The following is a 57,671-nucleotide window of genomic DNA, read 5'->3' as shown; positions in this document are numbered from 1 at the left end:
TTTTACCACTTCGGGATCATCATTTGAGATTCCGTAAGCTGTATAATCATGAACCAAAGCGTGATGCGGAACTCCTGTATACCAAATGTAAGTCACTCCTAAATCCTTAATTTCGTGAAGTGCCATATCTGTAAAATCATTAAACTTCCCTACTCCATTTTCTTCAATTGTTCCCCAGGGTTTGTTGGTGGTGTTTTTATTTCCAAATAAACGTGTAAAAACCTGATACACTACAATTTTCTTATTTGTAGCATTTTCTTCATTTGCTGTATTCATTCTCAAATCTTTTGTTTTGCATGCAGAAAACAGCATTGTTGCAGCCATTCCTGCAACCAAAATTCTATTACTTGCCATAAATTATTTTATAAAAGGCTTTTGAAATGACCTTAATATAAAGTCAAAATTCAGAAACCATTTTTTAAATTTAAGCTAATTTTTAAAACTCAAAAGAAACATGCTTTTATTTAGAATCAGAAAAGGTAACTACAACGAAATAGTTTTACGTTTTGTTGGTAACTTAGGAAAAGGTTCAAAGAGGTAAATGGTCATAGGAACAAAGGTTTTTTAGGGCAAAATTCATTTATAAAAAGCTAATAAACCTTTGTACCTTTGTTACTCTGAACCTTTGCATCTAAAAAATATAAATTAATCCTAATATCCGCAAAGGTTATATCCTTTTTCATAAATTTGACAAAAATTTAATCAATTGAAGAAATCACTCTTTTTCATATCTTATTGTTTGCTTGTTTTATGTGTTCAGGGCATTTTTGCTCAGGCACCTAAAAAAATTATTGTAGAAAATGCGGATTATTCTGATGTCAATCAGGAACTAATGCCAGATGCGCTTTTGCTAACAGGAAATGTAAAAGTAAATCATGATGGTGTTGTACTTACTTGTAACAAAGCTTATTTTTTCCAGAAAGAAAATTACCTGAAAGCCTTTGGTAACGTGCAATTAGTGCAGGGAGATACTTTATTTCTAAACAGTAAATATGCTGAATATAACGGAAATTTAAAGAAAGCATTTGCTACAGGAGATGCCGTGATGAGTTCTCCGGATGCTACTTTGCAAACCGATACGATTAATTTTGACCGAAATGTTCAGGAAGTTTTTTACAACTCAAAAGGAACAATTGTGAACAAAGACAACACTTTGGTAAGTAAATCAGGAAGGTATTATGTGGCTGAAAAGAAGTTTCAATTTTTGACAGCAGTAACACTTACAAATCCTAAATATGTTGTAAAATCAAATCATTTAGATTATTATAGTAATTCAGGACATACTTATTTATTTGGTCCTTCTACTATTACAAGTAAAAGCAATTATATTTATACTGAAAAAGGTTTTTATGATACCAAGAAAAACCTGGCACATTTTGTCCGAAACTCTTATATAAAATATGATGACAGGCGGATAGAAGGCGATAGTTTATTTTATAACCGGAATACCGAATTTGCATCGGCAACGCGGAATGTAAAAATTACGGATTCGATCAATAAAGGAGTTGTAAAAGGACATTATGCCGAATTATACAAACTAAAAGATTCGATGTTTGTCACAAAAAGAGCTGTTGCTATAAATTTGGTCGAAAATGACTCTGTTTACATTCACGGGAAAAAATTAATGGTTACGGGAAAAGAAGGCGAACGAATTTTAAGAGCTTACAACAACGTTCGTTTCTACAAAATAGACATGAGCGGAAAATGCGATTCGATTCATTCCAATTCAAAAACGGCTTTGACAAAACTGATTGGAAATCCGATTTTATGGAATGGTGAAAATCAAATCACTGGAGATGTAATGCATTTAATTGGCGATAATAATACCAAAAAGCTCGACTCTTTAAAAGTTCTCAATAACACCTTTCTCGTCTCCCGGGACACGCTCGGCACCGGATTTAATCAGGTCAAGGGACTCAATTTATTTGGAAAATTCAAAGAAGGAAAGCTTCATGATGTTGATGTAATAAAGAATACGGAAGTAATTTATTATATGCGAAATGACGCCAAAGAACTTATTGGAATTAATAAAAATGTAAGCAGTAAAATCAATCTTATTCTGGAAAATAATGCGATTGAAACCATTACGTTTTTCAACAAAGTAGACGGCGATATTTATCCCGAAGCTGATTTACCCGAAAATGCCCGTAAATTAAGAGGTTTGGTCTGGCGCGGTGACGAACGAATAAAATCGAAAGATGATATTTTTACCGCTGAAGACAATGAAATGAATGAAAAATTAATTCAGGAAGGAAAAGACGACAACGCAAAAGAAAACGTCCCGATGAAAGTCAGGAAGGAAACGCGCGATTACGACAAAAAGAAACCTGCTGCTCCGGCAAAAACGACAGCAAAGGCAACTGCAAAAACTAAGAAATAGTTTTCAGTCGCAGTTTGTCGCAGTTTATAGTCACAGTCTCAGTTTAGTAAAACTACAATAAATTTTAGTCCCTGTTTTAGGTTCCAGAACATGAAACCTGAAACTTTTAAACAAACAACACGTGAATCCAGATTTTATAAAATACCAGGCACAAACTTCTCCATATCCTTTAGGAATGGAAGTTTCACATGCCGTTGGCTCTTATATTTATGACACTAGCGATAAAAAATATTTAGATTTTGTTGCGGGTGTTTCGGCTTGTACGCTTGGGCATCAGCATCCAAGAGTAAATCAGGCTATAAAAGATCAGTTAGACAAATATTCGCATGTAATGGTTTATGGCGAATATTCACAAAGTCCTGCTGTTCAATATTGTAAATTGCTGGCTTCTCTCCTGCCGGAATCTCTAAATAAAACATATTTAGTTAATTCGGGCACAGAAGCGATTGAAGGTGCGCTTAAATTAGCCAAAAGAACAACAGGCCGCAGTCAGTTGATTTCTTGTCATAATGCGTATCATGGTAACACAATGGGATCGATGAGCGTGATGGGATTTGAAGAACGCAAACAAGCTTTTCGCCCTTTGCTTCCTGATGTAGATTTTATTACTTTTAACAACGAAGAAGATTTACAAAAAATTACAACCAGAACTGCCGCTATTCTTTTGGAAACGATTCAGGGAGGCGCGGGATTTATTCAGCCGGAAAATAACTTTTTAAAGAAAGTTCGCCAAAGATGTGATGAAGTTGGTGCGATGATGATTGTGGACGAAATTCAGCCGGGCTTTGGGAGAACAGGAAAGCTTTTCGGTTTTCAGAATTACGATGTTGTTCCTGATATTGTAGTTATGGGAAAAGGAATGGGTGGTGGAATGCCTGTAGGAGCTTTTACAGCTTCGGCAGAAAAAATGGACCTTTTGACAGAAAACCCAAAATTAGGTCATATAACCACTTTTGGAGGTCATCCTGTCATTGCGTCAGCTTGTCTGGCTACTTTGCAGGAATTAACTGAAACTAATTTGATGCAAGAAGCCTTAGACAAGGAAAAACTGTTCAGATCGCTTTTGGTACATCCTTTGATAAAGGAAGTTAGAGGAAAAGGATTAATGCTTGCCGCCATGACTGAAAGTGCCGAAATAACCAATGAAGTTATTTTGAATTGTCAGTATAAAGGCCTCATTCTATTCTGGTTACTGTTTGAAGGTTGTGCTATAAGAATCACGCCTCCGTTAACCATTTCTGATGAAGAAATAAAAGAAGGTTGCGCCATAATTTTAAATGTTATGGATGAAATCATGAAAAAGAATACTAACTGATTAATCTTTTATAAATTAGAAGATTATGATTAAAAACAGAGTGTAAATTCTGTCCATATTGTTAATTAAATTGTTCAAAACAATTAATTTCCATTCCTCACAACAATAATATGGTTGCCTAAATTTATAACAGGCTAATTTCAAATAAACAAAGTATGCAATTAAGCAACGAAGAAGAAGATTATAACCTATCCTTATCCAAATTTGAGTCTATGTTAAAAACTAACAAAGTACTCTTTTTTGACTCTGAAGAATTTGAAGAAATTATTCTTCATTATTTAGATATAGGTAAGGCTAATTTAGCAAAAAAGGCCTTAAAACTTGCATTAGACCAACATCCAAAATCTACAGGCTTAAAATTAGTACAAGTAGAAATGCTGGTTTACGATGACAAACTTGAAATCGCTGAAAAGCTTTTGAACGAGTTGTATGCAATTGAACCGAATAACGAGGAAATTTATATCCAGAAAGCCAATATTTGTTCTAAAAGAGATCAACACGAAAAAGCGGTAGAATTGCTTAAAATTGCCCTGCAATATACTGATGACTACGCTGACGTGTACAACTTGATTGGAATGGAATATCTTTTTATGGATAACCTTGAGATGGCAAAAGACAGTTTTATCAAATGTCTTGAAGAAGATTTAGAAGATCAATCTGCTTTGTATAATGTGGTTTACTGTTTTGAATTTTTAGATCAAAATCAGGAAGCTATCAAATATCTTAACGATTATATCAACAAAAACCCATATAGCGAAATCGCCTGGCATCAGCTTGGTCGTTTGCATTATGGCGTAAAAGAATACGAAAATGCGATTCGCGCTTTTGATTATGCAACACTTATCGACGATGAGTTTTTAGGTGCTTTCATGGAAAAAGCAAAAGCATACGAACGCCTTAAAAAATACAACGAAGCTATCGAAAGCTATAATCGCACGATTGAGCTTGACGATGCCACTTCGTATGCGCTATTGCGAATTGGTAAATGCTATGAAAAATTAGGAAATTCTGTAAAAGCACTTCAATATTACAATCAAACCGTACATGAAGATCCGCTTTTGGATAAAGGATGGATTGCTATTACTGACTTTCATGTTCGCCAGAAAAATTTTCAAAAAGCGTTGTTTTTTGTAAATAAAGCATTAGCAATCGACAATCAAAATCGTTTGTATTGGAAACGTTATGCAACGATCAACAAACAAATGAACTTTTTTGAAGAAGCTGAATTTGGATACAGAAAAGCCGTAGAATTTGGTGATTACGCCTTAGATACCTGGTTATTTTGGGTTGACATTTTACAATTTTTAGGAGAATTCGACAGCGCGATTCAAACCTTATTACAAGCTTCAGAATATTTTCCTGAAGAAAATGAAATCGAATATCGTTTGGCCGGATTATATTTTATGGTTCAGGACAATACAAAAGCTAAATTTCACTTAAGCAACGGATTGCGTTTAAACTTTGATAATTATATTTTAATCGAAGATTTATTTCCGGTGGTATGGTCGAAAAAAACGGTTAAAAATTATATTGAAAAACATAGAAAACAATAATGATTGATATTTTAAAAAGACGTTTTGGCTTATTAGGACGTAATATTAGTTACTCATTTTCAAAAGGATATTTTACTGAGAAGTTTAATGATGAAGTTTTTTTAGGCAATACTTATGAAAATTTTGATATTTCGGAAATCAATTATTTCACTGAATTGGTAAAAAACAATCCTGATTTAAAAGGACTTAATGTAACGATTCCGTATAAAGAACAAGTTATTCCGTTTTTAGATAAACTATCAAAAAAAGCAGCTTTAATTGGCGCTGTCAATACTATTAAATTCACTAAAAAAGGAAAATTAAAAGGATACAATACAGACTATTATGGTTTTAAAAAATCATTAAAACCTTTATTGGAACCACATCATAAAAAAGCTCTTATTCTGGGTACAGGCGGCGCATCAAAAGGCGTGGCTTTTGCATTGGACGAGCTTAATATTCCGTATACGTTTGTTTCCAGAGAGGCAAAAGAAAATATCATTGATTATGATTTGATCAATGCGACTACTTTTGATAATTTTCAAATCATAATCAATTGTACACCAGTAGGAACAAGTCCAAATATCAAAGCTTGCCCGAATCTTCCTTATGAGTTTTTCACAGATAAACACATTGCTTACGATTTAATTTACAATCCTACAGAAACTCAATTCTTAAAGAATGCGAAAGAAAAAGGAGCTGTAATAAAAAATGGTTATGATATGCTTATTTTTCAGGCTGAAAAAGCCTGGAAAATATGGAATAAATAAAAAAATAGCTACAAATAAAATAACAGGAATTTTTTTCGTAAATTAGACTACTCATTTATAGGTAGTTATGAAAAAATTATACCTTTTTTTACTGCTAAGTTTTTTTACTGCCTTTTCCATAAAAGCTCAGGATTCTGTTGAGACTTCTGAAAATGTATATACAGAAGCGCGCTATCATTATTATTTAAAAACTATATTACTTTTTAATGAATATCTGGATACCGATTCCGGATCGTTCAATACAACCCAACTTCGGTTTTTGCATCCTATTGCAAACAAAGCCTGGAATTTAAGGGTTGATCTTCCATTAGTTTCAACAAATTCTAATTCTGAAAACCAAACCGGAATTGGTGATATTGGAGTCGGAATTAGCTATATTCCTTATTTAAATCATAAAACCGGTGGCGTTGCTTTTCGCGCCAGAGTTATTTCGAACTCAGCTACAGATCCATCGCGAGGATCCGGAAAATGGGTTTTCGCTCCCGCGGTTTTCTATGGAAAATATCTGAGGAAAGATAAAATATTGTGGATTGCTTCTTTAGAAAATCAACTTAGTTTTGCAGGTTCTGATAATCGGGATGACATTAATACAACTGCTTTTGAAAACTATATTATGTTTATCATTGGCAAAAACTGGATTGCAGCAGATGCCGCTTTTCGATACAATGCCACAAATAAAGGATATCCGAATAATGCTTTTTTAGAATTTGGCAGAAGAATAACTGCAAATGATATGGCGTATATTCATCCAAGTGTGGCCTTTGGGAATCATAAAACTTATAATTTTGGTATTGAAGTTGGCATGTTAATTCTATTTTAAGTTTTAAATAAAGTAAGAACTCATTTACCAAAATGTTATTTTACAAGTGTTTTTCTTAAAACAATATTATTTTTAAATTTAAATTTACTGCAAAAATTCGGCGAAAAAACTGGTAGGATAATCTTAAATCAATTCAATAAATAAGAATTTCATCGCAAAATAGTACATAAACAAAGGAATTATTTTGTATTTAGAAACACCTTTACTATCTTTCGCAATGTTTAAATCAATATACTTATACATTTAAAATGTTAGAAGAAAAGAATGATAACCTGCAAGAAGCAGACGGAAAATTAGGAATCGAAATTAGTGATTCTCTAGAAAATGATGCAATTGAAACATCAGATGCAGAAGTAGCGCCTGAAAGTGAAATTTTACTTCCTGAAAATGAAGTAGAAGTTACTGAAGAAGCCAATGAAGAAAGCCATCAGACGGCTTTGGATGCCATAACAAATTCAAATGCAGAAGAAAGTGAAGATGAAACGCTGAAAGAGCGCCATGATATTCCTATGCAGGATTATGATACTTTTTCATTGGATGAACTGGTTGATGAATTAAAAAAATTGGTGAACACAGACAAAGTAATGTCTGTAAAAGATCATATCGAAGAAATTAAAAAATCGTTTTTATTACAATATAACCATCTTATTGAGGAGAAAAAAGAAGAATTTAATGCCTCAAAACAAGATCCGAATGAAGAATTTGAGTACCATTCTCCTTTAAAATCTAAATTTGACGAGTATTATAACATATTTAGAGAAAAAAGAAACGTTCATTTTAAACATTTACAAAGTAATTTAAAAACAAATTTAGAGAACCGACTTGCAATAGTTGAGGAACTAAAAGAACTTATAAATCCGCAGGAAAACATCAAAGACACGCTTAAACATTTTAATGATTTAAGAGAAAGATGGAAAAATGCGGGAGCAATTCCGAAAGATAAATACAATCACGTTTGGAACAATTATCACTTTCACGTAGAAAATTTCTATGATTATCTACATTTAGATCGTGAAGCCAGAGATTTAGATTTTAAATACAACTTAGATCAAAAGCAAAAAATTATTGCGCGCGTTGAAGAATTAACAAATGAAACTGACATTAGCAAAGCGTTTCGTGAATTACAGGATTTACACAGAATCTGGAAAGAAGATATTGGACCGGTTTCTAAAGAACACCGTGATGTTATCTGGAATAAATTCAGTGAATTAACTAAAAAAATTCACGATAAGAGAGAATTATTATTTGAAAGCCAAAGAGCAAACGAGCAGCAAAATCTTGAAGTTAAAAAGGAAATTATTGCTAAAATCGAAGTTTTAGGTACTGAAAAAGTAAACTCGCATTCGCAATGGCTAGTTCAGATTCAAAAAGTGGAAGCACTTAGAAATGAGTTTTTCGCTGCCGGTAAAGTTCCGTCAGAAGTAAATGAAGAAACCTGGGCGACTTTTAAAACTGCCGTTAGAAACTTTAATTCTTTTAAAAATTCGTTTTACAAGGACATTAAAAAAGATCAAAACGACAATTTAAATAAAAAAATGGCTCTTGTTGCCAAAGCAAAAGAATTACAGGAAAGTACAGATTTTGCTGCCACTACTCCGATCATGAAGCAAATTCAGGAAGAGTGGAAACAGATTGGTCACGTTCCTAAAAAATATTCAGATAAAATCTGGAAAGAATTTAAAGATGCTTGTAATCATTATTTCGACAAATTAAAAGAACATAAATCTGAAGAAAACGTTGACGAAGTTGCTGCTTTTGATAACAAAAAAGCATATTTGGATATCTTGAGAGCTTATCAATTGACGGGTGATCACAAAACAGATTTAGATGCTATCAAACAACATATCGAAACCTGGAAAGGCTTTGGAAAAGTTCCTTTTTCAAGACGTCACATCGAAGGAAAATTCAATAAAATCTTAGACGCACTTTTTGAAAAATTAAGTTTGAGCAAGAAAGAAACAGAAATGATGCGTTTTTCTAACAGAATTGATTCATTATCTGAAAGCAATGACACAAGAAAATTAGATAACGAAAAGATTTTCTTAATGCGTAAGATTGAAGAAGTACAAAACGAAATTTTTCAGTTAGAAAATAATATTCAGTTTTTTACGAATACTAAAAACGCTAAAAAAGAAAATTCAATTGTTCTGGAAGTACGCAAAAATATTGCTATTCACAAGGAAAGCCTTGAAGTTTGGAAAGACAAATTGAAACAATTACGTAATTTAGGTCAGGAATAGACTTTAGTTTATATAATAAATTTATTAAGGAGTAATGATATTTTCATTGCTCCTTTTTTTTGTTATGGTTGGAGCGAATTTTACCGCAAAGTTCGCTAAGGTTTACGCAAGATTCGCAAAGGTAAATCAACACAAAGCTTTGCGAACTTTATGTTTATAAACAGACCACTAAATTTAATCTTTGCGGACTTTACGGTAAAATTTAACAGGAACGGGCTTCGACTACGCTAAGCCTGAAAATCGTAACTAACCTCTCAACCTGAAACCTGAAACTTGAAACCTTTTTTACTTTTCACCTTCACATAACAAATTCATAAAACTATTCTGTAAAATATTGATTATATTTGAGTATCAAAAAATTATAAACCTTAATATTTTATACAATGAAATTTACAAGAAAAGCAAATGCCAACTGGCAAGGAACCGGTATGGAAGGAACTGGAAAGATTAGTACACAAAGTACAACATTAGATAACGCTCAATTATCATTTAAAACAAGATTTGCAGATGGCGTGGGTACAAATCCTGAAGAACTTATTGCAGCCGCACATTCGGGTTGTTTTACAATGCAGTTAAGCTTTTTATTGAATGAAGGAGGTTTTACAGCAGATGATTTATCTACAGAAGCAACTGTTACTTTTGAAGACGGAACAATTACTTTGATTCATTTAGACTTAAAAGGAAAAGTTCCTTCTATATCTGCCGAAGAATTCGAGAAAACAGCCACTAAAGCAAAAGAAATCTGTCCAATTTCTAAACTTTTAAATACAACTATTACATTATCAGCTACATTATTATAGATATAAAAATTATAAAGCATAAAAAAAACCTTCGCTTTCGCGAAGGTTTTTTTATATATTGAGAACGTATTTATTACATTCTTGCTTTCAATTCTTTTGCTTCAGCAGACATTTCTAAAGCTTTATAAACTCCTAATAATGTTTTTGATACATCTTCGTTTTTAGGATCTAACTCATTTGCTTTTTTAAGGTAAGGAATAACTCCTTTGAAAACACTTTCTCTTTGCGCTTTCAAAACGTCATAACGCTTCATATCTTTTGCAGAAGTACCTAATTTGTTCATTTCATCAATGATTGGTTTTTCAGCTTCAAGTTTTAACGCAGCAAGATTAAGGTATGCATTTGTGTAGTTAGGATTAATTTCGATAGCTTTTAAATAATATTTTTCAGCATCGGCACCGTTTTTAGCATTTGCACTAATAACACCTAAATTAAATAATAAATCAGCATTGTTTGGATCTTGTTGTAATGCTTCACCAACTAATTTTTTGTAAGTTTCAAAATCTTTAGTCTCTAAGTATAAATTAGCTTCTGAAAGAATTAAAGAAGAATCTTCCGGATTCGCTTTTCTTGCATCTGCAATCGCTTTTTTCGCGTCTTCAATACGGCCTTTTTGAACTAAAATTAAAGCTAAGTTTTTATAAATCTCACCTCTTTTAGAAGGAATAGCTTCTGTTTTAGGTTTTTCGTGAGTTCCTAATTTTACTGCTAAATCTCTTTCGCTTGCTGTATTAAATCCATCTTCGTTTCCTGACGCTTTGTTAACTGCAGTATAACTAGTTCCTTTACCAGAATAGTTTAACTTTTTCAACTCTTCGTACATTGGTAAAGCTGTATCATAATCCTGAGCATTTACTGCTGTTGAAGCTGCATAGTATAAATTGATAGTATCTTTTTTATCTAATAAGTAAGCATCATACAATTTTTTTGCTCCGTCAGCATGTTTGTTAGCCTGAGTATCAGCAATTGCAGAGTTAATTAATTTTCCTTTAATTTCACCAATAGAAGCAGCTGCCTGAGTTGAATACTTTAATTTTCCAGAAGTTTTTTCAATCTCAATTAACTTTTTATAGCTTTCAGCTGCAAGAGAAAGGTTTTTACCCGCTTCTACACTTTTGTTTGCTAAATCAAGGTATGCGTTACCTTGTACAAAATAATATTGTGCCTGTTCAACATCTTTGGCATTCACCACCATGTTTTCAGCATCTTTTAATATCGTAATTGCTCCTTGAGCATCTCCGCCTTTTAATGCTTTCTCTGCACTTTTAATCTGATCTTTTTGAGCAAAAGTAGCTACTGAAATCAATAATGCTGATGCAAGTATTACATATTTACTTTTCATAATATTCAATTTGTGTTTTAATTTTAAATTCGTGGTTATATATTTTATTCTTCTGATTCTTCTTCAGAATCATCTTCGTCTTCAACTACTTCATCAGAATCGTCGTCGTCGTCATCTTCTACAGTACCATCATCTTCAAGAACTTCTAAATCCGGTTTAACTCTTTCGATAACAGGCCCTACTACATTTCCGTCTTCATCAACTACAACTTCTTCAACATCATCTTTCATAACTTTTGTTACTGCTGCAATAGAATCTTTACCTTTTAAGTTAATCAATCGAACACCTTGTGTTGCACGACCCATCACACGTAAATCTTCAATAGCCATTCTAATTGTCAATCCTGATTTATTGATGATCATTAAATCGTCAGCATCAGTTACGGCGTTGATAGAAATCAGTTTTCCTGTCTTTTCTGTGATATTAAGGGTTTTAACACCTTTACCACCACGGTTTGTAATTCTGTAAACATCTTCTCCGTCTTCGTCTACTAATTTGGTACGTTTTCCGTATCCGTTTTCAGTTACAACTAAAATTTGAGAATCGTTAATATCATTTTTATCAACAGTAACCATACCAATTACTTCATCTGTATCATCTTTTAAGGTAATTCCACGAACTCCGGAAGCTGTTCTTCCCATCGGACGTGTTTTGGTTTCTTCAAAACGAACCAATTTACCAGACTTAACAGCTAAGATAATTTGGCTTTCTCCGTTGGTTAATTGCGCGCCCATTAATTCGTCACCTTCCTTAATAGTAATAGCAGCAACACCATTTACCCTTGGTTTAGAATATTTCTCCAGAGAAGTTTTCTTAACCTGACCTTGTTTGGTAACCATTACAAGGTTATGACTGTTGATATAATCTTTGTCTTTTAAGTCTTGCGTACAAATGAAAGCTTTTACTTTATCATCACTTTCAATGTTTACCAAGTTTTGAATTGCTCTTCCTTTTGCCGTTTTACTTCCTTCCGGAATTTCGTACACGCGCATCCAGAAACATTTTCCTTTTTGCGTAAAGAACATCATATATTGGTGATTGGTTGCAACGAACATGTGTTCAAGGAAATCCTGATCTCTTGTTCCGGCACTTTTTTGTCCAACTCCTCCTCTATTCTGAGTTTTATATTCGGTAAGGTTTGTACGTTTAATATAACCTGCGTGCGAAATTGTAATTACAACATTTTCATCTGCAATTAAATCTTCAATACTTACATCTCCACCAGAATATTCAATTTGAGAACGACGCTCATCTCCGTATTTCTCGCGAATTTCTTCAAGCTCTTCCTTAATCAAAGCTGTTCTTAAATCAACATCAGCTAATAATGCTTTTAAGTGTTCGATTAATTTCATTAATTCTTCAAACTCAGCTCTTAATTTGTCTTGCTCCAGACCTGTCAACTGACGCAAACGCATCTCAACAATAGCACGTGCCTGAATATCTGACAAACTGAATCTTTCAATTAATTTTTCACGCGCTTCTTCTGTATTTTTAGATCCTCTGATGATCGCAATTACTTCGTCAATATTATCAGAAGCAATAATTAATCCTTCTAATATATGCGCTCTTTCTTCAGCCTTACGTAATTCAAACTGTGTTCTTCTAACTACAACATCATGACGGTGCTCAATAAAATAGTGAATCATATCTTTTAGATTCAGCATTTGAGGACGTCCTTTTACAAGTGCAATATTATTTACACTAAAAGATGATTGTAATGATGTGAACTTATATAAGGTATTCAAAACTACGTTTGGCGTAGCATCACGTTTCAGGATATAAACGATACGCATACCGTTTCTGTCAGATTCGTCACGAATATTGGCAATACCTTCAATTTTTTTATCGTTAACCAAATCAGCCGTACGTTTGATCATTTCGGCTTTGTTCACCTGATATGGAATCTCGGTAACAATGATACATTCTCTTCCGTCAACTTCTTCAAAACCAACTTTTGCACGCATTACAATACGCCCTCTACCGGTTTTAAATGCTTCACGAACGCCTTCATAACCATATATTACACCACCTGTTGGAAAATCAGGAGCTTTAATATGCGTCATTAATTCGTCTACTTCAATATCGTTATTATCAAGATATGCTAAAGTACCGTTGATAACTTCTGTTAAATTGTGTGGCGGCATATTGGTTGCCATACCAACTGCAATACCTGTTGCTCCGTTTACCAATAAAGTAGGAACTCTTGTAGGCATTACTTTTGGCTCATATAAAGTATCGTCAAAGTTTAGTTGAAAATCAACTGTTTCTTTTTCGATATCTGCCATAATATCTTCCGAGATTTTGCGCATTCTGGCCTCAGTATAACGCATTGCTGCCGGACTGTCACCATCGACAGAACCAAAGTTACCCTGACCGTCAACTAATAAATATCGCATACTCCATTCCTGCGCCATACGTACCATTGCATCATAAACAGAGGTATCTCCGTGTGGGTGATACTTACCCAGAACCTCTCCTACGATTCTCGCAGATTTTTTGTGGGCAGATCTTGATGTTACTCCTAAGTCATACATTCCGTAAAGAACTCTTCGATGCACTGGTTTCAAGCCATCTCTAACATCAGGAAGTGCTCTCGATACGATTACTGACATCGAATAATCGATGTAAGCTGATTTCATTTCATCTTCTATGTTAATAGGAATTAACTTTTCTCCTTCAGACATAAGTTGTTATGTTTAAATAATTATTTAGTTTCAAAGCGTGCCAAGATACGGTTTTTTGAAATTTTTTCAGCTATTTACTTACACTTATTTCAATGATTTATTAACAACTTTATTTTACTTTTTAGTTAATAAATTAAGCGTTTTTTAACGCTTTTATTGTTATTTTTTTTGTCTATTAGCTGACAGGAGTTTTGGAAGGGTACGGTTTTTGTTTTTCAAAGACTAATTCACTAAATTTACAATACAATTATATATTATGGATGATAATTTTTCACCAAGAGTAAAAGATGTTATTACCTACAGTAAAGAAGAGGCCTTGCGTTTGGGCCACGACTTTATAGGTACTGAACATCTAATGCTGGGCATTTTGAGGGATGGAAACGGTAAAGCCATTCATATACTTAATAACCTTGCAGTCGATTTAGATCATTTGCGCAGAAAGGTAGAAATACTGAGTCCCGCCAATCAAAGCGTTGAAGTAAATGCTGAAAAGAAAAATCTTCATCTTACCCGTCAAGCGGAAAGGGCACTGAAGACGACTTTTCTCGAAGCAAAAGTATTTCAGAGCTCATCAATTAGCACGGCCCACCTGCTTTTATGTATCTTACGAAACGAAAACGATCCAACAACCAAGCTGTTGAATAAACTTAAAATAGATTATGACATAGCTAAAGAACAATATTTAAATATGACTCCAAACGAAGAAGAATTCTTAGAAAACTTGCCAAGAAACGAATCATACAATGATGATTCAGGACAAGATGACAGTCTGAAGGAAAGTAGTTTTAACAATCCGGCCAATAAGTCAAACAAAAAATCAAAGACTCCGGTTTTAGATAATTTTGGGAGAGATTTAACAGAAATGGCCGAAGAAGGAAAACTAGATCCGGTTGTAGGACGCGAAAAAGAAATAGAGCGTGTATCGCAAATTTTAAGCCGTAGAAAAAAGAACAACCCACTTCTTATTGGTGAACCAGGAGTTGGTAAATCTGCTATTGCCGAAGGATTAGCTTTACGCATCATTCAGAAAAAAGTATCACGTATTCTTTTCAACAAACGTGTGGTTACTCTTGATCTGGCAAGTTTAGTTGCCGGAACAAAATACCGCGGTCAGTTTGAAGAAAGAATGAAAGCCGTGATGAACGAACTTGAAAAAAATGACGATATCATTCTTTTCATTGACGAAATTCATACTATTGTAGGTGCTGGCGGAGCAACAGGTTCTCTTGATGCTTCAAACATGTTCAAACCTGCATTAGCAAGAGGCGAAATTCAATGTATTGGTGCTACAACGCTTGATGAGTACAGACAATATATTGAAAAAGACGGAGCTCTTGAAAGACGTTTTCAAAAAGTAATTGTTGAACCAACTTCTGTTGAAGAAACGATTGCCATTTTGAACAATGTAAAAGACAAATACGAAGATCACCACAACGTAACTTATACGCAGGAAGCTATTGAAGCTTGTGTTAAATTAACGAACAGATATATGTCTGAGCGTTTTTTACCGGACAAAGCTATTGATGCTCTTGACGAAGCAGGTTCTCGTGTACACATTACTAATATTGATGTTCCAAAACAAATTCTGGATTTAGAACGTCAGTTAGAAGAAGTACGTGAAAACAAAAACATGGTAGTGAAAAAACAAAAATATGAAGAAGCTGCCAAACTTCGTGATGATGAAAAACGTATTGAAAAAGATTTAGCTGTTGCGCAAGAACAATGGGAAGAAGATTCTAAAAACAACAGAATTGAAGTTACAGAAGATAATGTAGCCGATGTTGTTTCGATGATGACCGGAATTCCTGTAAACAGAATTGCACAAACAGAAAGCAACAAATTAGCCAAATTACCTGAATTGATTCAGAACAAAGTAATTGGTCAAAATGATGCAGTTTTAAAAATTGCACGTTCTATTCAACGTAACAGAGCCGGACTTAAAGATCCGAACAAACCAATTGGTTCGTTTATTTTCTTAGGTCAGACTGGAGTTGGTAAAACACAATTAGCGAAAGTTTTAGCAAAAGAATTATTCGATTCTGAAGATGCGTTAGTTCGTATCGACATGAGTGAATACATGGAAAAATTTGCGATCTCTCGTTTAGTTGGAGCGCCTCCGGGATACGTAGGTTACGAAGAAGGTGGACAATTAACTGAAAAAGTTCGTAGAAAACCATATTGTGTTGTTCTTTTAGATGAGATCGAAAAAGCGCATCCGGATGTGTTTAATATGATGCTTCAAGTTCTTGATGATGGATATTTGACAGATAGTTTAGGTCGCAAAATCGACTTTAAAAATACGATCATTATCATGACATCGAATGTTGGAGCACGTCAGTTAAAAGATTTTGGACAAGGTGTAGGATTTGGAACTGCTGCGAAAGTAGCTCAGGCCGATGAAAACTCAAAAAGCATTATCGAAAATGCATTGAAAAAAACCTTTGCTCCTGAATTCCTAAACAGAATTGATGACGTAATCGTATTCAACGCATTAGAGAAACATGATATTGATTTGATTATCGAAATCGAGCTTAAAAAACTATACACTCGTATTGCTGAATTAGGTTATAAATTGAGTCTTACTGATAAAGCCAAAGCGTTTATCGCTGAAAAAGGTTTTGACAGACAATTTGGTGCAAGACCTCTAAAAAGAGCGATCCAGAAATATGTTGAAGATTTGTTAGCCGAAGAGATTATCACTTCGAAAATACATTCAGGAGATGAAATTTTGATGGATTTGAAAGATGATTCTCAGGAACTTTCTGTAGAAGTACATAAAGCAGAAGAGCCTACGAATCTGTAATTAGTTAAATTCTATAACAAAAATAACAAACCCGTTACGTTTTTATAACATAACGGGTTTTTTCTTTGGGTAAAATCGTATCTTTATTAAAAGCAAATAGCTACTTTTGAATATTAAAATTTATAATAACTAATAACGTATGCTTCAAAACAAAGTCATTTTAGGTAGCGAAGAATGGTGTTCATTTCCAGAACTAGGAATCCCTACAATCAAGGCTCGTGTCGATTCAGGCGCAAAAACATCGGCAATGCACGCCATAAACATAGCTCCTTTTATAAAAAATGATGCGAATTGGGTAAAATTCGACATTAACCCAATTCAGAATAATATAAAAACCATTATTCATTGCGAAGCGCCGCTGGTTGATAAAAGAATTGTAAAAAGTTCAAGCGGGTTCAGAGAACATCGCTACGTTATTCAGACCAGTCTTAAAATTGGCGATACAAAATGGCCAATCGAAATGACGCTGACGAATCGTGACTCAATGGGTTTTAGAATGCTTTTAGGACGTGAAGCCATGAGCGGACGTGTATTAGTCGATCCCGAAGAAAAATACATGCTAGGACAGCCATCTACCGAAACATTAAAGGAATTATACCAAAACTCTGAAAAGGCGACTTCTGGCTTAAGAATCGGACTTTTGGCCAGTAATCCTGAATTGTACAGCAATAAAAGAATCATGGAAGCCGGCGAAATGCGCGGTCATGAAATGCATTTTTTGAATATCAAGGAATGTTACATGAAACTGGATGCCAAAACTCCTGAAATTCATTATCGCGGTGGAAAAATATTAAATCAATTTGATGCCATTATTCCGAGAATCCGACCAAGCATTACTTTTTACGGATGTGCTTTAACGCGTCAATTTGAAGCTTTAAAGGTTTTCGTTTTAAATTCGGCCACAGCCATAACACAATCGCGTGATAAATTATATTCACTGCAATTGCTTTTAAATAGTGGAATCGATATCCCGACAACTGGTTTTGCGAATTCTCCTTTGGACACGGACAACTTAATTAAAATGGTTGGAGGTTCGCCTTTAATCGTAAAATTATTGGAAGGAACACAAGGAAAAGGTGTTGTTTTGGCAGAAACTAAAAAAGCTGCAGAAAGTGTTATTAATGCTTTTAAAAGCTTAAATGCCAACATTCTTGTTCAGGAATTCATCAAGGAAGCCAACGGAAAAGACATTCGCTGTTTTGTAATCGACGGAAAAGTAGTTGCAGCCATTCAGCGCGAAGCAATGCCCGGAGAATTCAGAGCAAACATTCACCTTGGCGGAACCGCTTCTGTAATAAAAGTGACACCCGAAGAAAAAAAGATCGCTATAAAAGCAGCAAAAGCAATGGATTTAAAAGTTGCCGGCGTTGATATTATTCGTTCTTCAAAAGGACCTTTATTGTTAGAAGTAAACTCTTCTCCAGGTTTGGAAGGAATTGAAGGCGCCACAAATAAAGATATTGCCGGAGAAATGATCAGAGCAATCGAGAAAAATTTTAAATTGGTATTATAAGTTCATTTAAACTTCATAACACATAATTAATTTAGCAGCTTTGTCAAAGTTTTAAACTTTGACAAAGCTTTTTTTAAACCCTAAACCTAAAAAATGATGTTACCACCGTATTTAGATATTATTTTAAGAAGTGTTGCAGTGTATTTTTTTATGACAATTGCACTCAGAATTTTTGGTAAAAAAGAACTTTCACAGTTAAATACCGCTGATATTATTCTGATTTTACTGATTAGCAATTCCGTTCAAAATGCAATGGTTGGCCCTGACACTAGCCTTTGGGGAGGTTTGATTGCTGCTTTGGCTTTATTTATCATTAATTATGTTATCAAAAAACTGACTCATAAATACAAAGCACTAAACAATTTACTTCTAGACAAACCTGAAATCTTAATTCATGACGGAACATTAGATTTTAAAACTTTAAGCAAATTAGACATTTCACACGAAGAATTAAAAGAGCGGCACGTGAACATGGTTTAGAACATTTAACCGATGTAAAGCTTTGTATGCTCGAAATTGACGGTACAATCAGTATTATTTCGAAAGATAAAACCAATCTGAAAGAAACTCATTTCAAACGAAAACACAATCATAAGAATTTTAGAAAATAACTTTTCAGAAATTCCAATATTTTTTAAATTCCAAATTCCAACTACAATCAACCATCAACCAACCAAATGAAGAAATTATTCCCGATTTTATTTGCCTTTATTATTACAAGCGGATTTTCGCAAAATTTAAATACCAAAAGATTAGACAGTTTGTTTCAGCTTTTAGAGAAAAACAACAAATACATGGGAAGTATTGTCATTTCAGAAAACGGAAAACTTATTTATTCAAAATCTATTGGTTATGATGATGTTGAGGCTTCAAAAAAGTCAGACATAAATACCCGATACAGAATTGGTTCCATTTCAAAAATATTTACCGCTTCATTGGTTTTAAAAGCTGTTGAAGAGAACAAAATTAATTTAAACCAAACCATTGACCACTATTTTCCAACAATAAAAAATGCTAACAAAATTACAGTTTCCAATTTATTGAATCACAGGAGCGGCATATATGATTTTACAAACGACGACAGTTACTTCGACTGGAATACCCAATATCAATCGAGAGCTAAAATGACAGAAAGAATTGCTGCAGGAGAAATTGCTTTTGAGCCTGACACAAAAGGCGAATACAGCAATTCTAACTATGTTTTACTGACTTATATACTGGAAGATCTTTACCAAAAACCGTACGCTGAAATTTTAAATCAAAAAATAGTCAAACCGCTAAAGTTAAAGAGCACTTATTACGGAGGAAAAATAAATAGCGCCAATAAAGAATGTTATTCGTATAGCTTTTCCGGAGAATGGGTAAAAAGTATCGAAACCGACATGTCTATTCCATTAGGAGCCGGAGGAATCGTTTCTACTCCTACCGATTTGAACTTTTTTATTAAAAACCTTTTTGCAGGTAAAATAATTTCAAAAGAGCATTTAAATTTAATGAAAACTACCAAAGACAAATTTGGTATGGGAATGTTTCAATTTCCGTATCAGGATAAAAAAATCTACGGTCATACGGGTGGAGTTGACAGATTTAAGTCGGTGTTGGCTTATTTGCCAAAAGAAAAACTAGCCATTGCATTTTGTTCAAACGGAAAAGATTACGACAATAACAATGTTTTACAATGTGTGCTTAGTGCTTATTTTAATGATGCATTTAAAATGCCAATGTTTTAATAAATTCCAAATAAAAAATTCCAAATTCCAAAGTTGATGTTTTCACATTTCACTTGGAATTTGGAATTTAAAAATATTGGAATTTAATTTTATTTATTAAATAAATACGCTCAGAATAAAGTAAACGAATCCCGCTAAAATAGCCGAAATAGGAATCGTTAATATCCATGCCCAGATCAAACTTACAGTTACACCCCAACGAACGGCAGATACACGTTTTGTTAATCCAACGCCGATGATAGAACCTGTAATCGTATGCGTTGTACTTACCGGAATTTTTAAATGCTCAGTAAAATAAAGCGTTAATGCACCAGCAGTTTCAGCAGCAACTCCTTCAAACGAGGTTACTTTTGTGATTTTAGAACCCATTGTTTTCACAATTTTCCATCCACCACTCAAAGTTCCCGCAGCAATCGCAGAATAACAAGCTAATGGAATCCAGCCCGGCATTACACCTTTTACTCCTGTATCATCATTTGGCAAAACAACATCTAACCAGGAATCCATGTGAACTCCGGGATTAGTATGAATATAAACCGCTACAGCAGCAGCAATAATACCCATTACTTTTTGAGAATCGTTTCCTCCGTGTCCTAAACTAAAAGCCGCAGAAGATAACAATTGCATTTTTTTCAAAGCAGCATCTGCCTGATGTAGATTTAAACTGCTAAATATCAAACAAAATGCACTTACTGTTAAGATAATAAAAGCAACTAAAAACCATTTAATGTTATGCGGATCAAAAGCTACACTCCAAAAATGAGAATCAAAACGTGGTTTCTCAATTTCTGAATAAGGTACCATTAAACTGCTAACAACCCAAACGGTAGCAATCATTAAAGCAACAGTGAATATTTTAGGAAAAATACTTTTACGAGAAGCATTCAATAACCAAATCGAGATTAAATAAGAAGCAAATGCTCCTAATAATGGTGCTAAAACAATAAAGGCAATAATAATAAGAACTCCTGAAGGCATTCCACCATCTTTTCCGGCTTTATACCAGCTTACGATTTCGTACCAATAATGTGTCGCTCCATCTTCACCAACATAACCAGAAAAACCGTGTACAGCTATAGCGTGGGCAACGGCTGCTCCGGCAAAACCACCAATTAAAGTGTGTGAAGAACTTGAAGGAATTCCTAGCCACCATGTCAGTAAATTCCAGCAAATTGCTGCAATAACACCGGCAAGAATTACGACAAGGTTGATTTCCATAGTGTGCGCTGTTTTTGCAACAGTATCTGCAACACCAAATCCGAAAACCCAATAAGCTAGAAAGTTAAAAAATGCTGCCCAAAGAACGGCCTGAAAAGGCGTTAGTACCTTTGTAGCAACAACGGTTGCTATAGCATTTGCCGCATCATGAAAACCATTGATGTAATCAAAAATTAAAGCTAATACTATAATAATTATAAGTAGCGTCATAAATTATAACTTCAGAATGAAATAAATTGAATTTAAGAATGTTTTACAGAAATAGATTCCAGTATGTTGGCAACACTCTTACATTTGTCTGTCGCTGATTCTAAAACAGATAACACTTCTTTATATTTAATAATATTTTTAGCGTCTGTTTCGTTTTCAAAAATTTCAAAAACTGCTTTGTTATAAACGTTATCTGACTTGTTTTCTAATTTATTAATTCTAGCACAAGCATCCTTAATAATATTCATGTTTTTCAGATTGCTCAACTCTTTTACGGCGCTGTCAATGTTTTGACACGCTTCAAGGTTGATTTCTGTCATTTTTCTGATTGATTTTGTAATCTTATCAACCTGGTATAAACGCATTCTGCTTGCTGCACCGTGCAAATAATCGGCAACGTTATCAATAGAAGTAATAAGTGTGTGAATATCCTCTCTATCAAATGGTGTGATAAAGTTTCTGCTCAATTCAAGATTTGTCTGACGCGTAATGTCTTCTCCTCTTTGCTCTAATTCGTCAATTTTCTGAAAAAGAACTTCTCTTTCTTTCAATGGAAGATTTACAGCTTCGTGTAAATTAGAAGCTAACTCAATTAAATTGCTTGAAGCCTCTTCAAAAAGTGGAAAGAATTTCTTGTCTTTCGGCACTAAAAATTGGAAAATACTGTTTATTGACATTTTTATATTTTTGATAGTGCAAAATTACTTCAATATTATTCGGTAATGTTAAGCCATTGTTAACAAATCGTTTTCAATTTGGAAACTATCCAGAAATGAAACCGTTTTTTCAATGTCATAATGCAGAATTCTGTCTTCTTTTACCAAAGGCACAACTTCTCTGTAACTGCTCAAAAACATTTCGATGAAATCACTTGATTTTAAAGGCTCTCTGTATGCAATTGCCTGTGAAGCGTTCATTAATTCAATCGCCAAAATTCGCTCTAAATTATCCATAACACGCAACGCTTTTGTAGCGCCGTTTGCGCCCATACTCACATGATCTTCCTGCCCGTTGCTCGATACAATACTATCTACGCTTGAAGGTGTAGCCAATTGTTTGTTTTGGCTCGCAATACTTGCTGCGGTATATTGCGGAATCATAAATCCTGAATTTAATCCCGGATTATCTACCAAAAATGCCGGAAGATTACGCAATCCCGAAATTAACTGATACGTTCTTCTTTCCGAAATACTTCCCAATTCTGCCAAAGCAATGGCCATAAAATCTAAAGCTAAAGCCAATGGCTGACCGTGAAAATTTCCTCCTGATATAATCTGATCTGACTCAATAAATATATTTGGATTATCTGTAACCGAATTAATTTCGGTTTTGAATACTTTTCGAACATAATCAATCGCGTCTTTTGAAGCTCCGTGAACCTGAGGCATACAACGGAAAGAATACGGATCCTGAACGTGTTTTTTCTCCTGAGCAATAATTTCGCTTCCTTCTAAAAACTCATTAACACGCTGCGCCGTAATAATTTGTCCTTTATGAGGTCGAATAAAATGAATCAATTCGTTAAAAGGTTCGATTCTTCCATCAAAACCTTCCAAAGAAATTGTTCCGATTAAATCTGCCAAATACGAATATTTGTAGGCTTTTATTAAAATATGAGCTCCGTAAGCGCTCATAAACTGAGTTCCATTCAACAAAGCCAAACCTTCTTTTGACTGTAAAATAATTGGTTCCCAGTTAAAATGTTTTAAAACTTCGCCAGAAGCCACTTTTTTTCCTTCAAACAAAACTTCACCTTCTCCTAATAAAGGTAAAGATAAATGTGCCAAAGGAGCTAAATCTCCGGAGGCACCAAGTGAACCCTGAGTATATATTATAGGTAAAACATCATTGTTGTAAAAATCAACCAAACGATTCAGAGTCTGCAATTGAATTCCTGAATGTCCGTAACTTAAAGACTGAATTTTAAGCAACAGCATCATCTTTACAATTTCCGCAGGAACTTCTTCTCCGGTTCCGCAAGCGTGTGATTTTACTAAGTTTTCCTGAAGTTTTGATAAATTTTCATTCGAGATTTTCACACTATAAAGTGACCCAAAACCAGTATTAATACCGTAAATAGGTTCTGAATGCGTAGCCATTTTTTTATCTAAATAATCACGGCATTTCTGAACGTTTACTTTTGCTTCTTCAGACAATTCAAGCGTTTTCTGGTTTACAATTATTTCTTGTAAATCTTCTAAAGTTAACGTTTCAGTACTTATATAATGGACTTCTCTCATTGTAATATTTATTTTAAGGCATCAAAATTCAGCAAATCAATATTAAAAAGCAACATTTGTTCATAATAATTAAAATTTAAAGAATTTGAGTTTATTACTTTTGCCTATTTCACAATCGAAATTTGAAGTAAAATCGTCTGTTTCTTCACTTTGCCCTTGCAATAAAAAATTCTCATAAATTATTCCCTACTTAACATATAGACTAAATTTGCTGTTTTTGTTTTATTAAACTCTCAATAAAATCAGTTCTATCATCGCTAACATCTTTAAAAAAGAAAGTTAATAATACGAATACGACAACTTTGCAGATTTAAATTTAGCAAATGCTCAATATTAAATTTTATCCTTTTGGAAAATTAAAATATTCGTAAAAAGGAAATAAAGGTTTTTAACTTTTATAAAAAGCTGTACTTTTGAAAAATCAAAATGAAAAGTAACAGCATTAAATATCAATCTACAATGACAACCCAAACCGGAGTTGTAATTGCTGCTACAACAATTTCTACTACAACAACTACTACCCCTTAGGGGTATACATTTTTACATATAATCCTGGTTATCTATACTTTTTTCTAAAAAGAAGAAAGGCATTGGATACATGAAAACATTTACAAAAAAAAAAAAAAATAGCCGCAGTTTTCAGTTTCAGTTCAGTTGATAAACCTTGAACCTTTGTTACTCAAAATCGCTGCACCTTATTAAAAACATCAAAAATGAAAGTATTAAAATTTGGCGGAACTTCGGTTGCCAATGCACAAAATATAAAACTCGTTCTCGAAATCATAAATCAAAAATCTAAACAGGATCAATTAGTTGTTGTCGTTTCTGCTTTAAGCAAAGTCACTGATTTACTGCAATTGGCTGCTGCAAAAGCTGCTGCAAACGACGAAAGTTTCAGGGAAATTGTTGCCGAAATCGAGAAAAAACACCTTGACACTTTAAAAGATTTAATTCCCGTAAGCGAACAAAGCAGTTTGTTAAGCCACGTAAAAAGAATCATCAATCACTTAGAAACTTTATTAGACGGTTGCTTTTTATTAGGCGAATTATCTCCAAGAACAGCAGATACCATTTTAAGTTTTGGAGAATTATTATCGTCTTACATCATTGCTCAGGCTTATCAGCAAATTAATAAAAATGTGGTTTACAAAGACAGCCGCGAAATCATCAAAACAAATGCTGATTTTGGAAAAGCTGCTGTAAACTTCGAAATTTCAAACCAGTTGATTCAGGAATATTTCGAACAAAATGAATCACAAATAAATATTTTACCGGGTTTTATCGCTTTAACCCTTGACGGAATTACAACTACTTTAGGTCGTGGAGGTTCTGATTATACAGCGGCTATTATTGCCGGAGCTCTTGACGCTGAACAACTTGAAATCTGGACAGACGTAAATGGAATGTTTACTGCCAATCCAAAAATCGTAAAACAAGCTCAGCCAATTGCAGCAATTTCCTATCAGGAAGCGATGGAATTATCGCATTTTGGTGCAAAAGTGTTGTACCCGCCAACGATTCAGCCGGTTTTAAGAAAAAACATTCCCATTTTAATTAAAAATACGTTTGAGCCTGAAGCCGAAGGAACTTTGATTTCTGATCACGTTTCCTCAAAAGATACAGTTGTAAAGGGAATCAGCCATATCGATCATATTTCTTTACTTACACTTGAAGGTCCGGGAATGATTGGTGTTGCAGGTTCATCAAGACGTTTGTTTGAAGTATTATCTCAGGAAAAAATCAATGTGATTTTTATTACTCAGGCTTCTTCTGAACACTCGATTTGTATCGGAATTTTAAATTCGGATGCCGATAATGCCGAAGCTGCGATCAACAGAGCTTTTGAAGTGGAAATTCTTCAAAACAAAATCGATCCTTGTCTTGTCGAAAAAGACCTTTGCATTATTGCTTTGGTGGGTGAAAACATGAAAAATCACCAGGGTTTAAGCGGAAGAATGTTCAGTACTTTAGGTAAAAACAACGTTAATATCCGAGCCATTGCTCAAGGTGCTTCTGAACGTAATATTTCGACAGTAATCAACGAAAGAGACGTTAAAAAAGCGTTGAATACTTTGCACGAAAACTTCTTTGAAGAAAATACAAAACAGCTGAATTTATTTGTGATGGGTGTTGGAAATGTGGGTGAAAAATTCATCGAACAAATTCACAATCAGAAGAAATTTTTAAAAGATAATTTAAAGATCAATGTTCGCGTAATCGCTTTGTCAAACTCCAGAAAAATGCTTTTTGATGAAGACGGAATTTCCTTAAAAGAATGGCAATCTGATTTAGATAAAGGAGAACCGGCCAACAAAGAAACTTTTATCGAACGCGCCAAAGAACTGAATTTACGCAACAGTATTTTTGTTGATATTACAGCAAATGCAACTGTTTCTGAAACTTATGAACAGTTCCTGAAACAAAGTATTGCGGTTGTTACGTGTAACAAAATTGCATGTTCCTCTGCTTATGACAATTATAAAAAACTAAAAAGTTTATCACGCCAATACAACGCTCCGTTTTTGTTTGAAACCAATGTTGGTGCGGGATTACCAATTATAGATACGGTAAAAAACTTAATTGCATCGGGCGATAAAGTGCATAAAATTCAGGCGGTTTTATCCGGAAGTTTAAACTTCATTTTCAATAATTTTGATGAGAATAATTCTTTTCACGATGTGGTAAAAGAAGCCGGAGTTCAGGGTTTTACAGAACCGGACCCGAAAATTGACTTAAGCGGAATTGATGTGGCTCGTAAAATCCTGATTTTAATTCGCGAAAGCGGTTACGAAATGGATATCGACGCCATAGCAAACGAATCGTTTCTGCCTGCCGAATGTTTAGCAACAACAAACAACGACGACTTTTTTGCCTCGTTAATCAAACATGCGCCACATTTCGAAAGCATTTACAAAGAAGCTTTAAGCAAAGATTCAAGATTAAAATATGTAGCAAAATTCGAGGACGGAAAAGCAAGTGTTGGCCTGCAATTCATTCCAAAAGAGCATCCGTTTTATAATCTGGAAGGAAAAGACAATATCGTTTTATTCTACACAGATCGTTACGTAGATCAGCCGTTATTGATCAAAGGCGCCGGAGCCGGAGCAGCTGTTACAGCATCAGGAATTTTTGCGGATGTTATTAGAATAGGAAATAATTAAAGTTGCTAAGTTACTAAGATGCTAAGGTTCTGAGTTTTTTTTACAAACTTAAATCTTAGCAACTTACAAGCTTAGACACTTCGAATCTTAATATAAAGTTGCAGAGAGAAAGCTTAGAACCTTAGCAACTTAGAACCTTTAAAAAAAATGGAAATAAAACTATTTTGCCCGGCAACTATTGCGAATCTATCGTGCGGATTTGACGTACTTGGACTTTGCTTAGACAATGCGGGTGATGAAATGATTGTTCGAAAAACAGATCAAAAAGGAATTCGTATTACTAAAATTGTGGGTGCTGATTTGCCGTTGGAAACTGAGAAAAATGTTTCCGGAGTTGCGGCTGTAGCCATGCTTGAAGCTTACGAAAGAGATTTTGAAGCGATAGATTTTGGTTTTGAAATCGAAATCTACAAACACATCAAAGCCGGAAGCGGAATCGGAAGCAGCGCCGCAAGTTCTGCCGGAGCGGTTTTCGGAATAAATGAATTATTAGGAAAACCATATTCACGAAAAGATTTGGTGCAATTTGCGATGCAGGGCGAAAAATTAGCCAGCGGAAACGCGCATGCTGATAACGTTGCTCCTGCCCTTTTGGGTGGTTTTACGTTGGTAAGAAGTTATGCTCCGCTTGATATTATTAGAATTGATAGTCCGGAAGAATTGTTCGCGACGGTGGTTCATCCTCAAATTGAATTGAAAACATCTGACGCGCGTTCGGTATTAAAACAAACCGTTTCCCTAAAAAGTGCCATTATGCAATGGGGAAATGTAGGCGGTTTAATCGCTGGTTTATACACAAAAGATTACGATTTAATTGGGCGTTCGCTTCATGACGAAATCGTAGAACCTTTAAGAAGCGTTTTGATTCCGGGATTTGATTTGATCAAACAAACGGCTCTTGAAAACGGCGCTTTAGGTTCCGGAATTTCAGGTTCCGGCCCGTCGATTTTTGCTTTAAGCAGAGGAAAAAACACCGCAGACCAAATCGCCAAAGCCATGAGTGATGTTTACGAAAAAATGAATTTGCCATATGAAATTCACGTTTCGAAAATTAATCCGGATGGAGTTAGGATTTTGTAATTATTTAAATCATGGATGAAATTACAAAAGAAGAACAAATTGAAAATTGGTTGAAAATTGGTTTCAGTCAGCCTGAAGACAGACTTTCCGAGATTTTTTATTTTGACAGAAGAGATAATCAGTTTTTTTCTATCCTTGTTGCTGATTATTTTCATTTTGATGAGAATTATAACATTCCTAAAAATGCTATTTCAAGTTATTCTGAAGACATTTTAATAGTATTAGCAGACAGAATGAAACGAATTGAAAATGATGATAAATCAATTATCACATTAAGCAGAACCAAAAAAGGTGAAAATAGTACTGATGAATATTTAAATAAAAAAATGGAAACCTTTTTAAATTTAAATTCTATAGACATTACAACTGCAAGTATTTGGGAAGTTGATGAAATTGGAAGTGTGACCATTAACTTAAGAGAAGATAACGACGAGCCAAAAATAGATACAAAACGAACTTGGTGGAAATTTTGGCAATAACTCAATTAATAAAAAAATGAAATGAAATTAGAAACAAGAACTGAGAACTCAATTCTAAAATCTAAAGTCTAAAATCTAAAATAACCAATGAAATACTATAGTTTAAACCATAATGCCCCGGAAGTTTCTTTTAAAGAAGCTGTAATTCAAGGATTAGCGAGTGACAAAGGATTGTATTTTCCTCAAAACATTACGCCATTAAATCCTGCATTTTTTAATGTAATCGAAAATCTGACGCATCATAATATTGCTTTTGATGTGATTCAGCAATTTGTAGGCGATGATATTCCTGAGGATCATTTAAGAGAAATTATTGCCGAGACTTTGGTTTTTGATTTTCCGGTTGTGGAAGTTGAAGACGGCATTTATTCTTTGGAATTATTTCACGGTCCAACAATGGCTTTTAAAGATGTTGGAGCGCGATTTATGTCACGTTGTCTGGCGTATTTTAACAAAGATAAAAAAGACAGTAAAAATACGGTTTTAGTAGCGACTTCGGGAGATACAGGCGGCGCTGTTGCCAGCGGATTTCTTGGCGTTGACGGAGTTGATGTGGTGATTTTATATCCGTCAGGAAAAGTGAGCGACATTCAGGAAAAACAATTGACGACTTTAGGAAAAAACATTAAAGCGCTTGAAGTGGATGGTGTTTTTGACGATTGCCAGGATATGGTGAAAAAAGCATTTTTAGATGAAACTTTAGCACATAAAAACCTGACATCGGCAAATTCTATTAATATTGCGCGCTGGCTGCCGCAAATGTTCTATTTCTTCTTTGCTTATAAAGCGTTGAAAAGCCAAATCAAACCATTGGTTTTTTCTTGCCCAAGCGGAAACTTCGGGAATATCTGTGCCGGAATTATGGCAAAGAAATTAGGTTTGCCAATCGAACATTTTGTAGCATCTACAAACGTAAATGATACGGTGCCAAGATTCTTAGAAAACGGAAAATACGATCCAAAACCTTCTAAAGCAACAATCTCAAACGCCATGGATGTTGGGAATCCTAGTAACTTTATCCGAATTCAGGAATTGTATAATAACGACTTAAAAGCGTTTGAAAAAGATTTCTCTTCCTATAGTTATACCGATGAACAAACGCTTGAAGCTCTAAAAAATATTTATAGCAAAAACGGTTATATCGCAGAACCACACGGCGCTGTTGGCTATTTAGGTTTGAAAAAAGAACTTGAAAAACATGACAATGCAATTGGGGTTTTCTTAGAAACTGCGCATCCTATTAAATTCCTGGATGTGGTTGAACCTGCTTTGGGAATTACGCTTCCTATTCCGGAACAAATTGAAAGTGTTATGAATGAGGAGAAAGTTAGTGTGAAGATTAAGACTTATGAGGAATTGAAGGCTTTTTTGGAGTAATATACTTCGTCTATAGTATTAAAACCACGATTACAAAGATTTTTTATCAATGTAATTGTGGTTTTTACTTTTAAATTTAAAGTTTTAGAAATCGTATTAATTATTATTTAAATTACTATGTTTATCAAAAAATTAAAATAGTAAAATAACTGTTAATTATATCAAATATGAAAAATTACGTTAGCAAATTAATCGATAGAAATCTTCAGCGAAAAAGAGAATCAGGATTTACAACTTATGCTTTATACTCTATTTTAATACTAATTTTATATAAAATAATAGAATTATATCCTCTAATACCGCTTAAAAAGTTTTTTTTTGAAACATTATCCTTAATGGTTTGTGCATTAAATATCTATTTTGCTCTAATCATAATAATACTGACTTATGGTTCATCAAATAAGTACAAATCAGTACTGATATTAAAATTAAAATCAAACGATGATAGTTTGCTTTATGATATTATCTCATACTCAATTTTAATTATTCCGTTGGTAATGTGTATTGGAGTAGCAACACATAATTATTACCAGTCAAAAGAAAATGTATATTTTATTATAATGTCTATTATCCATCTTATTATATTTTTTTTAATTGTATTAACATATCGATCAGAGCAAAAAAAAACAAATAACGCAATAGAAACTTCTGGCGGCAGTAAGGAAAATTCAGATAGAAATGGTTTTTCAAAGTTCTGCTACATTTTAAGCCTTTCCATTATTATCTATTCTTTTTTAATATTATATAATTTTGATACAGATATAAGTAAAAAAAATATATTAATATTTTCAATACTTTTATATTCCATTCCATGCATATTAAGTAAAGTTATTAATTTAAATGAAAATGACGATTTCACATTAGCACTAGAAAACTTAGAATATGAAATCAATCTACTAAAATTAGACGATGATGACATTCGAATTAGACTACAACAAAATTATTATGGTTTTCTAATTAAAGAATGGATATCATATAACTCCCAACTTTTAGATAATTTAATACTTGATCAAAATAAAAAAATAAGCATTATACAAAAACTTGAAAGTGAACTAAAAGAAATTGATGAGAAAAAATACCCTTTAGAATATATTGGTAGAACTCAAAAAATTAATTTTCATAAAGATAATTCAAATAAGGATATCATTAAATTTTGCCATGAGAAAATAAATGAAATAAAAAGTTTTTGGAATAACGAGGAAATAGAAGCAACAGAAAAAAATGACCTATATAAACTATATGACAAACTAAAAAAACATCTTAATTAAAAGTTTCCACTTCTCGTCCCGCTCGTGAACACAAAGAATTCAAAATCAATTCATGCACGAGCGAGACGCTCGCGCTAGCAATTGATGTGACCACATATTAGCTGTAATTTAATCAACTCTTGTTTTCAATGAAAAAATGTGCATATTGTGATACAAAAACCAAACTTACGAAGGAACATATTTGGCCTAAATGTATAATTACAAGGATGCCAGAATTAGAATTTAGATATATCGGCAGCCAAGAGAAATTTGTTAAATCAGAACTTGTAATTTCTGATGTTTGTGCGAAATGCAATAACGAAAAACTATCAAAGCTTGATTCCTATTTTTGTTCTCTTTACGATAAATATTTTAAAGACTTTCATGAAGAAAAGAAAGAATTTATTTTTGAATATGAATACGATTTACTTCTAAGAAGTTTACTGAAAATTATTTTTAATTCTTCTAGAACAATTAATAGTGACGATAACTATTTTGAAAAATTTAAGCATTTCATTATTGATGGTAATGAAACTTGGGAAAATGTAATCATAAAATTAGACATAATTACTCCTTGGATTACAAATAGCTTAAAAGTATATCCTAAATCTATGAGATGTGGCATCGTAGATATAGGAATTAAAAATGAAAATTTCATAATTAGAGCTGTTTCTGTAAACTCTTTTTATTTTTATATTCTTATTTCGAAGGAAAAAACTTTATTAGAGGAATTAAATAATATATTTAATAGAATTCCTGGATCAATTATTTATCCATATAAAACACAAACATTAATTTCTGATTTTTCTAATCAAAACAGTTACGATGCTCATGTAGATTTTGTTATGAATACTTCTGAAGCTTTTTATAAATTATACAAAAAATAGCAAATAAAAGCCTCTTTAAAAAAATTACTGGTTTCATCTCAACGAAGTATTATGATAGTGCAAGTCTCCATAATTCGCACGGCAGAGCTTATGGAATAGTATTTTCTTTATTATAAATTTTAAACCACAGATTACATTAAATAATATATGTAATTTGTGGTTTTCTTTTTTACTATAGAATTAGTTTATTATGTTTGATTAACCAATCAACTAAAAATTAAATTAATTAAGAAAAGCCAATTCAACCAAATGATAAAAAAACTCACCCTGTTTTTATTTATAGTTTTAACTTCTTGCGGAGGAAACGAAACCAAAAATGAAAATCAAAAAAATGAAACTCCTAAAGCATTACAAGACGGAGCAGCCATCAACATTGGAAGATACAGAAGTAATGATGATTTACCAGAAGAATTATATCAGGAACTTGTTTCTAAAAATATAGAATTAAAAAAACTGGAAACTCAGCTTGAAGATTTTAATACTAGAGATACTCTAAATATATTTTACAACTATAATGGAAAATCTGAGAATTATTATACTTCTGCTAACAGCGATGCAAATTCTATAAAAGACAGCATTTTAAAAAATAAAGTCTTGGATTTATTAAAAAATAGCGATGAAAAATATAACAAAAAAATTACTGAATTAAATCAATTAGTAAAATCAATTTATCAAAAGCAAAGAGATATTAGAGATTATCATACTGCGTTGAAAATTGTTTTAACAATTCCGCTTATTGAAAAATATCAAAACGAAAATCTACCTAAAAAATCTCCATTTGAAAAAGTAATAGAAAATCAAAACTTATTACTTGAGAAAATAAAAAAGAATACTCCGAAATATTAAAAAACAAGCAAATGGCAGTTTGGCAATATCCTTTAATCGTTGTTCCTGAAAAATCAATTCAAAGCGATTATGAATGTATTTTTAAAAATAATGAATCAGAATTTTTGCCTGATACCAATTCTTTTTGGGAAAATTTTAATGGCGATATTACCTTGATAATTTCTGAAATGGACCAAATTATTCCGAAAGCTGATTGGGGAAACGAAACATGTTTGAATTGGAAAGGAAATGAAAAAAATGATGAAGATAATGATGCCTGTATTTGCCTAAGTGACGATAAAATAAAAATTGAAGTATTTCATTTCCGAATTGATTTAAGAAAAGATTCAAATATTACAACTGTTCTTCAATCAATTTTGAATCTCTGCAAAAAAAATGAATTTGTTTTAATCGATTTAAAAGGAGAAATTCTCAAACCTGAAATGAAAACTATTATTGAGAGTTTGAAAGGTTCAAATGCAATGAAGTTTATTACTGATCCAATACAATTTTTTGAGGATTTAAAAAATAACTTGAATTAATTCAAATGAAAAAAGAGCATAAAATTATACTTGATTTACTAGAAATGTATTTAGAAAAAAATCCAAGCCAGAGATTTGGGCAAGCACTTTTCAATTTAGGCGTCAATGAATTTCAAGAAATTACTGATCAGCGAAATCCTAATTATAAATTGAGAGATATTCATGGTGACAATGATTTAGATATTATTGAAAGAATTAAAAAGCAATTAATTTGGTTTGAATCCCAAAAAAAGATAAATAATAAACAGTAAAGTTGTTACGCTAGCGCGAGCGTCCCGCTCGTGAACACAAAGAAATTCAAAATAAATTGGAACGTACACGAGCGGGACGCTCGCGCTAGCAATTAAATATAAAAAAAGAGATCTTATTATAGATCTCTTTTCCTTTAATATATATTTAAAAACGTTTATTTCCCGTTCAATAATTTCTCTAAATACTCAACTTTATCTTTTTCAGCCTGCACCAAACGTTCGTAAAGTTCAACTACTTTATCTAAAGGATTAAAAGTACAATTACAATTGTAATCACCTGAAGTAATTGCACTGTGATCTTGAAAAGTATTTCCAATAATATTAAAAACTGCTTCTTCCGAAAAGTTCTTAAGTGCTTCAACAGAAACTCCAAGAGCTTTTGCAATCTCAATTAGTTTTTGTTCGTCTACAGTTTCGCTGTTTTCAATAGCCGAAATGCTCTGCTGATTTGTCCCCAAAGCCTGTGCCAGTGCTTCCTGTTTCATATCCTTAAGCTCTCTAATACGGCTTATATTTCTGCCGATATGTTTTGGTTTTATTGCTGTACTCATAATTCAAAGATATTTAAAATTCTTAAACGAAAATAAATTTCGGTAAAAAACAAACAGTTTTTTGTAAGATACTCTTTTCATAAATTAGTATGAATTGACAAATTCGGTTTTAGCCAAAATAAACCTAAGATTAGGCTAAAGCCATTTTCTAATGTAATTTTGCCACTCCAATTAAAGCTGGAGGCAATTAAAATTTTATCCAATTAAAACCAGATAACATTTATATTTATAATACAGTCAGATTATCATGATCACAAAAGCAACCTTACAAGACATTCCATCATTAACAACCTTAATAAACTCTGCATACAGAGGCGAAACTTCAAAAAAAGGCTGGACAACCGAAGCGCATTTATTAGAAGGGAAAAGAACCACTGAAGAAGAATTAAAGGAAATTATTCAAGATCCTAAAAATACATTTTTGAAATTTACAGAGAATGACCAGATTATCGGTTCGGTTTTATTGGTCGAGAAAGAACATCAATTGTATTTGGGAATGTTAACTGTTTCACCTGAATTACAAAATGCCGGCATTGGAAAAAAACTATTGGCTGAAGGCGAAAAGCAAGCGGAAATTTTAGGATTGTCGAGTATTATTATGACGGTTGTTTCGGTTCGTGCAGAGCTTATCGCCTGGTACAAACGTCACGGTTATGTTGAAACCGGCGAAAGAGAACCTTTTCCATCAAGCGATATTCATATTAATATTTCTGATAAACCTTTGGAGTTTATTTATTTAGAGAAAAGAGTTTAACCGCTAAGGTCGCAAGGATTTACGCCAGGTTCGCTAAGATTATTATTGCTTGACTTTTATAATCTTGCAAGCCGTAGAGTCGCAAAATTTTTTAAAACCATATAAGTGATATAAGTTCATTAAGTGCAAGTGAAAAGCGTTTTAAAACTTAAAGTCATATAATTATTCAATAAATGAACATACATTTTTTGCCTAAAAAAGATAGCAAAGCCTCTGTTTGGAGTGGCGGATTGACCTATGAATATATGATATATCCGGAAACGGCAAACTATGCTGACAGGGATTTTATATTCAGAATAAGCAGCGCTACAATTGAGCAAGTGCCTTCTGAGTTTACTAAATTTAAAGGCTTTCACCGCTATTTGGTTATGCTGGATAACGCCTTAGATATTGAGGTAAACAAAGAAAAAAGGGTTTATGAGAAATATGAAATCATGGAATTTAATTCTGCTGATGAAGTGACTTCTTATACAAAAGGTATTGATTTTAATTGGATGGTTTCTGAAAAAACAAGCCATCACAAACTTGAAATAACAAATGATAATCAAAATTATAATGCTGAGATAATAATTTTATTTTCTTTATACACAACGGTTATTAAAATCAATGAGAAGCCATACAATCTGGAACCTCATGATTTATTAGTCATTGAAAATCCCAAAAAGGAAAATGTAATATTTGATTTTTCTAGTGAAAGTGTCTGTGGGATATTGAATTTTTAACCTGAAAATATGGTTTTATTTGTTTCAAGTTTAACCGCAAAGTCCGCAAGGGTTTACGCTAGGTTCGCAAAGTTTTTTTAATCTCGCAAAGTCGCAGAGACGCAAAGTTTAATTTCTTTGCAACTTCGCGACTTTGCGAGATTTTTTTTAACTTAGAAACTTAGCATCTTAGAACCTTAGCAACTTCTTTTAATCTTCGACAAAAACTCGTGCGAAACTCCCAAATATGATGATAAATTTCGGTTGTTGATTTTGTCAATTTTGTGTGGATATCGCTCCAAAAATTCCAAATATCTTTGTTTGGAGGTTTTGTTGAGAACATCTAAAAGTCTTTGCTGAATGTTGATGTTGGCTTTTTCGACCATCATGATATGAAACTGAACCAGCTTTGGTACTTGTTCAAATAAAAGCGATTTGTTTGTTTTGCTAATCACCAAAATTTCACTGTCTTCAATTGCCTTGATATTGTAGGTTGTAGGCTTTTGATGATAGAAACTTTCGAGATCGCACATCCATTCGTTTTCAAACGAAAAGAAAATGACACTTTCTGTTCCGTTGTCATTTAAAATATAAGTTTTGAAAGCGCCTTTTAAAATAAATCCTTCATAAGAATTGTTTGAATCCTGAATTTGCAGAAATTCATTTTTCTTCAATTTTATAAATTCAGCTTTCTCTACTATACATTTCCATTCTTCATCTGTGAGGTTAATTTTACGTTCAATATTTAATCTGAGGGCTTTGTACATTTGTTTTTACTTTTATTCTTACTTGGGGCGTAAGTGTGAATGAATTAAAAAATGATGTAATCGATTACGTAAAAGTATATTTTTTTAATCTTTTGTCACTTAACAATTGTTAAAAAAATATTTTATCAAAAAAATTTTACAAAACATTGAACTTGTTCAACTTTTTTAAGAATAATTATAAGCAGATTTGCATTTATAAACCCCAAACTTATAATTATGAAATTTAAATCTAATTTGTCAGCATTATTATTGGCACTAACATTCGGATTTACAAGCTGTAATACCGAAGAAATTGCTTCATCTGCAAATGATGAAAACGCTGTTATTGAAACAACAATATCTACTTCAAGTAATTTGACAGCAAAAGTTGGAAACTGTGCGCAAGTTCCGGGATGGGCTTCTCAAAACGGAGGAACAACCGGTGGAGGAACTGCTGCGGAAATAACTGTTACTACTTATGCCCAGTTGAAATCGGCTATTGAAAGCAGTTCTGTAAAAGTGATCAAAGTTAGCGGGACAATTACTGTAACGACTAGATTGTCTTTTCAGGATCAAACCGGTAAAACTATTTATGGTGCGAGCGGTGCCAAACTAGTTTCTACTAATCAAACTAAAGATGCTTCCGGAATTATCAACATCAAAAGATGTAAAAACATTATCATCAGAAATTTAATTTTTGAAGGTCCGGGCGCTTATGACACTGACGGTTGGGACAATGCCATTCTTGACGAATGTACAAACGTATGGGTAGACCACTGCGAATTTAGAGATGGTGTTGACGGAAACTTCGACATTAAAAACAAATCAGATTATATTTCTGTTACGTATTCTAAATTCCATTACTTAAAACCGCCAAAAGCAGGAGGTTCAGGAGGATCAGACGATCACAGATATTCAAACTTAATTGGATCCAGCGACGGTGCTACAGGAGATCGTGGGAAATTGAGAATTACTTTCGCAAGATGCTGGTGGGCTCCGGGATGTAAGGAAAGAATGCCAAGAGTTCGTTTTGGAAAAGTACATTTAGTAAACAATTTCTTCAATAGTACCGTAAGTAACAAATGTGTTGCTGCAGGTTTTGAAGCTGATATTCGTGTTGAAGCTAACGTTTTTGAAGGTGTAAAAACGCCTATCGATTTAATGACGGGTTATACAGCTGTTACAGCAGTTGATAACATTTTTACTAATACATCTGGAAACCAAGCAGGAAGCAAAACGGCTTTCACACCTCCTTACACTATTGTAAAACTTGCAGCTTCAGCAGTTAAAGCGGATGTTACCAGCTCAGCAGGAGCCGGCGCAACTTTAGGTGGAAATGTTTGCGGTTCTTTTTAATTGAAAAACATTTTTTAAAATCCCATACATTCAAAAATTACTTCTTGAAACTATGGTTTTGAAAAGAATGTGAGTTAGTTAGTTTAGTTTTAAAACCACGGATTACAGTTTAATGTAATTCGTGGTTTTTTTATTTTTTAACCGTAAAGCACGCAAGGATTTACGCAATCCCGATAGCTATCGGGAGCAAAGTTTTTTAAGCTGGTGAAATTTTGCGCGCAAAGACGCGAAGTCGCAAAGTTTTAAATTTAAAAAACTTAGCATCTCAGCAACTCAGAACCTTAGCAACTCAGAACCTTAGAAACTTAAAAACCCTTTGAACCTTTGCTCCTCTGCCCCTTTGAACCTTCCTCAAAGAACTAACTCCTCAAACAATCTCTGAATCGTTTTTTCTAAATCTTCGCATAAACCGGGATGTGGTCTTGAGGTTTGAATGGCTGAACTTCGGATTGCGGTTAACCATCGAAAACGTGACGGAATATCCATTTCGCCAATTGGACCTCCATCTTTTTCTCCGGATGCAATTTTTTTCAAAGCGGTTACGTTGCAATGCAATTGCTCGATGTCAAAATCGCTTGAAAGTGCCAGTATTTTATCATCATCGATATGCGACAATACTTTTATAAATTTGGCTTTTTTGCAAAACAAAATGATTCCGATGTTTAGGAATTCTTCGCGCTCCACTCTGGGTACCACGCGAATTACGGCATACTCATATAAGTGACTATCTTGCATTTTGAGCTTGATTTACAAAGATTTCGGAATTATTTAATCTTGTTTGCAAAAACTGTAAGTATACATTTCTCAGCGCTTCGGGTGTTTCATCGGTATCTTCCCATTGCAGCCATTCGAGCGGAATCGTGTTTACAATTTCTTCCAGAATTTCGTTTGTTAAAAGTGCTTTAAATTCGCCATCTACTTCTTTTAAAAGTGAAGCCTGAGGCAATAAAACATGATCTTTTATCAAAGCAAACGGACTTTTGGCATGTTGTTCCCAATTGTTCCAGGAATGATGAAAATACAAACACGCACCGTGATCTATAAGCCATAATTCTTTATGCCAAATCAGCATATTGGTATTCTTGAATGTTCTGTCTACATTGGTAATATAAGCGTCCAGCCAAACAATCTGTGAAGCTAATTTTGCATCGACAGTTGTTACAACCGGATCAAACGTAATCGCGCCTGATAAAAAATGAAGTGCCAGATTTAATCCCTGGCTTCCCTGCAGTAAATCCTGAATTTCTTCGTCGGCTTCGGTTCTTCCAAAGGTTTCGTCGAGATTGGCGAAAACTAATTCCGGAAGTTGTAGTTTTAAGGCTTTTGCAATTTGTCCGCCCACTAATTCGGCGATTAAGGCTTTTACTCCGTGACCGGCACCTTTGAATTTTAAGACGTATTTAAAATCGTCATCGGCTTCTGCCAAAGCGGGTAAAGAACCGCCTTCGCGTAATGGTGTTATGTAACGGGTGACGTTTACGGTTCTAAGATCGAATTTTTTCATAAGCAGTATTTACTGAAATACAAACTTACGGATTTTGATTTTAGAATATTGATTTCTGATTTTAGATTGTTGGTCATTAAACGTAATGGATTGCGAAAACTTTGTGTGGAAATGTACGCGGATGAAACGGATTCGCTAACGCGAAGACGCGGAAAAAAAACGGATTTTTTTTATTCTTATTCTGTGACATTTTAACTGCAAAGTGATAACAGAGTTTTAGCATTTTTGTCTTCTTGAGTGAGGCAACGGAGAAGGTACCAATTGGAACGCGGGCTTCGACTTCGCTCAGCCTGACACTTAGTTTCTCCTGTAATATTAGGATTCTAAGATCTGAATTATCTAATTATCTAAACTCAAAAACGCCTTTCCAAGATTCTTAATAATATCTGAGGCAATAAACGATTGATAACCTGTTTTGGGTAAAGCAATATCAGCGGTTAAGCCGTGAATGTAAACGCCCAGTTTTGCGGCATATTTGGGTTCGTAGCCTTGCGCGAGTAAACTTGTCAGGATTCCGGTTAAGACGTCGCCGCTTCCGGCTGTGGCCAAAGCGGCGTTTCCGGTGGTGTTTTCGTAGATTTTACTTTGATTTATGATGTATGTTGGTGCGCCTTTCATGACGATGATAACTTTGTATTTTTCGGAAAAAGCGATTGTTTTTTGAAACTTTTCAGATTCTGAATTCCACTTGCCTATTAAGCGTTCGAGTTCTTTGGGATGCGGAGTGAGGATTGTATTTTCGGGAATTAATTCAAGCCAAGACAGGTTTTCGGATAAAATATTTAAAGCATCGGCATCGAGAACTAAAGGAGCTTTGTTGATTCTTAAAAACTCAAATAAAGCTTTTTGTGTGCCCAGCTCCTTCCCTATTCCGGGTCCGATTCCGATGGCTTGTGGTTGCAACGGAAGATGTATATGAGTCATGAAATTACTGTTTTCATCGGTGACAACCATCACTTCTGGAATGGAGATTTGGAGGATTTGGTAACCGCATTTTGGTGTAAAAGTCGTTACGAGTCCGCAGCCTGATTTTAGGCAGGATTTTGAAGCCAGAACTGCTGCTCCTATTTTACCGTAACTTCCGGCAATTATGACGGCGTGACCCTGAATTCCTTTGTGTGTTTGAGGATTTACAGGCTTGTATATTTGTAGAATCTCTTCTTTGGTAATTAAAAACGGGTCTTTCATTTTGGCTTATTTTGGATTTAGGCTGATGCTAATTTATGACGCGGATTAGACGGATTTACTTCGTAAAGACACGGATAAAAACAGATTTTTTAATTTGCTTTTTTTGCATGCTCAACCTTAAATTTCAGTAATAATAAAGTTACATAAAAATTGAAAGGAAAAAATGTTTCTTTTTACCGGAGTTTCCTAGCCCAGATTGTAGTGGAAAGCCCGGAGTAAAAAAAGCAAAAGTTTCTTGTTCTAAAAAAGCGACCAACGGAAGCTCTTTTTAGAACATTAGAAACTTTGCTTTTTTTATGAGGACTTGCAACGGAAAGCTGGAATTGCTCCTGAATATTGCGAAATTTATAATTTAGAGTATTATTTTTAGATATTTTTTGAATAAATTTGCGACACAATTTTTATAAAACAACACAATGAAAAATACTGCGCTTACGCACATACATGAAGGTTTGGGAGCTAAAATGCTGCCTTTTGCTGGTTATAATATGCCTATTACTTATGAAGGCGTGAATGCTGAACACGAGACAGTTCGTAACAGTGTGGGCGTTTTTGACGTTTCGCATATGGGTGAATTTTTGCTTACGGGTCCAAATGCTTTGGCTTTGATCCAGAAAGTGACTTCGAATGATGCTTCGACTTTGACGATTGGAAGAGCGCAATATTCTTGTCTGCCAAATAATGATGGCGGAATTGTAGATGATTTGATTGTTTATAAAATGAAAGACGAGCAGTATTTACTGGTTGTAAATGCTTCGAATATTGAGAAAGACTGGAACTGGATTTCGTCGCACAATGATTTGGGTGTTGAAATGAAGAATCTTTCTGATGATTATTCTTTATTGGCAATTCAGGGTCCGAAAGCGGTTGAAGCGATGCAGTCTTTGTCTTCTATCGATTTATCAGCGATTCCGTATTACCATTTTGAAGTGGCTGATTTTGCCGGAATTGAACATGTAATTATTTCTGCTACAGGATATACAGGTTCTGGCGGATTTGAAATTTATTGCAAAAACAGCGAAGTGGAACAGGTTTGGAATAAAGTTTTTGAAGCTGGTGCAGCTTTCGGAATCAAACCTATTGGTCTTGCAGCTCGTGATACTTTGCGTCTTGAAATGGGTTTCTGTTTGTACGGAAATGATATTAACGATACGACTTCTCCGCTTGAAGCAGGATTGGGATGGATTACAAAATTCAACAAGGATTTTACCAATTCTGAAAGTTTGAAAAAACAAAAAGAAGAAGGTGTTTCTAAAAAATTAGTTGCTTTTGAAATGCAGGAACGCGCTGTACCAAGACATGATTATGAAATTGTTGACGGTTCAGGAGCTGTAATTGGTATTGTAACTTCCGGAACTATGTCGCCTTCTATGAATAAAGGTATTGGTTTGGGATATGTTACGGTTGATAATAGCGCCGTTGACAGTGATATTTTTATCAGAATCAGAAAAAATGATGTTCCGGCTAAAGTGGTAAAATTACCTTTTTACAAGAAATAATATTTTTACATATATTTTAAAAGCACTACTTATATGTAGTGCTTTTTTTTTGCCACAAATTCATGAATTATTTACTTTAAAAATTCGTGAATTCGTGACGATTTCTTTTTATAACACATTTTTTTTAAATGATTTTTCTGTAAGATATTTTCGAAAAAATATAAACCGGTCTCAAAAAATAAACGTAATTTTAATATAAACAAAGATGTCCGCTATTTATGAAAAGAATGTTATTGGTATTGGTTTTAACTTCAAACTTACTATTTAGTCAAAATAGCGATCCGACATGCGAAATACTGAACAAAATAAATGCGCTTATTCAGAGTGAACATGTGCGTCCAAAACCTGTTGATGACAGTTTATCCGTTTTTGTTTTTGATAATCTTATTGATGAATTAGATCCTTCAAGAAATGTATTTTTTAAGAGCGAATATGAAGAAATGGCTCAAAAATACCGTTTAAACCTTGATGATTTAATTCTAAGTAACGATTGCAGTTTTCTGGCAGATATTACCAGTAAATACAAAAACGGACTTTTGAGAACAAAGGATGTTTTAGAAAAAATAGATGCCGGAACGATTGATTACACCAAGAAAGATACGATTCGGTTTTACAAAAAATCATTTGCTTTTTATCTTAAAAAAGAAGATGTTGAAAAAGTATGGACTAAAAAACTTCGTTATCAAATTCTGGATGATATAGCCGAGACAAGCAATAACCTGGATTCTATTAAGTCGAATTTTAAATCGATAGAATTGGCATCAAAAAAATTAATTTTATCCAATGAAATCTGCCGTATCAATACGCTTCTTGAAACGAATACAAAACAGGAAGAAAAACTATATAATTTCTTTTGCACTTATTTTGATCCGCATACGGCTTATTTTAGTGATGATTCCAAATCAAGTTTTGTGGCCTCATTATCAAAAGAGCATTTGTCTTTGGGAATGACGGTAAACTTAAACGAGAAGAACGAAATTATTATCGATGAAATTGATCCAAATGGTCCGGCTTATAAAACGGGACAGATTAAAAAAGGCGATCAGATTCTCTCGGTTTCGAATCATAAGGAAACATTGCAGGTTTCTTGCGCTTCGTTAGAATCGATTTCGACTATGATTTTATCTGAATCGAACAAAAGTATTACGCTGACGATAAAACGTAATGCCGGAAAAAGCTTTGATGTTTTTATTGAAAAACAAGTCATGAAAGACGAAGAAAATTCGGTTTTTAGTTTCATTATTGGCAAGGAAAGCAAAATAGGATATATTAAAATTCCGAGTTTTTATGCTGATTTAGATGGAAATAGCCGAAAAGGCTGTGCCGATGATGTTGCGCGTGAAGTACTAAAACTAGAGAGAGATAATATAAAAGGCTTGGTTATCGATTTGATTGATAACGGCGGCGGTTCTATGGAAGAAGCCATAAAATTGGCCGGAATGTTTGTAGATTACGGTCCGATTTCGATTGTTGTAGACAACAAACAAAACGAATCTGTTATTAATGATCCGTACAAAGGTGCTATTTACAAAGGACCAATGGTCATTTTAATTAATAGTAATACGGCTTCTGCAAGTGAATTCTTTTCTTCAATATTACAGGATTATAATCGCGCATTGTTGTTAGGAAGCACGACTTTGGGAAAAGCAACCATGCAGACTATTCTTTCGCTTGACGAACAAAAAAATACAGATTTCCTCAAAATTACCATTAATAAATTTTACAGAGTTACCGGAAAAAGCCATCAATATGTTGGCGTTAAACCAGATGTGGTTCTTCCTGAATTTTATGAAGGTATTTATCAAAAGGAAAGTGACTTTCCTACTGCTATAAAAAATGATAGTATTGAACCGTTTTTAAAATATAGAACCTACGTAAAAAGAGCTCTTATTGATAAAATCGCGAAAAACAGTATGCTTCGACTGGCTAATAATTCCTTTTTTAATAACATCAAAAAAATCAATTTGAAGATTGATGAAATGGTGAATGTTCCAAAAGCGGAAATTCCGATGACATTGGACGCTGTTTTTAAACAGAAAAGAAACGTGAACAATATCTGGACAGAAATTAATACTTTCAACGACGAGAATAATCCGCTGGATGTTTATAATTCGAGTGTAAATCAGTTTTTATTAGGGGCTTATCCTACTGAAAAAACGATAAACCAATATCAGATCGATAATCTTAAAACGAATCCGTACCTGAATGAAGCCGTAAATATTATTGGTGATTTTAATACGGCGAAATGAAATTTTAGATTTTAGATTTTAGATTTTAGATTTTAGATTTTAGATTTTAGATTTTAGATTTTAGATTTATCACTTTTCAAAGTCTTAGACTTTGAAAAGTGATAGTTTGCAATCTTAAAACTTCAAACAAAAAACTTTGCGAACTTTGCGTAAATCTTAGCGAACTTTGCGGTTAAATATCCACACAAAACATAATTTAAAAAAGAATTGAATTGATTTTGGAAAAATAAGGAATAACCGTATTTTTGCATCTCAAAATAAAAAACTAGTAATGGGAAGAGCGTTCGAATTTAGAAAAGGAAGAAAAATGAAACGTTGGTCAGCAATGGCTAAAACATTTACCCGAATTGGTAAAGATATCGTTATGGCCGTTAAAGAAGGTGGTCCTAACCCTGATGCCAATTCTAGATTAAGAGCTGTAATACAAAATGCAAAAGCCGCTAACATGCCTAAGGATAATGTGGAGCGCGCGATTAAAAATGCAAGTAATAAAGATACTGCTAACTACAAAGAAATTCTTTTTGAAGGATATGCTCCTCACGGAATTGCAATTTTAATTGAAACTGCATCTGACAATAATAACAGAACTGTAGCAAACATTCGTAGTTATTTTAATAAATGTAACGGAACAATGGGCACTCAGGGTTCTGTTGAATTTATGTTTGACCATACTTGTAATTTCAGAATTGCAAAAGGAAATCTTGATCCAGAAGAATTAGAATTGGAATTAATTGATTTTGGCGCCGAGGAAGTTTTCGAAGACGAAGACGGAATCTTGATCTACGCTCCTTTTGGAAGTTTTGGTGCTTTGCAAAAAGAATTAGAAAACAGAGGTCTTGAAATTTTATCTTCAGGTTTTGAACGTATTCCGCAAATCACAAAAGAACTTACCGAAGCTCAAATCGCTGACGTTGAAAAACTAATCGAAAAAATTGAAGAAGATGATGACGTGATGAACGTTTATCATACTATGAAAGAGGAATAATCTTTTTTTCTTTATTTAATATAAACTCCAGAGAAATCTGGAGTTTTTTTTTGTCCAAATGTGGATTCCCGTAATGAATACAAAAATGGTTAATGTAAGTTTGGTTAATTTCTATCTGTCTTAAAATTATATAAAATTTGACAGAAATAATGTAACTGGATTTATAAACAATTCTTTTCCTGTTAAAAATTATATAATATATTTGACCTATTAAATCGCAAAATACAACACCAAAACCTACAAAGACATTGAAAAAAACTACTCTTAGATTACGCTCTTTCGTATACATTTTAGTTTTATTTACGGCCAGTTTTAACTGTTTTTCAAATACTTACACAGATACAATAAGTAATGCAAAAAAACTTCAGTTAGTTAAAAACAGCACTTCAAAACCTAATTTTCTTCCTGAGAATAATTCTTTCAATTTTATTCAAAATTCTGAAAGCGAATTTACAAATGAATACTTAAGAAAGAATTTTCCTATTGCAGAACAAACTTCTGATGATTTACAGAAGGCAATGGCCACTTGTCTTAAAATAGATGAAAATGGTAATCTAACGGATAACCTGGAACCAAAAAACTTGTCGCAATTACCATTGGGTATAAAAAAGACAATTGGTGGTATTCAATATCTATTAGGGATTAGCAATGCAAAATTTACACCTGAGTATACCGAACTAACTGCTTTTGTCAGAATCATTATTCCACAACATGGTGCTGACGGAAAACCAAAAGAATTATTTTTTGGTGCAAATAATATCAAGCTGTCTCATAAAGGAGGTCTGGTTGGAGATACTAATCTTGTTTTACTTGGTGATGTTCCGATAAAAATAAACGGCGAGAATTTATTGTTGATTCTGAAGGGCGGCATGGACATGAAAACCGGAGTCGTTGAGAATAAAACTTATGTAACTATAGATTGTAACGGTTTTAAAGAGCTTGGAATAACGGCTGATGTGCAATTTTCCAGAAACATGCTGGAACCGGTTGACAATAATTATGTTGCCATTGCCTCTCCTGCCCTTGTTACCGGAAACTTCAAAACTATCGTTTCTAACTGGAATGATATATTAATTGAAATATCATTGCCTAAATTTCAGTTAACATCTAAAAAAGGTTTTTGTTTTGAATTAAACAAAGCAGTAATCGATTTTAGTGATTTACGAAATTCTGCAACCGTAAAATGGCCGCCAAATTATGCTACAAAATATTTAGTACCCGGAAATGAAAATCTGTGGCGCGGACTTTATGTACAATCTCTTAAAATAGTTTTACCCGAAGAGTTTAAGAAAAAAGAAAGCAAGGAAAGAATTCGCTTTGAGGCAACAGATTTATTGATTGATCGTATGGGTGTTTCCGGAACTTTTTCCGGCAGTAATCTGATTGGTATTGATGAAGGTGATGCTTCCGGATGGCAAATATCTCTTGATACCGTAAGTATAACATTGGTTGCAAATTCTTTGACGGCGGCCAGTTTTGGCGGAGATATTCTTTTACCTCTTTCTGAAAAATCAGGAAATTGTAATGCCGGTGCACGATCAGAACTTGCTTATAAGGCATTAATTGATCCTGTAAACGATGAGTATCTTTTAAATGCTCAGGTAACAAATGGTATTTGTTTTCAGGCTTTTAAAGCAAATGCCATTATCGAAAAAAACTCTTATATAGAGTTAAAAGTAAAAGATGGTAAATTTTTACCAAAAGCAGTATTGTATGGTACTTTATCTTTAAGAGCCAGCGACAAGCCTGTCACTGCTGCTGAAGCGCAATCTGGAACAGATGCTGAAACCAAAGAAACAGTTGATTTTAAAGGGATTATATTTCAGAACTTAACCTTACAAACAGTATCCCCCTATTTAAGCGCAGATTATTTTGGATATAAAAATATTCAGGGTAAGGATGCAAGTGTTAGTAATTTCCCTGTAACAATTAATGAAATTGCCTTAATTACCACTCCTGAAAGTGCCAGTTTAAAGGTTGATATTGCCATTAATATGATGGAAAATCAATTTACCGGCCAAACTAAATTTTATGTTGTTGGAAAATTTGGCAAGGATCAGGGCATTCAAAAATGGAAATACGACCATCTTAAATTTGAACAGGTTTCTATTGGAGCCGATTTAGGTGGGATGAAATTAAAAGGGAGCATTACCATTATGGATAATGACCCTGTTTATGGCAAAGGTTTTAAAGGATCTTTAAGCTGCGATTTTACAGGTGGAATTAAGGTTGAAGCCAATGCCATTTTTGGATCTAAAACTTTTAGATACTGGTATGTAGATGCTATGGTGGATAATTTAAATATTCCGGCGGGTGCTATTACATTTAAAGGTTTTGGCGGAGGTGCTTATTATCACATGAAAAAAGATGGTTTTAGTAACCGTTTTGCGGCTTCCGGATCTAATTATGTTCCTGATGTTAATTCTGGTCTTGGTGTAAAAGCTATGATCAAATTTGCCGGTACCGCAACTGCTGATGCTTTTTGGGGCGGTGCTGGTTTTGAAATTGCTTTTAATAGTAATGGCGGTATTAACAGAATTAGTATTTATGGAGAAGGCCATGTTATGCAGACTTTTGAAATACCAGGTGCAGAAGCTTTAACCGGTGCTTTAAAAGCAGTAGCTGAAAATGAATCTCTGCTATCTAAAGTAGCATTAGAAGCATTAAAGACAACCAATTTATCGAAAGCAGCGGAACAATTATATCCTAATGATGTAAAAAACTCAATGGGTATAAATGCTTTTGCCGCAATTGAATATGATTTTACAGCAAAAACACTACATGGTTCATTCGATTTATATATTGATACTCCCGGTGGTTTTATAAAAGGCCGTGCATCAGGAAACCGGGCTGGTTGGGCTGTTTTGCATTTTGGTCCTGATAAATGGTATATCCGTATGGGTACGCCAACTGACAGATTAGGTATAAAACTCGCAGTTGGTTCTGTAGAAGTTGAAGCCGGTGGTTATTTTATGCTTGGAGATGATATTCCTGCAAGTCCTCCACCGCCAGATATTGTAGCTCAAATACTAGGTGTAGATGTTGCGACACTGGATTATATGAGAGATGAAAATAGTATTGCTGCTGGTAAAGGTTTTGCTTTCGGTGCGGATTTTAGCATCAAGACAGGAAATTTAAGCTTCCTGATGTTTTATGCTAGTTTCCAGGCTGGATTTGGATTTGATATTATGGTAAAAGATTATGGTGAGGCAGCCTGTAAAGGTTCTGGCCAAATTGGTATTGATGGCTGGTACGCAAACGGACAATCCTATGCTTATATGCAGGGAGAGATTGGTATTAATATAAAATTATTCTTTGTTAGAAAGAAAATATCAATATTTAAAGGTGAAGGTGCTGTTTTATTACAAGCAAAATTACCAAACCCATTATGGATTCGAGGCTACATGGCCGGAAAATTTGACATCTTAAATGGTCTCGTAAGAGGAAGTTTTAGGTTTAAATTGGAATTTGGTAAACAATGTGAATTTATAAACGATACTCCTTTGCAAGGCTTAAAAGCAATTGCTGATATTACGCCCTCGGAAGGAGATAAAGAAGTAGATGTATTTGCACTTCCACAAGTTGGTTTTAACATGCCGGTTGAAAAGGTTTTTACTCTTGAAGATGATGCCGGAGTAAAAAGTTATATGCTTAAACTTGAAGAATATACAATTAAAAAAGACGGGGTTCCGATTGTTGGTGCTTTAAACTGGAATGATACTAAAGATTTAGTGACTTTTACTTCTTCTGATGTATTGCCTCCAAATTCAAGCCTGACTTTAAATGTAAAATTAAGTTTCCAGGAAAGAGTAAACGGAGCCTGGAAAACAATATATGATCAAGGACAAATTGCTATGGAAAGTGAAACCAGAAATTTTACAACCGGTGCTGCACCAAATAATATTCCTGTAAATAATATTGCGTATTGTTATCCTGTTTTTGACCAAAAATATGTGTACCAAAATGAATCTAAACAAGCTTATGTTGTTTTAAAACAAGGACAGCCTTATTTATTTGATCTCAAAGGCGGTCAGTCACAAAAAGCATTTTATAAAACAGCAGATAAAACAGCTGCAACATCTTTACGTTATGATGCTTCACTTAAAAAAGTTATTGTTGATCTGCCGGTTTTACAAACCTCTAAAACATACAATCTTACTTTGAAAACCCTGGCAACTAAAACAGATGCAAATGGAAATTTATCTGAAAATTATCAAAAACAAGAATCAGAAGATGCAAACATTGACGTTAAAAATAACGAGTTAGCCGAAACTATAACTGCCGGAAGCGATATTGAACTTCTGCAATATAATTTCAATACAAGTCAATACAATACTTTTCAGGAAAAAATGACTGCTAAAAAAGCACGTAATACTTATATCGAAATCATTTACTCAGATGTACACGCATTACATGCAGAAAATGCATCGACTGAACCTTTTGATGAAATCGAAATAATTGGTAATGCCAAAACTTTAAATATTCCGTTAGTAAATGTTGAAGCAACATTAGATGATAATTATTATAAAAATTATATCTATCCATTGGTATATAAAGGATATCCGATGTCATCTGATTTAACTTTTAACAGAGATACAACGATATTAGGCGCTCCTCCAACAAAAGGTATTGAAATTTTAACCTGGTACCAATCAGATCTGACAAATAATCCAAATAGTTCTTACCTGAGAGAAAGACTGCCTTACCGTTATAATCAGCCCTATTATTATAAAAGCGATTTTGTGAACCTACAATATAAAGTGGTCAATAAATATCTAAATAGTTTAAACCCATATATGATGGAAAGCTACAATTATATCATTAATGGAATTTTCCCTATGATTCAGGATGGGAAATATAATATGAAACTAAACTATATACTACCTGGTGGACAAGCGGGTACAAGTTCAATTTTTACATTCAATAAAACAAATTAGCATGAAGCTTAAATTTTTAATTATTCTTGTTCTTACAATAATCAATATTAGTTACTCACAACAAAAAAGTACCAAAGATACTGTCTCAAGTGAGGAAAAAATTGGGATAGCAGTTATAGCAAGGGTACAAAAGGACAAAATTTTATTGCGTTGGGCAGTAAATAATCCAATTGCATGGAAAAAACTGAACACTTATGGTTATTTGTTAGAAAGATATACTGTAACCAGGGATAATAAAACATTATCTAATCCGGAAAGAGTTGTGTTATGTCAATCCTGTAAACCGGAACCTGTTGAAAAGTGGGAAAAATTAATTGAACAAAATGATAACGCTGCCATTGTTGCACAGGCAATTTATGGAGAATCTTTTACAGTTGGAGGAGCTGATAATATACAATCTATTATAAACATTTCGGAAGAAAATGAGCAAAGATTCACATTTGGCTTGTTTTCAGCAGATAAAGATTTTGAGGTAGCAAAAAAGGCAGGTTTAGGTTTTGAAGATAAAACAGCTAAACCAAATGAAAAATATGCTTATAGAATTTCTTCGAATGTACCGGAAAAAGAAATGTCTATTGCTTATGGAGGTGTATTTGTGGGATTAAAAGATTATGAACCTTTGCCTAAGCCTATGGATCTAACGGCACATTTTACGGATAGCAGTACAATGTTAAGCTGGAATTTTAAAATATTATCTAACGTTTATGGAAGTTATTATGTTGAAAGATCTACAGATAAGAAGAATTTCAAAAGAATTACCGACAAACCGTACACGAGTCTAAGTCAGCAAAATGCAAACAACAAACAAATTTTTTATGTTGATTCTATAGCTAATAATATACAATACAGTTATCGAGTTCAGGGTATTTCTTCCTTTGGTGAATTAGGGCCATATTCTGATGTAATTTCAGGAAAAGGAAAACCAATATTAAAATACGTTCCTCATCTTACTGTTAAGGAATTTAAAGATGATACTACTGTTAATTTAGTTTTTGAATTTCCTGAAGAAGGAAACAATGAAATTACTGGTTTTGAACTTAACCGTTCAGATAATGACGATGATAAGTATACAACTGTAGTGAAAAATATTTCACCAACATCCCGTAATATTGTTTACAGCAAATTATCTTCTACAAATTATTTTACACTGACTGCTATTGGAAAAAACGGAAGTAACAGAATGTCTTTTCCAATGCTTGTACAACCTGTGGATTCAATTCCGCCAGCAAAACCAATTGGATTAAAAGGTGTTATTGATAGCCTTGGAGTTGTAAAATTGACATGGGATCATAACAAAGAAAAAGATTTACTGGGCTATAGAATTTACAAAGCAAATAATCCGGATGAAGAATATAGTCAGATAACCATAAGTCCGAGCGAACCAAATACTTTTCAGGATAAAGTTGTGGTTAAAACTTTGAATAGTAAGGTTTATTATAAAATTATAGCTGTTGATTATCGATACAATATGTCTGTTTTTTCAGATCCTTTAATCATAAAAAAACCTGATTTAATACCTCCTGCTTCACCGGCTTTTACCAAATATGAAATTACAGATGAATCTGTTTTTCTTGAATGGGCAAATAGTTCCAGCGAAGATGTAGCTGTTCATCAATTATATCGAAAAGAAAATGATCAAAAAGACTGGGTTTTAGTATTTGAAACCAAAAATAAGGAAGAAAAATTTCAGGATAAAAATGTAAAAGACGGAACTGTTTATAAATATGCCATTTTTGCAAAAGACGATAGCAATCTTATTTCTAATCCTTCGCCAGAACTAAGTTTATTTGTACCAAAATATTCTGTTATGCCATCTGTAAAAGGTTTTTTTGCACAGGCAAATAAAACTACCAATACAATTGATTTGTCTTGGGAATATTCTAATACAGAAGTTGAAAGTTATGAAATTTATAAAGCTTCTGATAAAGATCAATTGCAATTAATACAAATTGTAGTTGGAAAAATAAAACGTTTATCTGATCCTACAGTTACAATAAACACCACTTATAAATACGGAATCAGAGCTGTATTTAAAGACGGAAGAACATCTAAAATGGATTTTTATACTGTGAAATTTTAATATATGGTTGATTTTTACTTTTTTTTAAAATCGAAACTAAAAAATAAATATTTATTATTTACAATTCTGCTTGTTTGGGGTTCAAATCTTTATTCACAAGAAACATTCTTATTAAGATATAGTGGCGAAAGTATATGTTACACAGACTGTATTATAGTTACTTCGCATTATTATCTTTCGGGTAATAATATAATAGAGCCTATTGCTATTTACGATAATTATGTTCTTTTTGATAAATTTCCCACTTACATAGAGTTTATTACAGTAAAAGAGCCAGGGTTTAATTGTGACTGGCGTTCCCCTCTAACTTGTAACGATGCATTTAGCTTAACAAAATCGGATTGTTATTGGGTAATAAGCAACAAAGTTCTGGTTGAACCTACAGCTATTAATAATTCTTTTTGTGATAAAGTTTCACTAATGGCTACTGGTTGTACAGGTACTCAAAAATTTTACTGGGAATATAGTACAGATGGTATTAATTTTACTAAAACCAATATTAATACGTCTTTTAATCAAAATTATGACTTTATTAAAGCTGATTTTCCTGCTTTAAATAATTATTATGGGAATATTTATTTTCGCGCATTAATTGATTGGAATCCTAGTACAACTGATGACAATATCTATTCTAATGTTGTTAATTACAATATTAATTCCTGCTCTCCATTATTAAACGGAAATCCAATTGCAGCTGATGTAAGATGCAATAATGAATCTAATGGCAGTGTTACATTAAACTTTAAAACAGATATAACAACGAATCAAAAATTACTGCTCAATTTATTTAAAGACAATAATTTTATGACGCATAAATTTGTCAGTCCTGCAGAAATAGTAAATAAATCATTTACCTGGACTGGAATTGCAGCGGGATCGTATGTAATTAAATATCAAGCCCAAACTAGTACTGATAATAACACATTAGTTGGTTCTTTACCAGTTATAAGCCCTCCTTTTACCATACAAAATGTAACTCCACTGACTTTTACCGTAACACCTATTCAGCCTGCATGCGTTGATGATAAAGGTAAGATACAAATTTCAGCTTCAGGAGGAACATCTCCATATTTTTATCTTTTGGATAATGAGCCTTTAATAAATAAGCATTCTTTTACAGGTCTATATATAATTCCTAATGAATTATCAGAAGGTGATCATTCAGTGATAGTAGTAGATAGTCGTGATTGTATTGAAAAATAATTAATATGAGTAAAAAACTATTTATACTATTTTGTATTTCCTTTTGTAATAAAATACATTCTCAAACTTATATTATGAAAAATAATTATGGTGGTTGTGATTCATATGTTAATGGCAATCATATTTACGAAGATGATTATGAATATAAAATCCTGGATGAAAATGGATATTGGTTATGTCCAATTACCACGGCTGGAGAATATTTAATTTTTAATAAAATGCCAAGTGTATATACTTTTTCCAGCAGTAAATCTGAAACATATGGATGTGCTGGTCCTTGTGGTGAATATCATTCTGTTGGCTTACTAGTTAGCTCCATAAATACCTGCCAAAAATATGTTGGTGTAGGATATGGCTACATTAGACCAGACACTCCAGCTTTTGAAATAATAAGTAATCAGGTTCTAACTGTTCCACAGGCTGAAACCAATTCTTTTTGTGATAAAATAACACTAACCGCCGTTGGTTGTACAGGTACTCAAAAGTTTTATTGGGAATATAGTACAGATGCAATTAATTTTAGTTCAACTAATTCAAATACTGCCTTTAACCAAAATTATGAATTTGTCAAAAGTAATTTTTCTTTATTAAACAACTATTTTGGGCCAGTTTATTTTCGTGTCTTAATCGATTCCGACTCTACTATTACAGGGGAAAATATCTATTCTAATGTTGTTAATTACAATATTAATTCCTGCTCTCCATTATTAAACGGAAATCCAATTGCAGCTGATGTAAGATGCAATAATGAATCTAATGGAAGTGTTACATTAAACTTTAAAACAGATATAACAACGAATCAAAAATTACTGCTCAATTTATTTAAAGACAATAATTTTATGACGCATAAATTTGTCAGTCCTGCAGAAATAGTAAATAAATCATTTACCTGGACTGGAATTGCAGCGGGATCGTATGTAATTAAATATCAAGCCCAAACTAGTACTGATAATAACACATTAGTTGGTTCTTTACCCGTTATAAGTCCTCCTTTTACCATACAAAATGTAACTCCACTGACTTTTAACGTAACACCTATTCAGCCTGCATGCGTTGATGATAAAGGTAAGATACAAATTTCAGCTTCAGGAGGAACGTCTCCATATTTTTATCTTTTGGATAATGAGCCTTTAATAAATAAGCATCCTTTTGCAGGTCTATATATCATTCCTAATGAATTATCAGGAGGCGATCATACCGTAATCGTAGTAGATAGTCGTGATTGTATTGAAAAATAGATAAAATCAAAATCGATATGAAAAAAATTGCATTAATAATCGTATTATTTTCCAGTTTTGTGAGTTTTTCACAAGAACAGGTTATGTTGGATATTGATCTTCTTTTAGCTAATAATGGAAATGGAAATTTGAGAGTTTCCAATAGTTCAAATAATTCTTTGTATGAAAGTTTTGGTGCTGGTGTAGATAATTATGGACTTCTTATTAATTTATCCCTATCTAGTTTTCCTTTAACTTTAACTTGGAGACCCGGGCTTAATGGCGGATGTTCAACTCAAACCTGGACGTATACTCTTAGTGACTATTTAGCAGGAAAAACACTTACAGGCGGTTGTGCACCAGAATATTTTTATATAAAATCTCCTTACATAAATCAATTAACAGCTGCAACATCAACTATTGGAGTATGTGAAAATATTAACTTATCAGGGGCTCGTCATTATTACAGTACTACTGGCAATGCGCCCTGGATTGCGTGTCCTTATCCTTTTAGTGCAGCAACTCTATTAGGATCAAGTTACAGAGGAGCTTTACATATCAAATCTGATATTGAATCTTTTCATGCAAATCCAAAAGTAACAATGCAGTCAAAGGTAATTACCTTTAATATTATTGGCTGTTCGCCGGCACTTGATGGCCCACTTATTACTGCTAAAACCAAATGCAAATATGAGAGTTCAGGCAGTGTAATTTTAAAATTTAAAACAGAACTTAAAGATGGTGATAAATTTCTTTTTAACATCTTTAAAAATGGATCTTTCGATAAAAGTGTCTTTGCAACAAAAGATCAAATCATCAATTATACCTATACATGGTTAGGTTTAGCTGAAGGATCTTATTATATTAAATATCAATCTCAGACTACTACCGATGGTACAACACTTGTTGGAGATACTGCAATCACAACCGATACTTTTCTTATTGAGGCTCCCACTGCGTTAACTTTTACGATAACCGAATTACAGCCTAAATGCCATGATCAACCAGGCGCCATACAACTTACCGCTTCCGGAGGAACACCTCCTTATTATTATATGATTGATAGTGAAACAATATTACAAAAGCATCCGCTAACGGCTGATGCAATTCAATTATCAGAAGGTGATCACAAGATAACAGTTGTAGACAATAATTCTTGTATAGAAAAATAAAAACCGAATATTCAAACATAATTATGAAAAAATATTACTTATTGTTATTGTTCTTTGTGAGTCTATTTGGTTATTCTCAACAAGTTGATATTAATGGAGCAAAGTCAGTTAAAATAATAAATCCACCAGTATTAAATCCTATTACAGGTACTGTTTCAAATGTAACAGGAGTAGGATTATCTGATGGAATTATTTCCCTGAATACTATTTCAGGAGGAACTCCAGGATATACGATCAGCTGGTCTAATCTTACTAATCCGCCACAACCTGTAAATGTAAATGCTGTTAGTGCAGGGACATACAGGGTTAGAGTAACGGACTCTAAAGGCTGTTATTTAGAAAAAGACTTTACTGTATATCAACCCGATTTAATTGAAGTTGCTATTAATCAACCAACCCAAATTTCTTGTTTTGGAGGGAATGGTAGTTTATCGGCTCAGGCTAAAGGTGGTTATCCTTATGGTGGATCAGCAAATTACACCTACACTTGGTATAAATGTGATAATATAAATGGTGATAATCCAACACCTGTTAGTGGCTTAGGATCGCAATTACCCCTTGTAAAAGCAGGTTATTACATGGTAAATGCAATAGACAACCAAAATGGTACTATTGCAAAAGACGTAAAAGAACTAACACAAAATCCTCAAATAAAAGTTGCTGAGGTCGTTACACCAATTAGCTGTAAAGGAGGTTCAACAGGATCCATTAAATTAATACCTTCAGGAGGGACACCAGGTACAACATATTCGATAGTATGGAATGATAATGCTGCAATAAAATCTTTTGAGCGCACAGGATTAACTGCAGGAACTTATAAATATACAATAACTGATGATTTGGTAGTTGGGTGCTCAACTGCGACAATATCAGTTACTGTAATTGAGCCTGACCTTGATTTAGATGTAACATATACCTCTAAACAACCAACACTAACAAACAATAATGGTGAAATCAAATTAAATGCAACAGGCGGAATTCTGGATGGTGGAGCTAGTACATACACTTATCAGTGGTCAAAAGATGGTGATCCTACATTCTTATCTTCAAATGTGAGTCAAAGAACAGATTTAGGAAACGGTACTTATAATATCGATGTAAAGTCATCTTCAGGCTGTCCTTTTCCTACCATAAAAGTAAAATTAGAAGCTTTAGATCTTGAGTTTGTACAAAAGACTAACGTTAAATGTTTTGGTGCTGCTACTGGTTCATTAACTGTAAAAGGAGTTGGTGGTACTGTGACATCAAATTATAATTACACGTGGTTTAAAAATGGATCAGAAATTCAAGGACAAACAAATTCTGCTATAAATGGAATAACAGCTGGAACTTATCGTGTCGAAGTGCGTGATGATTATGACATGGTAGAAGCTACTTACATAATTATTGAACCAGGAGCGGTTTTATCTGTATCAAATATATTGCAGCAAAATGTATCTTGTAAAAACGGAAATGACGGTAAAATTTCGGTTTCAGTTTCAGGAGGAACTATTGGAGCCGGTTATCAATTTTTATGGAGCAACGGAAGTACACAGCAAAATCTAACTAATTTAACTGCAGGAACATATTCACTTACAGTTACTGATGCTAATGGCTGTCAGGCTTTTTTAAATAATATTATAATTACAGAGCCTTCAATAATAAACATTCCACCAGCAACAATTACACACGTAGCGATTTTTGGTGAAAGTACCGGCCAGATTATTCTAGGAAATGTAACTGGTGGAAATGGCGGTTATATTTACAATTGGTCATCAATTACTTATCCATCTTTTACAAGTAATACAAAAGATATTACCGGAATAAAAGCTGGTTCTTATACATTATTAGTAACTGATAATAAATCATGTACAGCAACGCAGACTTTTATTATTAATCAAAATCCTTTATTAGAAACTTCCTTAACAGAATCAATATCCATTCTTTGTAATGGAGATTTTAATGGTAAAATTATCTCTACAGTACAAGGTGGTGTACCAAATTATACCTATGAATGGTACAAGAACAATGTAAAAATTACAGGTGCCAATCAAAATTTTATGGATGGCTTGGGATTTGGTAAATACAAAGTTGTCGTTAAAGA

42 protein-coding genes and 1 pseudogene (2 of these 43 cut by a window edge) are annotated in these 57,671 nt (G+C 33.5%); 32 read left to right on the top strand and 11 right to left on the bottom strand.

Annotation, left to right across the window (positions count from 1 at the left end; all coding sequences use genetic code 11):
• A protein-coding gene (locus tag AC3QL1_RS12845; RefSeq protein WP_492491884.1) for an alpha-amylase family glycosyl hydrolase crosses the window boundary here: on the bottom strand, positions 1-354 show its start. 1,518 nt of this gene lie to the left of the window's left edge; 354 of the gene's 1,872 nt are visible here — the first part of the coding sequence; its start codon is at positions 352-354; the stop codon falls past the left edge of the window.
• Between the two features lie 352 nt (positions 355-706).
• On the opposite strand from AC3QL1_RS12845, the gene AC3QL1_RS12840 reads away from it, so the two are divergent.
• The 7 genes from AC3QL1_RS12840 to AC3QL1_RS12810 all read left to right on the top strand — a co-directional run bounded on the left by AC3QL1_RS12840 (position 707) and on the right by AC3QL1_RS12810 (position 9,857).
• On the top strand, positions 707-2,380 hold the full coding sequence (locus AC3QL1_RS12840) for an OstA-like protein (RefSeq protein ID WP_492491882.1): 1,674 nt from the start codon (positions 707-709) through the stop codon (positions 2,378-2,380).
• A gap of 121 nt (positions 2,381-2,501) precedes the next feature.
• Complete coding sequence (locus AC3QL1_RS12835) at positions 2,502-3,695, top strand: aspartate aminotransferase family protein (RefSeq protein WP_492491880.1); 1,194 nt, start codon at positions 2,502-2,504, stop codon at positions 3,693-3,695.
• A gap of 155 nt (positions 3,696-3,850) precedes the next feature.
• Positions 3,851-5,248, top strand: coding sequence for a tetratricopeptide repeat protein (locus tag AC3QL1_RS12830; protein WP_492491878.1), 1,398 nt, complete (start codon positions 3,851-3,853; stop codon positions 5,246-5,248).
• Positions 5,248-5,997: a shikimate dehydrogenase family protein gene (locus tag AC3QL1_RS12825; RefSeq protein WP_492491877.1), complete on the top strand. Its 750-nt coding sequence runs from the start codon at positions 5,248-5,250 to the stop codon at positions 5,995-5,997. Before AC3QL1_RS12830 ends, AC3QL1_RS12825 begins: the two co-directional genes overlap by 1 nt.
• A gap of 67 nt (positions 5,998-6,064) precedes the next feature.
• Positions 6,065-6,817 carry a lipid A phosphoethanolamine transferase gene (locus AC3QL1_RS12820; protein WP_492491875.1) on the top strand — a complete coding sequence of 251 codons (753 nt, stop codon included), beginning with the start codon at positions 6,065-6,067 and terminating at the stop codon, positions 6,815-6,817.
• A gap of 248 nt (positions 6,818-7,065) precedes the next feature.
• Positions 7,066-9,057: a DUF349 domain-containing protein gene (locus AC3QL1_RS12815; protein ID WP_492491873.1), complete on the top strand. Its 1,992-nt coding sequence runs from the start codon at positions 7,066-7,068 to the stop codon at positions 9,055-9,057.
• A gap of 383 nt (positions 9,058-9,440) precedes the next feature.
• Positions 9,441-9,857: an OsmC family protein gene (locus AC3QL1_RS12810; protein WP_492491872.1), complete on the top strand. Its 417-nt coding sequence runs from the start codon at positions 9,441-9,443 to the stop codon at positions 9,855-9,857.
• Between the two features lie 73 nt (positions 9,858-9,930).
• Here AC3QL1_RS12810 and AC3QL1_RS12805 read toward each other — a convergent pair whose 3' ends face one another.
• Positions 9,931-11,199: a tetratricopeptide repeat protein gene (locus AC3QL1_RS12805; RefSeq protein WP_492491870.1), complete on the bottom strand. Its 1,269-nt coding sequence runs from the start codon at positions 11,197-11,199 to the stop codon at positions 9,931-9,933.
• Positions 11,200-11,243: 44 nt separating this feature from the next.
• Positions 11,244-13,883 carry a DNA gyrase subunit A gene (gyrA, locus tag AC3QL1_RS12800; RefSeq protein WP_492491869.1) on the bottom strand — a complete coding sequence of 880 codons (2,640 nt, stop codon included), beginning with the start codon at positions 13,881-13,883 and terminating at the stop codon, positions 11,244-11,246.
• Between the two features lie 256 nt (positions 13,884-14,139).
• Between gyrA and AC3QL1_RS12795 the strand changes: the two genes are divergently transcribed.
• From AC3QL1_RS12795 to AC3QL1_RS12780, 4 genes and pseudogenes are all read left to right on the top strand, one after another.
• Positions 14,140-16,686: an ATP-dependent Clp protease ATP-binding subunit gene (locus tag AC3QL1_RS12795; RefSeq protein ID WP_492491868.1), complete on the top strand. Its 2,547-nt coding sequence runs from the start codon at positions 14,140-14,142 to the stop codon at positions 16,684-16,686.
• Between the two features lie 139 nt (positions 16,687-16,825).
• Positions 16,826-18,199: a 30S ribosomal protein S6--L-glutamate ligase gene (gene rimK, locus AC3QL1_RS12790; RefSeq protein ID WP_492491866.1), complete on the top strand. Its 1,374-nt coding sequence runs from the start codon at positions 16,826-16,828 to the stop codon at positions 18,197-18,199.
• A 93-nt stretch (positions 18,200-18,292) separates the two neighbouring features.
• Positions 18,293-18,810: pseudogene (locus AC3QL1_RS12785) on the top strand (DUF421 domain-containing protein).
• Positions 18,811-18,876: 66 nt separating this feature from the next.
• Complete coding sequence (locus tag AC3QL1_RS12780; RefSeq protein ID WP_492491865.1) at positions 18,877-19,929, top strand: serine hydrolase domain-containing protein; 1,053 nt, start codon at positions 18,877-18,879, stop codon at positions 19,927-19,929.
• Positions 19,930-20,025: 96 nt separating this feature from the next.
• Here AC3QL1_RS12780 and AC3QL1_RS12775 read toward each other — a convergent pair whose 3' ends face one another.
• The 3 genes from AC3QL1_RS12775 to hutH are packed head-to-tail and all read right to left on the bottom strand — an operon-like array spanning position 20,026 to position 23,597.
• Positions 20,026-21,357: an inorganic phosphate transporter gene (locus tag AC3QL1_RS12775; RefSeq protein WP_492491863.1), complete on the bottom strand. Its 1,332-nt coding sequence runs from the start codon at positions 21,355-21,357 to the stop codon at positions 20,026-20,028.
• A 32-nt stretch (positions 21,358-21,389) separates the two neighbouring features.
• Positions 21,390-22,034 (bottom strand): DUF47 domain-containing protein, encoded by a 645-nt coding sequence (locus AC3QL1_RS12770; protein WP_026982186.1) that lies wholly within the window; start codon positions 22,032-22,034, stop codon positions 21,390-21,392.
• A 48-nt stretch (positions 22,035-22,082) separates the two neighbouring features.
• Positions 22,083-23,597 (bottom strand): histidine ammonia-lyase, encoded by a 1,515-nt coding sequence (hutH, locus tag AC3QL1_RS12765; protein ID WP_492491861.1) that lies wholly within the window; start codon positions 23,595-23,597, stop codon positions 22,083-22,085.
• 713 nt (positions 23,598-24,310) lie between these two features.
• Here hutH and thrA point away from each other — a divergent pair.
• From thrA to AC3QL1_RS12720, 9 genes are all read left to right on the top strand, one after another.
• Complete coding sequence (gene thrA, locus AC3QL1_RS12760; protein ID WP_492491859.1) at positions 24,311-26,758, top strand: bifunctional aspartate kinase/homoserine dehydrogenase I; 2,448 nt, start codon at positions 24,311-24,313, stop codon at positions 26,756-26,758.
• Between the two features lie 147 nt (positions 26,759-26,905).
• Positions 26,906-27,838 (top strand): homoserine kinase, encoded by a 933-nt coding sequence (locus tag AC3QL1_RS12755; protein ID WP_492491857.1) that lies wholly within the window; start codon positions 26,906-26,908, stop codon positions 27,836-27,838.
• A gap of 11 nt (positions 27,839-27,849) precedes the next feature.
• Positions 27,850-28,317 carry a hypothetical protein gene (locus tag AC3QL1_RS12750; protein WP_492491855.1) on the top strand — a complete coding sequence of 156 codons (468 nt, stop codon included), beginning with the start codon at positions 27,850-27,852 and terminating at the stop codon, positions 28,315-28,317.
• A gap of 87 nt (positions 28,318-28,404) precedes the next feature.
• On the top strand, positions 28,405-29,694 hold the full coding sequence (thrC, locus tag AC3QL1_RS12745) for a threonine synthase (RefSeq protein ID WP_492491854.1): 1,290 nt from the start codon (positions 28,405-28,407) through the stop codon (positions 29,692-29,694).
• A gap of 167 nt (positions 29,695-29,861) precedes the next feature.
• Positions 29,862-30,962 (top strand): hypothetical protein, encoded by a 1,101-nt coding sequence (locus AC3QL1_RS12740; protein ID WP_492491852.1) that lies wholly within the window; start codon positions 29,862-29,864, stop codon positions 30,960-30,962.
• 206 nt (positions 30,963-31,168) lie between these two features.
• On the top strand, positions 31,169-31,828 hold the full coding sequence (locus tag AC3QL1_RS12735) for a hypothetical protein (protein ID WP_492491850.1): 660 nt from the start codon (positions 31,169-31,171) through the stop codon (positions 31,826-31,828).
• 249 nt (positions 31,829-32,077) lie between these two features.
• Positions 32,078-32,674, top strand: a complete 597-nt coding sequence (locus AC3QL1_RS12730) for a hypothetical protein (RefSeq protein ID WP_492491848.1) — start codon at positions 32,078-32,080, stop codon at positions 32,672-32,674.
• Positions 32,675-32,685: 11 nt separating this feature from the next.
• A complete protein-coding gene (locus AC3QL1_RS12725) occupies positions 32,686-33,195 on the top strand; it encodes a hypothetical protein (RefSeq protein ID WP_492491847.1) in 510 nt (169 codons plus the stop codon).
• A 5-nt stretch (positions 33,196-33,200) separates the two neighbouring features.
• Positions 33,201-33,446: a hypothetical protein gene (locus AC3QL1_RS12720; RefSeq protein WP_492491845.1), complete on the top strand. Its 246-nt coding sequence runs from the start codon at positions 33,201-33,203 to the stop codon at positions 33,444-33,446.
• A gap of 155 nt (positions 33,447-33,601) precedes the next feature.
• Here AC3QL1_RS12720 and AC3QL1_RS12715 read toward each other — a convergent pair whose 3' ends face one another.
• Positions 33,602-33,997: a helix-turn-helix domain-containing protein gene (locus AC3QL1_RS12715; protein ID WP_492491843.1), complete on the bottom strand. Its 396-nt coding sequence runs from the start codon at positions 33,995-33,997 to the stop codon at positions 33,602-33,604.
• A 247-nt stretch (positions 33,998-34,244) separates the two neighbouring features.
• On the opposite strand from AC3QL1_RS12715, the gene AC3QL1_RS12710 reads away from it, so the two are divergent.
• Together AC3QL1_RS12710 and AC3QL1_RS12705 are read left to right on the top strand one after the other, a co-directional pair.
• Positions 34,245-34,751: a GNAT family N-acetyltransferase gene (locus tag AC3QL1_RS12710; protein WP_492491841.1), complete on the top strand. Its 507-nt coding sequence runs from the start codon at positions 34,245-34,247 to the stop codon at positions 34,749-34,751.
• 173 nt (positions 34,752-34,924) lie between these two features.
• Positions 34,925-35,473: a HutD family protein gene (locus AC3QL1_RS12705; protein WP_492491839.1), complete on the top strand. Its 549-nt coding sequence runs from the start codon at positions 34,925-34,927 to the stop codon at positions 35,471-35,473.
• A 176-nt stretch (positions 35,474-35,649) separates the two neighbouring features.
• On the opposite strand, the gene AC3QL1_RS12700 is transcribed toward AC3QL1_RS12705, so the two are convergent.
• A complete protein-coding gene (locus tag AC3QL1_RS12700) occupies positions 35,650-36,219 on the bottom strand; it encodes a Crp/Fnr family transcriptional regulator (RefSeq protein ID WP_492491837.1) in 570 nt (189 codons plus the stop codon).
• A gap of 216 nt (positions 36,220-36,435) precedes the next feature.
• Here AC3QL1_RS12700 and AC3QL1_RS12695 point away from each other — a divergent pair, with 216 nt between their 5' ends.
• Positions 36,436-37,554: a pectate lyase family protein gene (locus AC3QL1_RS12695; RefSeq protein ID WP_492491836.1), complete on the top strand. Its 1,119-nt coding sequence runs from the start codon at positions 36,436-36,438 to the stop codon at positions 37,552-37,554.
• A 351-nt stretch (positions 37,555-37,905) separates the two neighbouring features.
• Here AC3QL1_RS12695 and AC3QL1_RS12690 read toward each other — a convergent pair whose 3' ends face one another.
• The 3 genes from AC3QL1_RS12690 to AC3QL1_RS12680 all read right to left on the bottom strand — a co-directional run bounded on the left by AC3QL1_RS12690 (position 37,906) and on the right by AC3QL1_RS12680 (position 40,246).
• Positions 37,906-38,289 carry a DUF3037 domain-containing protein gene (locus AC3QL1_RS12690; RefSeq protein WP_492491834.1) on the bottom strand — a complete coding sequence of 128 codons (384 nt, stop codon included), beginning with the start codon at positions 38,287-38,289 and terminating at the stop codon, positions 37,906-37,908.
• Positions 38,279-39,058: a HipA family kinase gene (locus tag AC3QL1_RS12685; protein ID WP_492491833.1), complete on the bottom strand. Its 780-nt coding sequence runs from the start codon at positions 39,056-39,058 to the stop codon at positions 38,279-38,281. Before AC3QL1_RS12685 ends, AC3QL1_RS12690 begins: the two co-directional genes overlap by 11 nt.
• A gap of 339 nt (positions 39,059-39,397) precedes the next feature.
• Complete coding sequence (locus tag AC3QL1_RS12680) at positions 39,398-40,246, bottom strand: NAD(P)H-hydrate dehydratase (protein WP_492491831.1); 849 nt, start codon at positions 40,244-40,246, stop codon at positions 39,398-39,400.
• 416 nt (positions 40,247-40,662) lie between these two features.
• Between AC3QL1_RS12680 and gcvT the strand changes: the two genes are divergently transcribed.
• The 9 genes from gcvT to AC3QL1_RS12635 all read left to right on the top strand — a co-directional run.
• Positions 40,663-41,745: a glycine cleavage system aminomethyltransferase GcvT gene (gene gcvT, locus AC3QL1_RS12675; protein ID WP_492491829.1), complete on the top strand. Its 1,083-nt coding sequence runs from the start codon at positions 40,663-40,665 to the stop codon at positions 41,743-41,745.
• A 218-nt stretch (positions 41,746-41,963) separates the two neighbouring features.
• Positions 41,964-43,994, top strand: a complete 2,031-nt coding sequence (locus AC3QL1_RS12670; RefSeq protein ID WP_492491827.1) for a S41 family peptidase — start codon at positions 41,964-41,966, stop codon at positions 43,992-43,994.
• A 271-nt stretch (positions 43,995-44,265) separates the two neighbouring features.
• On the top strand, positions 44,266-44,979 hold the full coding sequence (locus AC3QL1_RS12665) for a YebC/PmpR family DNA-binding transcriptional regulator (protein WP_007811539.1): 714 nt from the start codon (positions 44,266-44,268) through the stop codon (positions 44,977-44,979).
• A gap of 248 nt (positions 44,980-45,227) precedes the next feature.
• Complete coding sequence (locus tag AC3QL1_RS12660) at positions 45,228-49,916, top strand: hypothetical protein (RefSeq protein WP_492491824.1); 4,689 nt, start codon at positions 45,228-45,230, stop codon at positions 49,914-49,916.
• A gap of 1 nt (position 49,917) precedes the next feature.
• On the top strand, positions 49,918-51,996 hold the full coding sequence (locus AC3QL1_RS12655; RefSeq protein WP_492491822.1) for a hypothetical protein: 2,079 nt from the start codon (positions 49,918-49,920) through the stop codon (positions 51,994-51,996).
• A gap of 3 nt (positions 51,997-51,999) precedes the next feature.
• Positions 52,000-53,199 carry a hypothetical protein gene (locus tag AC3QL1_RS12650; protein WP_492491820.1) on the top strand — a complete coding sequence of 400 codons (1,200 nt, stop codon included), beginning with the start codon at positions 52,000-52,002 and terminating at the stop codon, positions 53,197-53,199.
• Between the two features lie 74 nt (positions 53,200-53,273).
• Complete coding sequence (locus AC3QL1_RS12645; RefSeq protein WP_492491819.1) at positions 53,274-54,437, top strand: hypothetical protein; 1,164 nt, start codon at positions 53,274-53,276, stop codon at positions 54,435-54,437.
• Between the two features lie 59 nt (positions 54,438-54,496).
• Entirely contained in the window at positions 54,497-55,588 is a 1,092-nt protein-coding gene (locus AC3QL1_RS12640; protein WP_492491817.1) for a hypothetical protein, read from the top strand.
• 23 nt (positions 55,589-55,611) lie between these two features.
• Positions 55,612-57,671, top strand: partial view of a T9SS type A sorting domain-containing protein gene (locus AC3QL1_RS12635; protein ID WP_492491815.1) — the beginning only. The gene runs 2,791 nt beyond the window's last position; 2,060 of the gene's 4,851 nt are visible here — the first part of the coding sequence; the start codon lies at positions 55,612-55,614; its stop codon lies beyond the right edge, outside the window.

The sequence above is a fragment of the Flavobacterium sp. GW823-FHT04A11 genome (assembly GCF_058796535.1).
The sequence above is the reverse complement of the archived record's forward strand: the minus strand, read 5'-3'. Positions and strand labels throughout refer to the sequence as shown.

Bases quoted from the DNA above. Each gene is read 5' to 3' on its own strand.
- AC3QL1_RS12810 (WP_492491872.1), top strand. From the start codon at position 9,441: ATGAAATTTACAAGAAAAGCAAATGCCAACTGGCAAGGAACCGGTATG.
- AC3QL1_RS12805 (WP_492491870.1), bottom strand. From the start codon at position 11,199: ATGAAAAGTAAATATGTAATACTTGCATCAGCATTATTGATTTCAGTA.
- AC3QL1_RS12650 (WP_492491820.1), top strand. From the start codon at position 52,000: ATGGTTGATTTTTACTTTTTTTTAAAATCGAAACTAAAAAATAAATAT.
- AC3QL1_RS12685 (WP_492491833.1), bottom strand. From the start codon at position 39,058: ATGAAAAAATTCGATCTTAGAACCGTAAACGTCACCCGTTACATAACA.
- AC3QL1_RS12830 (WP_492491878.1), top strand. From the start codon at position 3,851: ATGCAATTAAGCAACGAAGAAGAAGATTATAACCTATCCTTATCCAAA.
- AC3QL1_RS12750 (WP_492491855.1), top strand. From the start codon at position 27,850: ATGGATGAAATTACAAAAGAAGAACAAATTGAAAATTGGTTGAAAATT.
- thrA (WP_492491859.1), top strand. From the start codon at position 24,311: ATGAAAGTATTAAAATTTGGCGGAACTTCGGTTGCCAATGCACAAAAT.
- AC3QL1_RS12795 (WP_492491868.1), top strand. From the start codon at position 14,140: ATGGATGATAATTTTTCACCAAGAGTAAAAGATGTTATTACCTACAGT.
- AC3QL1_RS12715 (WP_492491843.1), bottom strand. From the start codon at position 33,997: ATGAGTACAGCAATAAAACCAAAACATATCGGCAGAAATATAAGCCGT.
- AC3QL1_RS12740 (WP_492491852.1), top strand. From the start codon at position 29,862: ATGAAAAATTACGTTAGCAAATTAATCGATAGAAATCTTCAGCGAAAA.
- AC3QL1_RS12730 (WP_492491848.1), top strand. From the start codon at position 32,078: ATGATAAAAAAACTCACCCTGTTTTTATTTATAGTTTTAACTTCTTGC.
- AC3QL1_RS12770 (WP_026982186.1), bottom strand. From the start codon at position 22,034: ATGTCAATAAACAGTATTTTCCAATTTTTAGTGCCGAAAGACAAGAAA.
- AC3QL1_RS12815 (WP_492491873.1), top strand. From the start codon at position 7,066: ATGTTAGAAGAAAAGAATGATAACCTGCAAGAAGCAGACGGAAAATTA.
- gcvT (WP_492491829.1), top strand. From the start codon at position 40,663: ATGAAAAATACTGCGCTTACGCACATACATGAAGGTTTGGGAGCTAAA.
- AC3QL1_RS12725 (WP_492491847.1), top strand. From the start codon at position 32,686: ATGGCAGTTTGGCAATATCCTTTAATCGTTGTTCCTGAAAAATCAATT.
- AC3QL1_RS12735 (WP_492491850.1), top strand. From the start codon at position 31,169: ATGCCAGAATTAGAATTTAGATATATCGGCAGCCAAGAGAAATTTGTT.
- AC3QL1_RS12680 (WP_492491831.1), bottom strand. From the start codon at position 40,246: ATGAAAGACCCGTTTTTAATTACCAAAGAAGAGATTCTACAAATATAC.
- thrC (WP_492491854.1), top strand. From the start codon at position 28,405: ATGAAATACTATAGTTTAAACCATAATGCCCCGGAAGTTTCTTTTAAA.
- AC3QL1_RS12705 (WP_492491839.1), top strand. From the start codon at position 34,925: ATGAACATACATTTTTTGCCTAAAAAAGATAGCAAAGCCTCTGTTTGG.
- AC3QL1_RS12645 (WP_492491819.1), top strand. From the start codon at position 53,274: ATGAAAAATAATTATGGTGGTTGTGATTCATATGTTAATGGCAATCAT.
- AC3QL1_RS12780 (WP_492491865.1), top strand. From the start codon at position 18,877: ATGAAGAAATTATTCCCGATTTTATTTGCCTTTATTATTACAAGCGGA.
- AC3QL1_RS12755 (WP_492491857.1), top strand. From the start codon at position 26,906: ATGGAAATAAAACTATTTTGCCCGGCAACTATTGCGAATCTATCGTGC.
- gyrA (WP_492491869.1), bottom strand. From the start codon at position 13,883: ATGTCTGAAGGAGAAAAGTTAATTCCTATTAACATAGAAGATGAAATG.
- hutH (WP_492491861.1), bottom strand. From the start codon at position 23,597: ATGAGAGAAGTCCATTATATAAGTACTGAAACGTTAACTTTAGAAGAT.
- AC3QL1_RS12655 (WP_492491822.1), top strand. From the start codon at position 49,918: ATGAAGCTTAAATTTTTAATTATTCTTGTTCTTACAATAATCAATATT.
- AC3QL1_RS12700 (WP_492491837.1), bottom strand. From the start codon at position 36,219: ATGTACAAAGCCCTCAGATTAAATATTGAACGTAAAATTAACCTCACA.
- AC3QL1_RS12695 (WP_492491836.1), top strand. From the start codon at position 36,436: ATGAAATTTAAATCTAATTTGTCAGCATTATTATTGGCACTAACATTC.
- AC3QL1_RS12820 (WP_492491875.1), top strand. From the start codon at position 6,065: ATGAAAAAATTATACCTTTTTTTACTGCTAAGTTTTTTTACTGCCTTT.
- AC3QL1_RS12670 (WP_492491827.1), top strand. From the start codon at position 41,964: ATGAAAAGAATGTTATTGGTATTGGTTTTAACTTCAAACTTACTATTT.
- AC3QL1_RS12710 (WP_492491841.1), top strand. From the start codon at position 34,245: ATGATCACAAAAGCAACCTTACAAGACATTCCATCATTAACAACCTTA.
- AC3QL1_RS12775 (WP_492491863.1), bottom strand. From the start codon at position 21,357: ATGACGCTACTTATAATTATTATAGTATTAGCTTTAATTTTTGATTAC.
- AC3QL1_RS12690 (WP_492491834.1), bottom strand. From the start codon at position 38,289: ATGCAAGATAGTCACTTATATGAGTATGCCGTAATTCGCGTGGTACCC.
- AC3QL1_RS12825 (WP_492491877.1), top strand. From the start codon at position 5,248: ATGATTGATATTTTAAAAAGACGTTTTGGCTTATTAGGACGTAATATT.
- AC3QL1_RS12720 (WP_492491845.1), top strand. From the start codon at position 33,201: ATGAAAAAAGAGCATAAAATTATACTTGATTTACTAGAAATGTATTTA.
- AC3QL1_RS12665 (WP_007811539.1), top strand. From the start codon at position 44,266: ATGGGAAGAGCGTTCGAATTTAGAAAAGGAAGAAAAATGAAACGTTGG.
- rimK (WP_492491866.1), top strand. From the start codon at position 16,826: ATGCTTCAAAACAAAGTCATTTTAGGTAGCGAAGAATGGTGTTCATTT.